The sequence below is a fragment of the Gilliamella sp. HK2 genome (genome assembly GCF_001690265.1).
In the GTDB taxonomy this organism is placed as follows: Bacteria; Pseudomonadota; Gammaproteobacteria; order Enterobacterales; family Orbaceae; genus Gilliamella; species Gilliamella apicola_C.
The window spans coordinates 1-57,671 of sequence record NZ_LZGV01000079.1 but is presented as its reverse complement, the minus strand read 5'-3'; the positions used below and the strand labels follow the sequence as shown (position 1 = coordinate 57,671).

Annotated in this window: 55 protein-coding genes and 2 pseudogenes (1 of these 57 running past the window's edge); 26 read left to right on the top strand and 31 right to left on the bottom strand. The window is 35.5% G+C overall.

The features are described 5' to 3' along the window. Window positions 1–850, top strand: the 3' portion of a protein-coding gene (locus tag A9G45_RS07400; RefSeq protein ID WP_065567684.1) for an MFS transporter. It extends 500 nt beyond the left edge of the window; only the last 850 of its 1,350 coding nucleotides appear in the window; its start codon lies beyond the left edge, outside the window; its stop codon occupies window positions 848–850. Window positions 851–929: 79 nt separating this feature from the next. Here A9G45_RS07400 and gorA read toward each other — a convergent pair whose 3' ends face one another. The 11 genes and pseudogenes from gorA to ribH all read right to left on the bottom strand — a co-directional run bounded on the left by gorA (window position 930) and on the right by ribH (window position 10,864). Beyond that, the gene (gene gorA, locus A9G45_RS07395) at window positions 930–2,282 is read right to left on the bottom strand and encodes a glutathione-disulfide reductase (protein ID WP_065567683.1); all 1,353 of its coding nucleotides are present in this window, start codon (window positions 2,280–2,282) and stop codon (window positions 930–932) included. A gap of 273 nt (window positions 2,283–2,555) precedes the next feature. Further along, window positions 2,556–3,980 (bottom strand): bifunctional D-glycero-beta-D-manno-heptose-7-phosphate kinase/D-glycero-beta-D-manno-heptose 1-phosphate adenylyltransferase HldE, encoded by a 1,425-nt coding sequence (gene hldE, locus A9G45_RS07390; RefSeq protein ID WP_065567682.1) that lies wholly within the window; start codon window positions 3,978–3,980, stop codon window positions 2,556–2,558. A 49-nt stretch (window positions 3,981–4,029) separates the two neighbouring features. Beyond that, complete coding sequence (tatC, locus tag A9G45_RS07385; protein WP_065567681.1) at window positions 4,030–4,797, bottom strand: twin-arginine translocase subunit TatC; 768 nt, start codon at window positions 4,795–4,797, stop codon at window positions 4,030–4,032. Between the two features lie 56 nt (window positions 4,798–4,853). Next, window positions 4,854–5,135, bottom strand: a pseudogene (gene tatB / locus A9G45_RS07380) (Sec-independent protein translocase protein TatB); the annotation flags it as partial. Between the two features lie 3 nt (window positions 5,136–5,138). Then, window positions 5,139–5,357 carry a twin-arginine translocase TatA/TatE family subunit gene (tatA, locus tag A9G45_RS07375; protein WP_065567679.1) on the bottom strand — a complete coding sequence of 73 codons (219 nt, stop codon included), beginning with the start codon at window positions 5,355–5,357 and terminating at the stop codon, window positions 5,139–5,141. A 70-nt stretch (window positions 5,358–5,427) separates the two neighbouring features. Continuing rightward, complete coding sequence (gene ubiB / locus A9G45_RS07370) at window positions 5,428–6,969, bottom strand: ubiquinone biosynthesis regulatory protein kinase UbiB (RefSeq protein WP_065567678.1); 1,542 nt, start codon at window positions 6,967–6,969, stop codon at window positions 5,428–5,430. A gap of 14 nt (window positions 6,970–6,983) precedes the next feature. After that, window positions 6,984–7,760, bottom strand: coding sequence for a bifunctional demethylmenaquinone methyltransferase/2-methoxy-6-polyprenyl-1,4-benzoquinol methylase UbiE (gene ubiE, locus A9G45_RS07365; RefSeq protein ID WP_065567677.1), 777 nt, complete (start codon window positions 7,758–7,760; stop codon window positions 6,984–6,986). A 61-nt stretch (window positions 7,761–7,821) separates the two neighbouring features. Further along, window positions 7,822–8,757 carry a multifunctional transcriptional regulator/nicotinamide-nucleotide adenylyltransferase/ribosylnicotinamide kinase NadR gene (nadR, locus tag A9G45_RS07360; RefSeq protein ID WP_065567676.1) on the bottom strand — a complete coding sequence of 312 codons (936 nt, stop codon included), beginning with the start codon at window positions 8,755–8,757 and terminating at the stop codon, window positions 7,822–7,824. A gap of 141 nt (window positions 8,758–8,898) precedes the next feature. After that, entirely contained in the window at window positions 8,899–9,948 is a 1,050-nt protein-coding gene (locus tag A9G45_RS07355; RefSeq protein ID WP_065567675.1) for a TrmH family RNA methyltransferase, read from the bottom strand. A gap of 21 nt (window positions 9,949–9,969) precedes the next feature. Beyond that, window positions 9,970–10,389 carry a transcription antitermination factor NusB gene (gene nusB / locus A9G45_RS07350; protein WP_065567674.1) on the bottom strand — a complete coding sequence of 140 codons (420 nt, stop codon included), beginning with the start codon at window positions 10,387–10,389 and terminating at the stop codon, window positions 9,970–9,972. Between the two features lie 4 nt (window positions 10,390–10,393). Beyond that, window positions 10,394–10,864, bottom strand: coding sequence for a 6,7-dimethyl-8-ribityllumazine synthase (gene ribH, locus A9G45_RS07345; protein ID WP_065567673.1), 471 nt, complete (start codon window positions 10,862–10,864; stop codon window positions 10,394–10,396). A gap of 410 nt (window positions 10,865–11,274) precedes the next feature. Here ribH and lpcA point away from each other — a divergent pair, with 410 nt between their 5' ends. Beyond that, on the top strand, window positions 11,275–11,853 hold the full coding sequence (gene lpcA / locus A9G45_RS07340; protein ID WP_065567672.1) for a D-sedoheptulose 7-phosphate isomerase: 579 nt from the start codon (window positions 11,275–11,277) through the stop codon (window positions 11,851–11,853). 1 nt (window position 11,854) lies between these two features. After that, the gene (locus A9G45_RS07335; RefSeq protein WP_065567671.1) at window positions 11,855–12,634 is read left to right on the top strand and encodes a class II glutamine amidotransferase; all 780 of its coding nucleotides are present in this window, start codon (window positions 11,855–11,857) and stop codon (window positions 12,632–12,634) included. 204 nt (window positions 12,635–12,838) lie between these two features. Here A9G45_RS07335 and A9G45_RS07330 read toward each other — a convergent pair whose 3' ends face one another. The 5 genes from A9G45_RS07330 to pncB form a co-directional block, all read right to left on the bottom strand. Then, a complete protein-coding gene (locus tag A9G45_RS07330) occupies window positions 12,839–13,297 on the bottom strand; it encodes a methylglyoxal synthase (protein WP_065567670.1) in 459 nt (152 codons plus the stop codon). Between the two features lie 133 nt (window positions 13,298–13,430). Then, window positions 13,431–14,576, bottom strand: a complete 1,146-nt coding sequence (locus tag A9G45_RS07325) for a porin (protein WP_065567669.1) — start codon at window positions 14,574–14,576, stop codon at window positions 13,431–13,433. 296 nt (window positions 14,577–14,872) lie between these two features. After that, window positions 14,873–16,024, bottom strand: a complete 1,152-nt coding sequence (locus tag A9G45_RS07320) for a porin (protein ID WP_065567668.1) — start codon at window positions 16,022–16,024, stop codon at window positions 14,873–14,875. A 284-nt stretch (window positions 16,025–16,308) separates the two neighbouring features. Continuing rightward, on the bottom strand, window positions 16,309–17,712 hold the full coding sequence (gene asnS, locus A9G45_RS07315) for an asparagine--tRNA ligase (protein ID WP_065567667.1): 1,404 nt from the start codon (window positions 17,710–17,712) through the stop codon (window positions 16,309–16,311). A gap of 167 nt (window positions 17,713–17,879) precedes the next feature. Beyond that, complete coding sequence (gene pncB / locus A9G45_RS07310) at window positions 17,880–19,073, bottom strand: nicotinate phosphoribosyltransferase (RefSeq protein WP_065567666.1); 1,194 nt, start codon at window positions 19,071–19,073, stop codon at window positions 17,880–17,882. A gap of 157 nt (window positions 19,074–19,230) precedes the next feature. Between pncB and pepN the strand changes: the two genes are divergently transcribed. From pepN to citG, 15 genes are all read left to right on the top strand, one after another. Further along, complete coding sequence (gene pepN, locus A9G45_RS07305) at window positions 19,231–21,864, top strand: aminopeptidase N (RefSeq protein WP_065567665.1); 2,634 nt, start codon at window positions 19,231–19,233, stop codon at window positions 21,862–21,864. 125 nt (window positions 21,865–21,989) lie between these two features. Next, window positions 21,990–22,319 carry a rhodanese-like domain-containing protein gene (locus A9G45_RS07300; RefSeq protein WP_065567664.1) on the top strand — a complete coding sequence of 110 codons (330 nt, stop codon included), beginning with the start codon at window positions 21,990–21,992 and terminating at the stop codon, window positions 22,317–22,319. 155 nt (window positions 22,320–22,474) lie between these two features. Then, window positions 22,475–23,290 (top strand): phospholipid ABC transporter ATP-binding protein MlaF, encoded by an 816-nt coding sequence (gene mlaF / locus A9G45_RS07295; RefSeq protein WP_218057063.1) that lies wholly within the window; start codon window positions 22,475–22,477, stop codon window positions 23,288–23,290. Then, entirely contained in the window at window positions 23,290–24,069 is a 780-nt protein-coding gene (gene mlaE, locus A9G45_RS07290) for a lipid asymmetry maintenance ABC transporter permease subunit MlaE (RefSeq protein WP_141673638.1), read from the top strand. The genes mlaF and mlaE overlap by 1 nt, the downstream gene beginning before the upstream one ends. 11 nt (window positions 24,070–24,080) lie before the next feature. Then, on the top strand, window positions 24,081–24,671 hold the full coding sequence (gene mlaD, locus A9G45_RS07285; RefSeq protein ID WP_065567662.1) for an outer membrane lipid asymmetry maintenance protein MlaD: 591 nt from the start codon (window positions 24,081–24,083) through the stop codon (window positions 24,669–24,671). A gap of 9 nt (window positions 24,672–24,680) precedes the next feature. Then, complete coding sequence (gene mlaC / locus A9G45_RS07280; protein ID WP_065567661.1) at window positions 24,681–25,322, top strand: phospholipid-binding protein MlaC; 642 nt, start codon at window positions 24,681–24,683, stop codon at window positions 25,320–25,322. Window positions 25,323–25,328: 6 nt separating this feature from the next. Then, window positions 25,329–25,601, top strand: a complete 273-nt coding sequence (locus A9G45_RS07275) for an STAS domain-containing protein (RefSeq protein ID WP_065567660.1) — start codon at window positions 25,329–25,331, stop codon at window positions 25,599–25,601. Window positions 25,602–25,692: 91 nt separating this feature from the next. Then, window positions 25,693–25,950, top strand: coding sequence for a BolA family protein (locus A9G45_RS07270; RefSeq protein WP_065567659.1), 258 nt, complete (start codon window positions 25,693–25,695; stop codon window positions 25,948–25,950). A gap of 96 nt (window positions 25,951–26,046) precedes the next feature. Then, complete coding sequence (gene prlC, locus A9G45_RS07265; protein ID WP_065567658.1) at window positions 26,047–28,074, top strand: oligopeptidase A; 2,028 nt, start codon at window positions 26,047–26,049, stop codon at window positions 28,072–28,074. After that, window positions 28,061–28,792, top strand: coding sequence for a class I SAM-dependent methyltransferase (locus tag A9G45_RS07260; protein WP_065567657.1), 732 nt, complete (start codon window positions 28,061–28,063; stop codon window positions 28,790–28,792). The genes prlC and A9G45_RS07260 overlap by 14 nt, the downstream gene beginning before the upstream one ends. 19 nt (window positions 28,793–28,811) lie before the next feature. Then, window positions 28,812–29,501: a 16S rRNA pseudouridine(516) synthase RsuA gene (gene rsuA / locus A9G45_RS07255; protein WP_065567656.1), complete on the top strand. Its 690-nt coding sequence runs from the start codon at window positions 28,812–28,814 to the stop codon at window positions 29,499–29,501. 138 nt (window positions 29,502–29,639) lie between these two features. Further along, window positions 29,640–30,905, top strand: coding sequence for a Bcr/CflA family multidrug efflux MFS transporter (locus tag A9G45_RS07250; protein ID WP_065567655.1), 1,266 nt, complete (start codon window positions 29,640–29,642; stop codon window positions 30,903–30,905). Beyond that, on the top strand, window positions 30,886–31,410 hold the full coding sequence (locus tag A9G45_RS07245; RefSeq protein WP_065567654.1) for a gamma carbonic anhydrase family protein: 525 nt from the start codon (window positions 30,886–30,888) through the stop codon (window positions 31,408–31,410). The genes A9G45_RS07250 and A9G45_RS07245 overlap by 20 nt, the downstream gene beginning before the upstream one ends. 104 nt (window positions 31,411–31,514) lie before the next feature. Next, on the top strand, window positions 31,515–34,490 hold the full coding sequence (locus A9G45_RS14990; RefSeq protein ID WP_065567653.1) for a DNA translocase FtsK 4TM domain-containing protein: 2,976 nt from the start codon (window positions 31,515–31,517) through the stop codon (window positions 34,488–34,490). 220 nt (window positions 34,491–34,710) lie between these two features. After that, on the top strand, window positions 34,711–35,604 hold the full coding sequence (gene citG / locus A9G45_RS07235) for a triphosphoribosyl-dephospho-CoA synthase CitG (RefSeq protein WP_065567652.1): 894 nt from the start codon (window positions 34,711–34,713) through the stop codon (window positions 35,602–35,604). 161 nt (window positions 35,605–35,765) lie between these two features. On the opposite strand, the gene A9G45_RS07230 is transcribed toward citG, so the two are convergent. The 9 genes from A9G45_RS07230 to A9G45_RS07190 all read right to left on the bottom strand — a co-directional run bounded on the left by A9G45_RS07230 (window position 35,766) and on the right by A9G45_RS07190 (window position 44,818). Further along, entirely contained in the window at window positions 35,766–36,908 is a 1,143-nt protein-coding gene (locus A9G45_RS07230) for an AAA family ATPase (RefSeq protein ID WP_065567651.1), read from the bottom strand. Beyond that, window positions 36,905–37,768 (bottom strand): RNA ligase family protein, encoded by an 864-nt coding sequence (locus A9G45_RS07225; protein WP_176700696.1) that lies wholly within the window; start codon window positions 37,766–37,768, stop codon window positions 36,905–36,907. The genes A9G45_RS07230 and A9G45_RS07225 overlap by 4 nt, the downstream gene beginning before the upstream one ends. Window positions 37,769–38,517: 749 nt before the next feature. Continuing rightward, a complete protein-coding gene (locus tag A9G45_RS07220; protein ID WP_065567650.1) occupies window positions 38,518–39,354 on the bottom strand; it encodes a transporter substrate-binding domain-containing protein in 837 nt (278 codons plus the stop codon). Window positions 39,355–39,420: 66 nt separating this feature from the next. Next, window positions 39,421–39,846 (bottom strand): GNAT family N-acetyltransferase, encoded by a 426-nt coding sequence (locus A9G45_RS07215; protein ID WP_065567649.1) that lies wholly within the window; start codon window positions 39,844–39,846, stop codon window positions 39,421–39,423. 14 nt (window positions 39,847–39,860) lie between these two features. Beyond that, window positions 39,861–40,619 carry an amino acid ABC transporter ATP-binding protein gene (locus tag A9G45_RS07210; RefSeq protein ID WP_065567648.1) on the bottom strand — a complete coding sequence of 253 codons (759 nt, stop codon included), beginning with the start codon at window positions 40,617–40,619 and terminating at the stop codon, window positions 39,861–39,863. Continuing rightward, window positions 40,616–41,356: an amino acid ABC transporter permease gene (locus tag A9G45_RS07205; protein ID WP_065567647.1), complete on the bottom strand. Its 741-nt coding sequence runs from the start codon at window positions 41,354–41,356 to the stop codon at window positions 40,616–40,618. Before A9G45_RS07205 ends, A9G45_RS07210 begins: the two co-directional genes overlap by 4 nt. A gap of 19 nt (window positions 41,357–41,375) precedes the next feature. Then, the gene (locus A9G45_RS07200; protein ID WP_065567646.1) at window positions 41,376–42,347 is read right to left on the bottom strand and encodes a glutathione S-transferase family protein; all 972 of its coding nucleotides are present in this window, start codon (window positions 42,345–42,347) and stop codon (window positions 41,376–41,378) included. Between the two features lie 165 nt (window positions 42,348–42,512). Next, a complete protein-coding gene (locus tag A9G45_RS07195) occupies window positions 42,513–43,214 on the bottom strand; it encodes a response regulator (RefSeq protein ID WP_065567645.1) in 702 nt (233 codons plus the stop codon). 14 nt (window positions 43,215–43,228) lie between these two features. After that, entirely contained in the window at window positions 43,229–44,818 is a 1,590-nt protein-coding gene (locus tag A9G45_RS07190) for an ATP-binding protein (RefSeq protein ID WP_065567644.1), read from the bottom strand. 275 nt (window positions 44,819–45,093) lie between these two features. On the opposite strand from A9G45_RS07190, the pseudogene A9G45_RS07185 reads away from it, so the two are divergent. The 7 genes and pseudogenes from A9G45_RS07185 to citX all read left to right on the top strand — a co-directional run. After that, a pseudogene (locus A9G45_RS07185) lies at window positions 45,094–46,386 on the top strand (2-hydroxycarboxylate transporter family protein); the annotation flags it as partial. A 95-nt stretch (window positions 46,387–46,481) separates the two neighbouring features. Continuing rightward, window positions 46,482–47,327, top strand: coding sequence for a fumarylacetoacetate hydrolase family protein (locus A9G45_RS07180; RefSeq protein ID WP_065567643.1), 846 nt, complete (start codon window positions 46,482–46,484; stop codon window positions 47,325–47,327). Between the two features lie 4 nt (window positions 47,328–47,331). Beyond that, a complete protein-coding gene (citC, locus tag A9G45_RS07175; RefSeq protein WP_065567642.1) occupies window positions 47,332–48,366 on the top strand; it encodes a [citrate (pro-3S)-lyase] ligase in 1,035 nt (344 codons plus the stop codon). Window positions 48,367–48,387: 21 nt separating this feature from the next. After that, on the top strand, window positions 48,388–48,678 hold the full coding sequence (citD, locus tag A9G45_RS07170; RefSeq protein ID WP_065567641.1) for a citrate lyase acyl carrier protein: 291 nt from the start codon (window positions 48,388–48,390) through the stop codon (window positions 48,676–48,678). Further along, window positions 48,675–49,562: a citrate (pro-3S)-lyase subunit beta gene (gene citE / locus A9G45_RS07165; RefSeq protein WP_065567640.1), complete on the top strand. Its 888-nt coding sequence runs from the start codon at window positions 48,675–48,677 to the stop codon at window positions 49,560–49,562. Before citD ends, citE begins: the two co-directional genes overlap by 4 nt. Before the next feature lie 12 nt (window positions 49,563–49,574). Beyond that, on the top strand, window positions 49,575–51,104 hold the full coding sequence (gene citF / locus A9G45_RS07160; protein ID WP_065572386.1) for a citrate lyase subunit alpha: 1,530 nt from the start codon (window positions 49,575–49,577) through the stop codon (window positions 51,102–51,104). A 96-nt stretch (window positions 51,105–51,200) separates the two neighbouring features. Beyond that, window positions 51,201–51,767 carry a citrate lyase holo-[acyl-carrier protein] synthase gene (gene citX, locus A9G45_RS07155; RefSeq protein WP_065567778.1) on the top strand — a complete coding sequence of 189 codons (567 nt, stop codon included), beginning with the start codon at window positions 51,201–51,203 and terminating at the stop codon, window positions 51,765–51,767. A gap of 61 nt (window positions 51,768–51,828) precedes the next feature. Here the strand turns inward: citX and metB are convergent, their stop codons facing one another. Further along, complete coding sequence (gene metB, locus A9G45_RS07150; protein WP_065567638.1) at window positions 51,829–52,995, bottom strand: cystathionine gamma-synthase; 1,167 nt, start codon at window positions 52,993–52,995, stop codon at window positions 51,829–51,831. A 177-nt stretch (window positions 52,996–53,172) separates the two neighbouring features. On the opposite strand from metB, the gene metJ reads away from it, so the two are divergent. Further along, a complete protein-coding gene (gene metJ / locus A9G45_RS07145) occupies window positions 53,173–53,490 on the top strand; it encodes a met regulon transcriptional regulator MetJ (protein WP_065567637.1) in 318 nt (105 codons plus the stop codon). A 94-nt stretch (window positions 53,491–53,584) separates the two neighbouring features. Here metJ and rpmE read toward each other — a convergent pair whose 3' ends face one another. From rpmE to A9G45_RS07120, 5 genes are all read right to left on the bottom strand, one after another. Next, on the bottom strand, window positions 53,585–53,800 hold the full coding sequence (rpmE, locus tag A9G45_RS07140) for a 50S ribosomal protein L31 (protein WP_065567636.1): 216 nt from the start codon (window positions 53,798–53,800) through the stop codon (window positions 53,585–53,587). A 140-nt stretch (window positions 53,801–53,940) separates the two neighbouring features. Further along, a complete protein-coding gene (gene degS / locus A9G45_RS07135; RefSeq protein WP_065567635.1) occupies window positions 53,941–54,993 on the bottom strand; it encodes an outer membrane-stress sensor serine endopeptidase DegS in 1,053 nt (350 codons plus the stop codon). A 110-nt stretch (window positions 54,994–55,103) separates the two neighbouring features. Further along, entirely contained in the window at window positions 55,104–56,477 is a 1,374-nt protein-coding gene (locus A9G45_RS07130) for a Do family serine endopeptidase (protein ID WP_065567634.1), read from the bottom strand. A gap of 80 nt (window positions 56,478–56,557) precedes the next feature. Then, entirely contained in the window at window positions 56,558–56,962 is a 405-nt protein-coding gene (locus A9G45_RS07125; protein WP_065567633.1) for a YhcB family protein, read from the bottom strand. A gap of 62 nt (window positions 56,963–57,024) precedes the next feature. Beyond that, the gene (locus tag A9G45_RS07120; RefSeq protein WP_065567632.1) at window positions 57,025–57,486 is read right to left on the bottom strand and encodes a DUF721 domain-containing protein; all 462 of its coding nucleotides are present in this window, start codon (window positions 57,484–57,486) and stop codon (window positions 57,025–57,027) included. Window positions 57,487–57,671: the final 185 nt, after the last annotated feature.

Genomic DNA, 57,671 nt, shown 5'->3' with positions numbered 1-57,671 from the left:
ATTAACTTCTGGCATCACTGGTGGTATTTTGCTTGGGTTTATTGTAACTATTATTATTGATCTTTGTTTTACTAAACAAAATATTTTAGATTATGCTTGGCGTATTCCATTTATTATTGGTGGTATTTTTGGCATTATTTCAGTTTATTTAAGACGTTTTCTCTCTGAAACACCTATTTTTAAAGAATTAGCCGTCCGTAAAGCTATCGAAAAAAATATTCCTGTAGTTACAGTGCTACAGAAACACAAAACAGCATGTGTGATTGTTGCATTACTAACTTGGTCGTTATCAACAGCAATTATGGTGGGGATTTTAATTACTCCCGGACGTATTGTCGGTGGAATGTATCATTTTACTAACCTTGATTGGCGTGTTGGCGGTTGTATTGCAGCATTAACATTAACCATCGGCTGTGTTATTTCCGGTTGGCTAGAAGACAAGTTAGGTACCACTAAAACCGTTGTCATTACTTGGGGTGGATTGGCTATTACAAGCATCTACTTTTATAGCTCCTTAAGCCCAGAAATATCGTTAACTCAACTTTATTGGACATGGGCTGCGTTTGGTCTTTTCATTGGGGCTATCGCCATGACACCAATTATTGGAACGAGAACTTTTCCTCCAGCTATTCGCTATTCTGGCTTATCGTTTTCTTACAATTTAGCTTATGCACTATTTAGTGCCTTTACACCGACTTTAACAATTTATCTATTAAGCCCTGAACATTTATTAGGTCAGTATAGTTATCTTGGTGCAGGCCTTTATATCTCTTTTGTGGCATTAATTGCGATTGCTGTCGGTTTCTACCCACTTGCAAAACAGGGATGGAATAGTAACTCGGGTCATTAATCAGTAGCTACAACCAATAAAAAGCAGGGCTTTTACCCTGCTTTTTATTTTAATGTGTACTACACAATAACTGATACTATTAACGCATTGTGACAAACTCTTCAGCTGCGGTTGGGTGAATTGCCACGGTATTATCAAAGTCTTTTTTAGTAGCGCCCATTTTTAATGCTACTGCAAAACCTTGTAGTATTTCGTCCATACCATAACCAATGCCATGAATACCGACGATTTTTTCATCTTTACCTACACAAACTAGCTTCATGCGACATGGTTGGCGATGTTGAGTAACTGCGGTATACATTGCTGTAAATGTTGATTGATAAACTTTTACATTTTCAGAACCATATTGTTTTATTGCGCCTGGTTCTGTTAAGCCTATGGTACCAATTGCCGGATGAGTAAATACTACGGTTGGAATATTACTGTAATCTAAATGTTCATCAGGTTTATTGTTAAATAGCCTTTCTGATAAACGACGTCCAGCAGCAACCGCAACAGGGGTTAATGCTGTTGCGCCTGTATCATCACCGACTGAATAAACTCCTGATATATTAGTATTTTGGTATTTATCAACGATCACAAAACCTTTACTATCAACAGCAATGCCTGCTGCTTGTAAATTCATACCATGGGTCGCAGGTTCACGACCAATGGCCCAAATTAAGCAATCGACGATATAGCTTTCGCCATTTTCAAGAGTTAATGTTAATGAGTTATCGCTATTTTTAGTGACTGATTTTGGAATGGCAAAAGTATGCAATTGTTGACCTTCTGTTGCGATCACTTCCATTAAGGTATCAATAATAAGTGGGTCAAACGATCGTAATGGCGTAGCGTTACGAATAAATTGGTGTGTTTGTGCACCCAGCGAATGTAATACGCTTGCAATTTCACAAGCAATATATCCTGCTCCAACAACGGCTACACGTTTGGGTAAGGTTTTTAGAGAAAAAAAGCCATCTGATGTAATACCATATTGAGCACCGGGAATATTCGGAATACTTGGTTTACCACCCACAGCAATCAAAATATGTTCAGCACTATAATGTTCACCATTGACTTCAACTGTATGAGCATCAACGAACTTAGCATAACCATGAATAACATCAACGTTATTGTTATTAAGGACACGATCATAAGATTGATGGATTCTATCAATATAAGCATTTCGACTTGCAATTAATTTGTCCCAGCTGAATTGATTAATGGTAGTATTAAAACCATAGTCAGGGCCATAATGGTTAATGGCTTCAGCAATTTGTGCACCATACCACATGACTTTTTTGGGTACACAACCAACATTAACACAGGTTCCACCCAATAATTTTGCTTCAATTAGTGCACACTTTTTTCCATAGGATGCCGCTCGGTTAACAGATGCAATCCCTCCACTACCACCACCGATAGCTATATAATCATAATGTTTGGTCATTAAATATCCTTAATACAATTTTCATTAGTTAGCTATTAGCTTTACATAAATCGCAAGATAAAAAAAGTATTCATTCTAAAATTTAATAATAGTTATTAACGATTGATCATACTAATAATTGTTAATATTTTATTAGTCAGTTACTAAAAATGGTGCTTAGCGTTAACACGATTTTCCAAGAAATGCGTAAAATAGAATAATAAGCAAGTGTATTAATATCGGATTATAAATCTTATCAGCGGCACACTGAAGCAACCGATAAGATTTGTTAATTTAGCGATTTTTTATTGCATTAATAATATTGGTGGTTGAACAGCCATCTTCAAAATTGAGGACTTTAACTGTGCCGCCTGCTTCAATGACCTCTTTACCGCCGGCAATATTTTCGGGTTTATAATCACCGCCTTTGACTAAGACATCAGGTAAGATACTTGCAATTAAACGTTGTGGTGTTTCTTCTTCAAACGGTACAACCCAGTCAACTGAATTAAGTGCACCAAGTACAATCATACGTTGCATTAGCGGATTAATGGGTCTGGATTCCCCTTTTAATTGTTTAACCGAAGCATCACTATTCACTGCTACAATTAAACGGTCACCTAGTTTACGCGCATTAGCAAGGTAAGAAACATGTCCTGCGTGTAAAATATCAAAACAACCATTGGTCATAACAATTTTTTCGCCACGCATACGCGCTTTTTTGATTTCTTCTTTAAGCTCTTCTTCTGTCATTACTCCAAAACCGTCATTGGCACGGGCTCGAATGGCATTACTCAATTCAACTTGTGAAACAGTTGAAGTACCTAGTTTACCAACAACCACACCCGCTGCGACATTTGCTAAGAAACAACTTTCTTCTAAAGATTGACCAGCAGCTAATGCTGCAGCTAATGTAGCGATTACTGTATCGCCAGCTCCTGTTACGTCAAAGACTTCTTTTGCTTGAGTTGGTAAGTGGTAAATTGGTTTATCTAACTGTAATAATGTCATGCCTTTTTCGCTACGTGTTACTAGTAAGGCTTTTAGATCATATTGTTTGATGAGTTGATAACCTTTTTCAACAATCTCTTCTTCAGTTTTACAATGTCCGACTACTGCTTCAAATTCTGACATGTTTGGGGTTAACAATGTCGCCCCGCGGTAACGCTCAAAATCGGTTCCTTTTGGATCGACTAAGATAGGCACATTGGCATGATTAGCAAGCTTAATCATTGATTGAACAGCAGATAACGCACCTTTGGCATAATCCGACAGTACCAAAACTTTATGGGTCGTTAATGCTGTTTGAATACGCTCTAGAAGAGGCGTTGCATCAATATTGTTAAATCCTTCTTCAAAATCAATACGAATCAATTGTTGATTACGTGATAGAACGCGTAACTTTGTTATGGTTGGATGTGTTGATACAGAAACAAAATCGCATTGAACTTTATGTCCACTTAATTGTTCATTAAGAATTTTTGCTGGTTCATCTATGCCTGTTAGGCCAATTAGGCGTACATTACCGCAAAGAGAAGTAATATTCATAGCCACATTGGCAGCACCACCAGGTCGTTCTTCTAACGAGTCAATTTTAACTACCGGTACTGGCGCTTCGGGCGATATACGATTCGTTCCCCCATACCAATAGCGATCCAACATAATATCGCCCACCACTAATACATTGGCGCAATTAAAATCAGGTAATGATACTTTCATTATGACTCGTTATCCTTAGTTATTTTCAGTTTACTCATTCTATATTTGTTTATGTCTCATCAAAATCATGGCTGTTGTCATCTTCCATTTCGTCATTTTTGCGCGGTTGATAAAAACGGGCAAAAAAAGTGCCAATTTCAAATAGTAAACAAATGGGTACAGCTAATAGTATTTGTGAAAATACGTCTGGAGGGGTAACAAACATAGCAACAGCAAATACCCCAACAATAATATATGGTCGCTTGTTTCGTAAACTTTTTGGTGTAGTTATTCCTGTCCAACAAAGCAAAATAATAGCAACTGGCACTTCGAAAGCAAATCCAAAGACAATAAAGAGTGTCATTACAAAATCAAGATACTTGGTAATATCAGTATTAATCGCCACATCGATCGGTGCGGTATGGATAAAGAAGTAAAACGCTAATGGAAACACAGCGAAGTAAGCAAATGCTATACCAAGATAAAAAAGAATCGTGCTTGATACAATTAACGGCATAACCAGACGTTTCTCATGTTGATATAACGCTGGGGCAATAAATCCCCAAATTTGATATAGCACATAAGGAATTGAAATAAAGATCGCCACTACAACTGTTAACTTAATTGGTGTAAAAAATGGTGCTGCAATATCCGTTGCTATCATATTACTGCCTTGTGGCAATTGACTCATAAGCGGATTTGCCACAATATGATAAATATCATTGGAAAAATAAAGCAAGCAAATTAATACCAGCAAAATACAGATAATACACCGTAAAAGCCGTGTTCTAAGTTCAACAAGATGTCCAATTAATGGTTGAGTAGCGTTGTCTGTCATGGTGTATTTTTATCTGTACGAGTTTCTGTATCAATTTTTGTGGCGGAATCGATTTCTTTTTGTAAGGATTCGGTTACACGTTTTAAATCATCAATAGATTCTTGAATTTCGGGTGTAAGTGTTTTTAAACCACTTTGTTCGGCCTTTTTTAAGCTGGCTTGCAACTCTTGCAGTTTGAGCTCTTTATTCAGCTCTAATTGTACCGTAGCAGACATTCGGCGTAGCACTTTTATCCACCCTGTAACTGTTTTTATCGCAATGGGTAGCCGTTCTGGCCCTAAAACCACCAGACCAATAATTAAAACTAATAATAATTGACCAAAACTAATATCAAACACGGTTTACTCTTTTTTGCTCTGATTATTAGCATCAGATGAATCGATATTTTCAGATTTTTTTGAATTATCAGCATCTTTTTTATCGTCATCATCATTCATTGCTTTCTTAAAACCTTTAATTGATTCGCCAAGATCGGAGCCCAATGAACGTAATTTTTTTGTTCCAAATAACAATACAACAACCGCAATTAATATTAAAAGTTGAGGTAAGCTTGGCATCATGATAATTATCTCCGATGAGGTAAATAACCAAATTATACACGCAAATTATAATATTCCCAAGACAATCAGCTTAATGTGAAACCAATATAATAATACATAATGCACACACTAACCCCATCATTTTATATAGATTCCGTTCACGCTTTTTACTAAGCTGTAATTCTTGAGTAATTTGTGTTAGTTGGGCACTCATTTGTTTACTGATTCGTTCATAGTTATTTAATTTTTCGGGTAACTTTGGCAACATAGTTTGCCACGCGGGTAATGATTGCCAAGTTTGTTGTAGTATTTTTTTTGCGCTATATTTATCTTGATACCATTTTTCTAAAAATGGTTTTGCTGTTTTCCATAAATCTAGTTCAGGATAAAGCTGGCGACCTAGCCCTTCAATATAAAATAACGTTTTTTCAAGCAGAGTTAATTGGGGTTGAATATCCATTTCAAATTGGCGAGCAACTTGAAATAATTGTAACAAAATTTGTGAAAATGAAATTTGGGCAAGAGGTTTTGCAAATGCAGGTTCACAGACGTTACGCATTGCCATTTCAAGTGCTACAACATCAGTTGTTTCTGGCACCCAGCCTGATGTGATATAGATTTGGGCTATTTTGCGATAATCTCGATTAAAAAAGGCTAAAAAGTTTTCAGCAAGATAACGTTGATCATCCTCAGTCAATATACCAATAATGGCACAATCAATGCCAATATAACGAGGGTTTTGTGGTTCGGTAATATCGACAAAAATATTACCGGGATGCATATCTGCATGGAAAAAGTTATCACGAAATAATTGGGTAAAAAATGCCTGAACACCTCGTTCTGCTAGTAATTTCATATTGACGTTATTTTGCTTAAGCTGCTCAATATTTGAGATAGGTATACCTTTAATTCGTTCTTCAACTAACACATTTTTTCGACAAAGGTCATGATATACATAAGGAATATATAAGATATCACTATTAATAAAATTATCGCGCAATCTAATCGTGTTGTAAGCTTCTTTTTGTAAATCTAACTCTTTTAATAGCGTGATTTCATAATCACGCACTATTTCAACAGCTCGCAATTTTTCGCCTGATTTTATGCGCTTGGTAAATTGTTTAGCTACCCAATACATTAAACGTATATCAGCTTCAATAATAGGTAAAATATTAGGGCGTAATACTTTAATAATAACTTCAGCTTGGCTACGCTTTAATATTGCTGTATGGACTTGGGCAATCGATGCTGATGCTAATGGTTTTTCATCAAAATGGGAAAAATAATAATCTATTGTTTGACCTAATGCCGATTCAATAAGCTGTTTAGCAATTTGTCCATCAAAAGGAGCAACGTGATCTTGCAATTTGGTCAGCGAATCTGCAATGTGTTTAGGTAAAATATCGCGTCGAGTTGAAACCATCTGCCCAAACTTTACCCATACGGGGCCGAGCTCCTGTAGCGCTTGACGTAATCGCTCACCAATTTCTTGATGTTTAGCTTTGGGTCTAATCCAAAATAAACACTTTAAAACCAACCGTGGCCACCTTACTAAATGGTGTTTTGGTAACAATTCATCTAATCGATAAGCACGAAATATCGCAAGTATTTTATAAAGTCGAAAAAAGGTCATTATTTTTTATCGCATCAAAATTTAAAGCCAATATGTAAAGCTACAATGCCACCTGTCATGTTGTGGTATTTCACATCAACAAATCCTGCATCTTCCATCATTCTTTTCAGTGTATTTTGATCAGGATGCATTCGAATTGATTCGGCTAAATAGCGATAACTTTCAGAATCATTTGCCACAATTTTGCCCATTAACGGTAACATAGTAAATGAATATAAGTCGTAAGCTTTATTTAGGATCTGATATTGCGGTTTAGAAAACTCAAGGATTAATAAGCGCCCACCGGGTTTTAATACTCGCCATATAGAGCGTAAAGCCTTTTCTTTATCAGTGACATTGCGCAAGCCAAATGAGATGGTTATACAATCAAAATAGTTATCCGCAAAGGGTAACTCCTCGGCATTAGCTTGTACATATTCGATATTTTTAAATAAGCCTTTGTCTCGTAGTTTATCTCGCCCAACTTTTAACATTGATTCGTTTATATCAGCTAAGACAACTAATCCGCTATCACCAACAAGTTGCGAGAATTTTGCCGTTAAATCACCTGTGCCACCTGCTAGATCTAAAACTTTTTGACCTTTACGCACACTGCTATACTCAATGGTGATTTTTTTCCAAATTCGGTGAATGCCAAATGACATAAGATCATTCATAACATCATATTTATCGGCAACAGAGTGAAATACTTCAGCAACACGTTTTACTTTTTCTTGTTTTGGAACTTGAGTGTAACCAAAATCAATTTTTTCTTGATTTGTATTGTCTTGTTTGTCAGAAGATTGAGACATAAAATTTACCTATCACAAATAATTGGCTTATTTTAGCATAAGCCATAATAAATGTGATGAACTAAATCAATAATGCTTCAATCTTCTTTGAAACAGTTTCAAAATATTCAAGTTGCGAGGATTGAGGATTTAAATCTTTTTCATGAATGACTAAATCAAAATGACAACTTTCTTTTAAGGCTCTTAAAACATCATTATTTTTTTTAAAAATTTGACTGTAATATTGTGCAAGTGTTTCAAAATCGATTGAAGTAAAAACAAGTTTATTTGATGTTTCAACGGCTTTTGCAATTCGTTCAACGTGTAACATTGCAATTTTCATATAATCGGATTCGCTCAAATAACGTTTATTATGTTGGATTGAAATTTCTCGTTCAATATAATTAATATAGCCATTGGGCACGTATTGAGTATTATAAATATTAGCAAATTGGAGTGGTAAGTCACAAAAACGACCTTGGCCAATAATAGCCACTTTTTTTACAAAAAAAGGTTTTGCTGCTTGTGCAATAAAATTCCAGTTTTTATATGGATTTTGGCGGATTTGTGTTGCACTAATGTTAATAAATTCTCGATTAGCATCAACAATAACGGCTGGGCAATCAAAATAGAACTTATGGTTATTAACATCTTGTGGCTCGCTAGTAAATACCACATTGGGCTTAATTTTATGCTCAGCAAGAATTTGTTTTACCCGATCGCTCCAATCTTGCCAACCATTTGGGTAAAACTCGATGCCAGCCTCATCAAGTACATGGATATGAATATTATGGCGATCTTTAAATGTTTCTTTTAACCATGAAAAGCGGTCACTTATTTGTGGTTGTTTTGGTAAACGGCTTTGATTAAATAGTTGCTTATCACGCGATGCTTCACATCCCAAAAAGATATGTAATACATCAACTTGGTTCATCGCTTTTTCAATTAGATAAATATGACCACAATGTAAAGGATAAAACTTCCCAAAAATTAAACCAACTTTATGCTTAAAAGTCATGACGCATACCAAAATATATAAAAACTAGTACAATTTACAGAAAAAAAAAGCAATTTCTAACCAAATGATGCTATTTGATATATTTTATCAATGAGTAAAATAGTTTTTTATCAATAACTCATTGATAGTAAAAATATTAATTTACTTATGTAAGTTCGATAATAAAACACCCGTTGCAACCGAAATATTTAATGCGGACATGTTATCATTGCCTTTTAGATGTACAACAATATTAGCGCTGTTAATTAGTTTCATATTAATTTGTTGAAATATGACTACCGCAACTTTTTTATTAAAATGGATTTGGTGCAATTCGCTGGATGTAATTGACTTTACTTGACAAGGTAATAGGGCAATAACTTGATAGCCATGTTGCTTAAGCATATCTATTGAGGCCACAAAATCATCACTTTTAATTGACTCAACAGCTTCAACGCCACCTTCAGCCACACGCATAGCAGCACCGCTATCAAGTAAATTTGTTTGGCGTAACATGACACCATTAACGCCATAAAAAGCGGCACTACGAATTAACCCACCAAGATTATGGGGATTATTGACATCATCAATCGCTAAAACACAATCATGATCTTTATCGCTATTGTTTTCTAGATAATCCAATAACGTAAGTGGTATACGTTTTTTAACAATTAAACATACGCCACCATGATGTTGCGTTTGGGTTATTTTACCAATCTGTTCGCTAGAGACTACATCATAACCTAAGCGTTGTTTAACGAGCCACTCAATTAACTCTTTAAATTGATAAGTCATCTCTTGAGTAATAAATAATTTAACAATTGCTGTGCGACGATGTTTGAATACTGCCTTACAACTATTTTCGCTATAAACTAACGTTTCTTCTTTACGTTGGCGATATCCATCATAACCAAAAGTTGGAGTTTGTTCATTTGTACGAAGCTTTTTTTGCCATGGTGATTCATTCTCAATAGGCAATTTAGATTGATTAAGATCAACAATAAAACTCTTTTTTGCAAATGCAGATTTATCATTTCTAGGTTTGAATGTTTCAATACGATCATGACGATCGCGTTTAGGTTTTACTTGAAATGAGTCATCTTTACTTTTCCAGCCAGTCGTTTTTTTAGTCGCTGAACGAAAAGGCTTTTTAGATTCGCTATTTTTGGCATAAAAAATAGTAGGTTTGCTTTTTTCGGTATTATTGTTCATATCAATCTCATAATTAATTGGTTATCGAGTACGAATGGTTGGGGCTATTTTATCTAATACACCATTAACAAATTTATGGCTATCTGCAGCACCAAATGTTTTAGTTAAATCGATAGCTTCATTAATCACAACTTTATAAGGTACATCTTGACGTTTTATTAATTCATACAGTGCGATTCTAAGTATGGCTAATTCTACTTGGCCTAACTCATTAATCGAACGTTCAGTGAGATAAGGCGTCATTTTGTCATCTAATTCGCTGGTATTTTTGGCTACACCATTTAATAGCTCACGAAAATACTTAGCATCAACGCCTTTCATATCTTGTTCCGCAATAAAACTTGTCTCAACATCAGCAAGATCGTTTCTAGAAACTTGCCAAGAGTAAATGGCTTGCACTGCGCATTCTCTTGCTCGACGACGAGGATTAACTAATGCCACTAAATTACTCCTTAATTGCTTTAATAATATTTAGCATTTCCAGTGCAGTTAATGCCGCTTCAGCACCTTTGTTGCCAGCTTTTGTGCCTGCACGTTCAATAGCTTGTTCTATACTTTCGGTAGTTAAAATACCGAATCCAACTGGAATAGTGTTATCTAAACTTGCACTTAATAATCCTGAACTTGATTCACCAGCAACAAAATCAAAATGTGCCGTACTGCCACGAATAACCGTACCTAGCGCTACAATTGCATCATATTTCTTTGACTGTGCAGCAACTTTAGTAGCCAGTGGAATTTCATAAGCACCTGGAACCCAAATAACAGTAATATTTTTATCATCAACTTGTCCAATGCGTGTTAACGCATCAATTGCACCATTGACAAGGCTATCATTAATAAAATGATTAAATCGTGCTACTACAATTGCAACCGTAGCTTTTGGTGCAGCAACTTTACCTTCAATTGTTTGCATATTCATTCCTTATTGATTCTATTTTAAATGCCTTTTCACTCTTTTCTTAAGCGAAAAAATAATTGTTAAATTGTATCACGAATTAAAGACTTATCCTATTGGCAAATAGCGTTACGACTGAGTTTTATCCAAGATATTATTTAAAATAAATGAAAAAATTTAGCTATTGTAAATGTATTATTTATTAATTTTAAAATTAATCTAAATTTTGTTGTTATTTCACTCTTTAACTGTTAGTCATTATTTTAACTTATTTGGGCTTTAACATTTATATTTAAACATATGTACTTAATGTATATATCTACCTGAAAGTTTTTGCCAAGAAAAGTAATTTTATTTTTATCGCTTGCAAGCTATTTTGAAAAAATTACAATAGTACAATAAATTTATTTAATGATGGGGAAGTATTAGTGTACATTGACAATATTCGTAATGAGTTAAACCAAGCCATTGAGGTCTTAACTAGTTTCGTTTCCGATGATAAAAATCTTGAGCAGATTCAAAAAGCGGCTATCTTAATTGCCGATTCCTTTAAACAAGGCGGTAAAGTTTTATCATGTGGTAATGGCGGTTCTCATTGTGATGCGATGCATTTTGCTGAAGAGTTAACAGGCCGCTTTCGCGATAATCGCCCTGCTTACCCTGCAATTGCTATATCTGATGTAAGTCACATTTCCTGTGTGGGTAATGATTTTGGGTTTGATTTTATTTTTTCGCGTTATATTGAAGGTGTAGGTCAAAAAGGTGATGTACTTTTAGGTATTTCAACCTCTGGGAACTCAACCAATGTGCTTAAAGCCATTGAGGCAGCAAAACAAAAAGGGATGAAAATCATTACATTAACCGGTAAAGATGGTGGGAAGATGAATGGGCTTGCCGATGTTGATATTCGTGTTCCGCATTTTGGCTATGCCGATCGTGTACAAGAAATCCACATTAAAGTAATTCATATTCTTATTCTTCTTATTGAAAAGGAAATGTCAAAATAATATGTGTGAATTATTGGGTATGAGCGCTAATGTGCCAACCGATATTTGTTTTAGTTTTAGTAGCCTAATTAAACGAGGTGGGGACACAGGTCCTCACAAAGATGGTTGGGGAATTACCTTTTATGAAGGAAAAGGTTGCCGAACATTTAAAGATCCTGAGCCTTGTAGCTATTCACCTATTGCTAAAATGGTAAAAGAATATCCCATTAAATCTAAAGCCGTGATTGCCCATATTCGACAAGCTAATCGCGGTGGTGTCGCACTGGAAAATACCCATCCGTTTACTCGTGAGCTTTGGGGTAAGAACTGGACTTTTGCCCATAATGGGCAATTAACTGATTACCAAAATTTAGATACAGGACTATTTCAACCTGTCGGCGAAACTGATAGTGAATATGCTTTTTGCTACTTAATAAATCAATTACACCAAAAATATTCGCAACAACCGACCGATGATCTTGAACTGTTTAAATATATTAAACAATGTGCCAATCAGTTAAGTCAACTTGGTATATTTAATATGTTGCTTTCTGATGGGCAATATGTATTTGCTTATTGTGCAACTAATTTACATTGGATAACCCGTAAAGCGCCATTTGGTAAAGCAAAATTAATTGATGAAGATGTTGAAATTGACTTTCAAAAACATACCACATCTAATGATGTAGTAACTATTATTTCAACAATGCCTTTAACTTCAAACGAAGTCTGGGCTAAATTAGATGTTAATGAAGCTATTTTATTTAGAAATGGAAAAATCAGCCAATCTTTCTTATCTTAATCACGGGGGGCATTTTTATAATTATCCTGACGTCAAAAAATCTACTAGCGTTAAGGCAATCCAAAGGGGGTTATGGTAAGTCGATTTGAAATAGCTATGCCATCAGATCGTAAAAGTATACTAGTTATTATTATTGTTTTTGCGTCAAAATATTTAGCAATTGCACCACAAGCTATGCTAAAACTTTACAGAAGAAATTAGCATCTACCTTACTCGTTCTTTCAAATAACTTTGGTAATCAGGAATTTCAATATCCACTTCTTGTGTAAATATTGGCGATTGTATTAATGCGTTAGCGGTAGCTTGATTTGTAGCAACCGGAATATTCCAAACTGTTGATAAACGTAAAAGCGCTTTAACATCGGGATCATGCGGTACAGCATTAAGTGGATCCCAAAAGAATACGAGAATATCGATTTTACCTTCTGCAATTAACGCCCCAATTTGCTGATCGCCCCCCATTGGTCCGCTAAGCATTGGCGTAATATTTAATCCTGTTTCTTTCTTGATTAATGTGCCTGTCGTACCTGTTCCACATAAATTATGATGAGAAAGCTCTTCACGATTTTTTTTACACCAAGCTAATAAAGACTCTTTCAAATGATCGTGGGCAACTAAAGCAATGTTTTTTTTAGTTAGTAATTTGCGCGTGGTATTTAGCATCATTAACATCCTAATTTATTATTATCTTTGTTTGTTTTTAACAGAGTCTTAATTAAAGTGCAACAGATATTTAATCGGTAAAAAATAATAAAAAAGGCACCAAAGTGCCTTTTTTATATTAAGAGACAATCAATTAGAATTGGTAAATTAAACCAAGAGCTACGGTGTCTTTTGTTGTGCCATTGATTTGCGATTTAGTAAATGCGCCATCTTCATATAAAGCACGACGTGCGCCAATATCATCTTTATCTAATAAATTGATCTTATAATCGATAATAGCTTGTAAGTTTTTGTTAAAATCATAAGTTAACCCAACATCAACATACTTCGCTAAATCATTACCTTTAAGTCCTGCATCACTTGAATAACTAGATGCACCTTTAACTTTATGTTGAATATATGCAACAGATGGTGTTAAACGACCCACTTCAAAGTCAATACCATATTGCGCAACAAATTCATAACCTTTGGTTTTTAAGTCATTCGCACTGTGTGTCGTTAATGCATTATCCCAACCATATTTTTGTTTACCTTGAATATATAATGCGGCTAAATAAAGGTTGTTATTATCATATTTAACACCTGTTGACCATGCTTTAGCATCCTTATGTCCACCAGTTTGAGCATAACCTGCGCCAACAGATAAACCTGTATCGAGCACATTCCAATCAACTACTGAACCCCAAGCTTCAGCGCTATCGCGTTTTTCACCATTACGATCATGTTTGGTGAAATGACGAGTAGAGCTATTATCACCATTATCCGCATATTGAACAGCAAAATTCAGACCGTTTACTAAGCCAAAAAAGTCTGAGTTACGATAAGTCGCAACAGCTTTGGTGCGCGCTGTTAATGCATAAAGATCATTATCCGAAGCATCACCACCAAATTCCGGTAAAACATCCGTATAAGACGTTAATGTTTTTAGCACACCATCATTACGACCGTAATCGAATGACCCAAAATCACCAAAGTTTAAACCAGCAAAAGCATAGCGAGTTTCGTTATCGGCATCTTCGCCAGTTTTAGCTTCATATTCCCAACGACCATACCCAGTTACACTGTCAGTCACTTGAGTTTGACCAGACATACCTAAACGAGCTGTGGTTTTGTCACCTTCGCCCGTTTGGTTATTACGATCAGTAATATAGTTTAAAGCATAAACTCGACCATAAAAGTCAACTTTATTACTGTCTTTATTCCACACTTCAATAGAAGCGTTAGCTGTGCCTGCAATTAAGAGCGCAGGAATAGCGATTGCCAATAGATTACGTTTCATTTTTACCCTCTTAGGTATTTTATATTATTAAAGATGCAAATTACTTTGCTTTGGTTTAACAAATAACTGCTAATAATTAGCAATTATATTATTATTGTGATATCGATTTTCTTGTGACAGAACAGATTTTATTACCTATTTAACACTGGAAGTTAGATTAATTCTGCGAATTTTCGAATATTTTAATGTTTGTTATTATTTTTTTTAAACATAAAATGTTTTTTTAACTAGAAAGGTATTTATAAGGCGAAAAAAAAGGCACAATAAGTGCCTTTTTATAAGATATCAAGAAGCAATTAGAATTGGTAAATTAAACCAACACCTAACACGTCTTTAGTACCTGGTTTGTTTGTGTGACGATCACGTTGGTGTTCTGTATTATGTCCTGCACCGATGTCTTTACGATCAAGAAGATTGAACTTATATTCAACAATCGCGCTAAAGTTTTTGTTTAAATCATAAGTTGCACCTAGAGATACATATTTAACTTCTGGTGAATTAAAGCCACGATACTTCCAAAGGTAACCATATTTAGGGAAATTGTCATAATCAGAAGATTTAATTTTGTGTTGAACATAAGCTAGAGAAGGAGTTAAACGACCAACCTCAAGATCAATGCCATATTGAGCAACTAATTCAAATCCTCTAACTTTTAGATCAGTATTTCTCAAGTAAAGATCTTGGTAATAAGTAGCAAGACTATTCTTCAGTTTACTTTGGAAATAGTTAGCGCCTAAATATAAATTATAGTTGTCATATTTAAGACCACCAGCCCAAGTGCTTTGACGATTATCACTATTTGAAGTTTGAGCATAACCCGCACCAGCAGTTAAACCTGAGTCAAAAATATTCCATTGAATATTTGCACCATAAGCTTCACGAGATTCTCCTCTGATTGCATCTTCTTTATAACCATTTGAGTTATCTCCGTTATCAGCATATTGTAATGCAAAGCTGATATCATCAGTTAAACCAAAGAAGTTATTGTTACGGTAAGTTGCAACAGCTTTAGTACGCGCTGAAAGTACATGCCAATCGTTGTTTGCTGCATCACCGCCAAATTGTGGTAATACGTCAGTGTAAGCTGTGATTGCTTTTAATACACCATCGTTACGACCGTAGTCAAATGAACCTGCATCACCAAAGTTTAAACCAGCGAATGCGTAACGTACTTCGTTATCAGAATTCTTACCAGCTTTAGCTTCATATTCCCAACGACCGTAGCCAGTTACGCTATCAGTGATTTGAGTTTGACCTGACATGCCTAAACGAGCTGAAGTATCATCACCTTCACCTTTTTGTCCACGATCAGTAATATTGTTAGCTGCTTTTACTCGACCATAAAAGTCAACTTTATTACCATCTTTGTTCCATACTTCAATAGATGCATTTGCGCTAGCTGCTACTAAAAGCGCAGGGATAGCGATTGCTAATAGATTACGTTTCATTTTTTACCCTCATGGTTATTTTCTTAAAAAGACACTGTCCATAAGTTTAGTGTCAATTTTGTACAAATAATTATTCATCCAAAAAATAATATTTTTATCTATTATTTTTATCTACTTTTTACAGTAGTGTAAATTATGTATAAATTTTTTTTAAAATCAAGCGAACTTTTCATAAAAGGTGATGTCTAAGCACAAAATTAAGCCTGTTTGTTTGTTTTTTGAGCGCATTAAAGCTAAAATTAGTTAATCTTTAGCTCTAATGAATTGGTTATAACTCAACTAGTTTAAAAATTTGCATTACGTGGTGTTCTTGGAAATGGGATCACATCACGCACATTTTGCACACCTGTTACATAAGCAATTAATCGTTCGAAACCAAGTCCAAAGCCAGAATGTGGTACGGTACCATAACGGCGCAAATCACGATACCACCAATAATCTTCTTTCTTAAGTCCCAATTCTTCCATACGTTTATCTAACATATCTAAACGCTCTTCACGCTGTGAACCTCCGATAATTTCACCAATACCAGGCGCTAATACATCCATGGCCGCAACGGTTTTACCATCATCGTTCATGCGCATATAGAATGCTTTAATATCTTTCGGATAGTTTTTTACAACTACTGGTGCTTTAAAATGTTGTTCGGCTAAATAACGCTCATGTTCTGAGGCTAAGTCGATTCCCCAACTGACTGGATTTTCAAACTTAGCATCGCAATTTTGCAAAATGGTTATAGCATCAGTATAGTCAACTTGGGCAAAATCAGTGTTAATAAAGTTTTCAAGGCGTGTTATTGCTTCTTTATCTACGTGCTGAGCGAAAAATTGCATGTCGTCAGCACGTTTTTCTAATACTGATTTAAACACATATTTCAGCATGTCTTCGGCAAGCTTAGCATTGTCATTTAGATCGGCGAATGCCACTTCGGGTTCCATCATCCAAAACTCAGCTAAATGACGAGTTGTGTTTGAGTTTTCAGCTCGAAATGTTGGGCCAAATGTGTAAACTTTAGAAAGCGCACAAGCATAAGTTTCAGCATTTAACTGTCCAGAAACAGTTAAAAAAGCTTCTTTGCCAAAAAAGTCTTTATCAAAATCAATGTTACCATTATCTGATTTAGGCAGATTTAACATATCGAGTGTTGAAACTCGGAACATTTCGCCAGCCCCTTCAGTATCCGACGCGGTAATAATTGGGGTTGATAACCAATAAAAGCCACGCTCATCAAAAAATTGATGAATTGCTTGTGCAAGTGTATGGCGTACACGTGTTATCGCACCAACAATATTCGTTCTTGCTCGTAAGTGTGCGACTTCACGAAGATACTCAATTGAATGACGTTTAGCTGCCATTGGGTAAGTTTCAGGATCATCAACAAAGCCGTAAACTTCAACTTGTATGGCTTGTAATTCATATTTTTGACCTTGGCCTGGTGATTCCACGACTTTACCCGTCACCTTAACTGAACATCCGGCAGTTAAGCGTAAGATATCTTGTTCATAATTAGGTAAATTATTTTCAATAACAGCTTGAATAGGATCAAAGCAAGAACCATCATAAACAGCTAAAAATGAAATACCGGCTTTAGAATCACGCCGAGTTCTTACCCAGCCTTGAACAGAAATAGTGCTACCAACAGCAATTCTGCCTTGTAACACATCAACAATAGGTGAAACTGAATTCATTTTAATTTTCCATCTCTACATTATTTAATGTTATATCTAAACTAATACTGGCATTTCCAGCCTTTTTAATGCCACTTACTACACACAAAATATCAAAAGTTTTGGTTAGGACGTGCTTTTATAAATTATTTCTAGTTGTTTATTTTTATGTTAAGTGAGATTATTGATTAATACTTAACACTGAACGTCCGTTTTAATTCATTAACGAAAGCTAAATCTTGAGAGATAGTCTTTCCAGGGCTATCGGATAATTTAGCGACTGACTGATTATTACATTCTGTCAATTTAATTACAATATTCAAAGCGTTAGTATTAAAATCTGGCGATGGAATATCGCAAGCTAAAAAACCACCTATACCAAAAGATAATTTTACACGATGATTAAAGTGTTGATAAATGCTAATCGCTTTATCAAAATTTAAGCTGTCTGAAAATACTAGCAATTTTGTTTTAGGATCAATGCCTAATTGTTGGTAATGCGCAATCGCTTTTTCACCCCATTTTATTGGATCACCTGAGTCATGCCGTAATCCTTGATAACAAGAGGCAAAATGGGAATCGAAGTCCTGTAAAAACGCATCCATAGTAATACAATCAGTTAAAGCAACACCTAAATCCTTGGTATACTCGTCTAGCCAAACTTGCAGTGCATTTTTTTGGCAATCTTCCAGATATGAGCTTAGGCGCTGATGAGCTTGAAACCACTCGTGTGCTTGCGTTCCAACAGGAGTAAGCCCTAAACGATAAGCAAGTAAATAATTGCTAGTACTATGAAAATTATTAAAATTATTTTTTAAATAACTAACAACCGCCTCTTGCACTGCAAACGAATAACGCCTACGTGTGCCAAAATCCATTAAGTTAAAGCCTGACATATCTATATTAGCTGTTTTTTTATCAAACAACGCCAATTTATCTTTTAGCCTTACTAAGGCTTCAGGAACACCAATATTGGGCGAACGATCTTTGTGAACTATTTCACTAATGATCGCAAGTAATGGCACTTCCCATAAAATAACATCTAACCATTTACCTTCGATTCGAATAACCAGCAACCCATTGTCATTTTTAATTGTTAGTAATTCACTGTTAAAACGCCAGTTTTTTAACCAATTTAAGTAGTCCGATTTAAAAAACGAAATGCGAGATAAATAATCAAACTCGTTATCATTTAGTGATAATGATTCCATCAATTTGACTTGATGCTTTATCTCATTAACATATTGTCCTAATAAATCATCGCTACGGCAGCGAAACTCGGCAACAACTGTTGCATTTGGGTAGTGATGAAAGACAGCTTGTTGCATATGCAACTTATAAGCATCAGTATCTAGTATTGATGTAATTATCGCTGGTAACATGTAAATTGACTGCTATTACTTTAAAGAAAATTCTTAAGATTATAGCAGAATAATAATGAAGATATAGATTAATTATGTAATAAGATTGTTTTTAATCCGCTATAATGCTAATTAGCACAGCATATAATTTGAGTACAAACCAAAAGGTCATCATAACATGAATACAAAAACACCTGAATTGCAACCTATTGCCAAAAATCGGCTTGATTATAAAGCGCCCGATTTTACCATTACCGATATTGATCTTGATTTTGATTTAGCACCAGAAATAACAACAGTAACCGCTCGTAGCCGTGTGCTTCAAAAAAATAATCAAGCGAATGATTTAATTTTAGACGGTGAAGATCTTAAGTTGATATCGGTGAATATTAATGAGCAACCATGGCATGATTATCAACTTACTAAAACAGGATTAGTTATTCAAAATGTTCCTACAGAATTTACTTTAACTATTGTTAATGAAATCAAACCAATTGATAATACGGCACTTGAAGGTTTATATGTATCAGGCGATGCGCTTTGTACCCAATGCGAAGCGGAAGGATTTCGCCATATTACCTATTATCTTGACCGGCCTGATGTGCTTGCACGTTTTTCAACGCGCATTACAGCGAATAAACAATGCTATCCTTTCCTACTTTCGAACGGTAACCGTATTGCACAAGGCGAACTTGCCGATGGGCGCCATTGGGTTCAATGGCAAGATCCTTTTCCTAAACCAGCCTATTTATTTGCGCTCGTTGCTGGTGATTTTGATATTTTAAAGGACCAATTTATCACACAATCAAAACGGAAAGTGGATTTAGAAATTTATGTTGATAAAGGTAACTTAGATCGTTCGCACTGGGCGATGACAAGCTTAAAAAACGCCATGCGTTGGGACGAAACGCGTTTTGGGCTTGAATATGATTTAGATATTTTTATGATTGTTGCTGTTGATTTTTTCAATATGGGAGCAATGGAAAACAAAGGTTTAAATATCTTTAACTCAAAATATGTACTTGCAAAACCTCAAACGGCAACAGATGATGACTATCTAGGCATTGAAGGTGTGATCGGTCATGAGTATTTTCACAATTGGACAGGCAATCGAGTTACTTGTCGTGATTGGTTCCAACTCAGCTTAAAAGAAGGATTAACCGTCTTTCGGGATCAGGAATTTAGCGCTGATATGGGATCACGTGCAATAAAACGTATTGAAGATGTCAAACTTTTACGTACCGTGCAATTTGCTGAAGATGCCAGCCCAATGTCTCATCCGATTCGCCCAGATCAAGTTATTGAAATGAATAACTTTTATACGGTAACTGTATATGAAAAAGGGGCTGAAGTTATCCGTATGATGCACACCTTACTAGGGGAGGACAAATTCCAAGCGGGAATGAAACTCTATTTTAAACGCCATGATGGTTGTGCTGCAACTTGTGATGATTTTGTGGCTGCCATGCAAGATGCCTCAGGTATTGATTTAACCCAGTTTAAATTATGGTACAGTCAATCTGGTACACCAGAGCTAACCGTCACCGATAATTATGATGAAACAAAACAACAATATTCCCTGACAGTAGAACAATGTACACCTGCAACTCAAGATCAGGCACAAAAACAAGCACTGCATATTCCACTTAATATCGAATTATATCGGCATAATGGTGATATAATTGCATTACAATACCAAGGCAAACCTATTCACCACATTTTAAATTTAACGCAGAGCAAACAACAATTTATTTTTGATAATGTGGCTGAAAAACCAATTATTTCATTATTACGTGATTTTTCTGCGCCTGTTAAGTTAGCTTATGATTATCAAGATAATGATCTTATATTCCTAATGCAACATGCGACTAATGCTTTTAGCCGTTATGATGCTGCTCAAATGCTATTAGCAAAATATGTTCGTTTAAATGTAAAAAATTATCAGGAAAATCAAAAGCTAACCCTACCTGATACTGTATTAGATGCCTTTAGATCTGTATTATTATCAGAAAATACCGATCCTTTCCTTATTGCCTTAATATTAACCTTACCATCTGAAAACGAGTTGGCTAATTTATTTACTGTGGTTGATCCTATTGCTATTTACCAAGTTCGCCACTTTTTATTAACACGTTTTGCTAATGAGCTTAACGATGAATTAGGTGCAATCTATAACAACAATAAAACCCCACAATATCAGATCGAACATAACGATATTGCCAAACGGTCACTTAAAAACTGTTGTTTAACTTTATTAGCCTATGCGGATGATAATTCGCGCGCTAATACACTAGTTAGACAGCAATATCATCAAGCAAATAATATGACTGATTGTTTAGCTGCCTTAAATGTGGCGGTAAAAGCGGAACTTAATTGTCGAATTGAATTATTAGCTGACTTTGATAACAAATGGCACCAAGATGGACTAGTTATGGATAAGTGGTTAGCGTTAAACGCAACAAGCCCAGACAAAAACGTCCTTGTTACAGTGAAAAAGTTGCTTACCCACCGCTCATTTTCACTGAGTAATCCAAACCGAATTCGTGCATTAATTGGTGCCTTTGTCAATAACAATCCTGTTGCATTTCATGCGCAAGATGGTAGTGGTTATCAATTTCTAGTTGAAATACTCACTGAATTAAATCAGAAAAATCCACAAGTATCGGCGCGATTAATCGATCCCCTTATTCGATTTAAACGTTATGACGAAAAACGCCAACTACAAATGCGAAAAGCGCTTGAAACATTGCTTAAAATTGAAAATTTATCTAAAGATCTATATGAAAAAATTAGCAAAGCTTTAGAGGAATAAGTTGCAAAATATCATCCTGTTACAGTGTTTCAGGATGATATAAAGCTAATGCTAAATCAAATTGTTATACTAAAATGCATAGTTTCCTGAAACTTTTTTACAACTATTTTAATGAGTTTTAAATAATGACTATACAAGAAATCACGCCAATTGAGCTTATAAACAAATTAAACCAGCAAGATAAACTATTTTTGCTTGATGTGCGTGAAGCCAATGAAGTGGCTATTTGCGGTATTCACAACGCAATTCATATCCCAATGAATACTATCCCATTATATCTAGATAAAATTCCAGATGAAATTGATATTGTAATTTATTGCCATCACGGCAGGCGTAGTTTAGCTGTTGCCCATTTTTTAGTAGAAAATGGCTTCGATCCTAACAGGCTATATAACCTTGCAGGTGGGATTGATGCTTGGGCTGTAATGATTGATAAACAAATGCCAAGATATTAAAGCCCCCGTTATCAAACGAGCTTGATTTAGTTATCGTTTATTATTGATGCATAATTCTAATAACTATTTGATTATGCGTTTAATAGATTTCTTTATTCACAAATATCAAGTAAAATAAGCGAAATTATACTAATTTAGTAGTCTAGGAAGTCACTGTGGCGAGCGAATTACCGAAAAATCTGGTCGAAATTCATGACATGTCTTTTTATCGTGGAACGCGACCTATTTATAAAAATATGAGTTTGAATGTCCCTAAAGGTAAAGTGACGGCAATCATGGGACCTTCAGGAATTGGTAAAACCACACTACTACGGCTTATTGGGGGGCAATTAAAACCTCAGTCAGGACAAATTTTATTTGATGGTGAAGACATCCCTTGCATGTCTCGATCTAGACTTTATGAAGTCCGCAAACGTATGAGTATGTTATTTCAATCAGGTGCATTATTTACTGATTTATCTGTATTTGATAATGTGGCTTATCCGTTACGTGAACACCTTAACTTACCTGAGCCTGTGTTGCATAATTTAGTTTTAATGAAGCTACAAGCTGTTGGATTGCGTGGTGCTGCGCATATGATGCCATCGGAATTATCTGGAGGAATGGCAAGGCGTGCGGCTTTGGCGCGTGCTATTGCACTTGATCCTGATTTAATTATGTTTGATGAACCTTTTGCTGGACAAGATCCTATATCAATGGGAGTTATAGTTAAACTTATCGCTGAAATTAACCAATCATTAGGATTAACCTGCATTGTTGTTAGCCACGATGTAAACGAAGTGCTCAGTATTGCTGATTACGCTTATATTGTTGCTGAACAACATATTATTGCCGGTGGCACATCACAACAATTACGTGATAATGACGATTTACGAGTTAAACAATTCCTTGATGGATTGGCAGATGGTCCTGTGCCTTTTCATTATCCTGCTGATGATTATAAATTAGACCTAAGCAGAGGTATAAAATAATGTTGAATTTATTAGCAAAATTAGGGCAATGTTTTATCAATATTATTTCGATGATTGGCCGTTCTGGCGTTATGCTTTTTGGTGCATTAATTGGTAAACCACAATTTAATAAACAATTTCCATTATTAGTCAAACAATTTTACTTTGTTGGCGTTCAATCACTAACGATTATTATGGTTTCTGGCCTTTTTATTGGCATGGTACTTGCCTTACAAGGCTACTTTATATTAACTACGTTTGGTGCCGAAGCAAGCCTTGGAATGATGGTCGCACTTGCCTTACTTCGTGAACTCGGCCCTGTTGTTGCAGGCTTGCTGTTTGCAGGCCGTGCGGGTTCAGCATTAACGGCTGAAATAGGTTTAATGAAAGCAACTGAACAGTTATCAAGCATGGAAATGATGGCGATTGATCCATTACGACGTATTATTGCTCCGCGTTTTTGGGCTGGTTTTTTTAGTATGCCGTTTTTAACAGCAATTTTTGTCACAGTCGGCATTTTAGGTGGTGCACTTGTTGGTGTTGATTGGAAAGGGATTGATTCAGGCTTTTTTTGGTCATCCATTCAAAGTAGTGTTAATTGGTGGCATGATTTGGGCAATTGTTTTGTAAAAAGCTTTGTATTTGCTATCGCTAGCACTTGGATTGCACTTTTTAATGGTTATGATTGTGTACCAACATCAGAAGGAATTAGCCGAGCAACAACGAACACCGTTGTTTATTCATCATTAGTTATTTTGGGGTTAGATTTTATTTTAACCGCATTAATGTTTAGTCATTGAGGTCATTAAACATGAGTCGTAAAATTGAAATTACAGTAGGGTTATTCATGGTGCTGGTCATTTGTTCAGTGCTGTTTTTATGCTTTAGAGTCGCTGATCCAACATCATTTGCTAGCCATAATTCCTTTCGGGTTTATGCTGTATTTGATAACATTGGTGGGTTAAAAGCTCGATCGCCTATCAAGATCGGTGGTGTAGTGATTGGGCGAGTTAGTGATATTTCGTTAAGTTCACCAAATAACGATGAGTACAAGCCGTATGTAGCTATGGATATAGATACTCAGTATAACAAAATTCCAAGTTCAAGTTCTCTTGCAATTAAGACATCTGGAATACTTGGCGAACAGTATATTGATATCAATATAGGTGTTGATAGAGAAACGGAATTAAGTATTGACTCACTAGATGTTGATCCAGATATTTTGGCTAAGGCAGAAAAAAATAAAACTCCACCGTACTTAGTTGAAGGTTTTGTTGTGCACAACACAACGCCTGCAATTGTTTTAGAAGATCTTATTGGTAAATTTCTTTACAGCATAGGTGGTTCATCAGATAAAGACAAAGATGATAAAGATAAAAAACAAGATATAAATGAAAACTAAGGAGTTAACATGTTAAATAAATTTAAAACAACCCTTTTTTTAGCATTAGCTTTATTGTTTAGTGCTAATACATTCGCGGAAAATGATCCCTATAAAGAGATGCAAGTAGCCGCCGATAAAATTTTTACCACAATGAAGTCGCAATCATCGGTGATTAAATCAAATCCAAACAGACTTAAAGACATTGTTAGACAAGATTTATTACCTTATGTACAAGTAAAATACGCTGGTGCGTTAATTTTAGGGAACTACTACAAAAGTGCAAGCGAAGCGCAGCGAACAGCCTATTTTGATGCTTTTGAAAACTATTTAGTACAAACTTTTGCACAAGCGCTTTCAATGTATAATGGTCAACAATATCAAGTTGAGGCAGCAAAAGATTTAACGGGGAAAAATCTTATTTCTATTCGTGTACTCTTAATCCAACCAAACCAAGGTCAACCTTTACGCATTGATTTTCAATGGCGTAAAAACACTGTAACTGGCGAATGGAAAGCCTATGATTTAGTTGCCGAAGGTGTAAGCATGATCAGCACTAAACAAAATGAATGGTCATCAATTTTACGTCAAGGTGGTATTGATGCATTGACGAAACAATTAACCGAGCTTTCAAATCGCAAGATTGATCCAAATACGAAACCAAAAGGCTAGTTTAAAATGTCGCGAATCACAACAGAAAAACAACAAGATGTATTGTGTTTATTTGGTGAGCTAGATGTTCACTCATTAAACGATCTGTGGCCTACACAAAATACCATATTAAATGGTGTAAAACACATTGATGTAGGGCAACTTACTCGTGTTGATTCTTCAGGACTCGCGACTTTAGTTTATTTTTGCAATAAATATAACGTAGAGCTTAAAGGCATTAACCCTCAGTTACAAACATTATTGACGCTGTATGATCTACAACAGGTAATTAACAGCTAACACATTAGCTTTTATACAGAACGCCTAATCACCTGAAAGTTTTTTGACAAAAAATAATCCCCATAATTTATATTAGTGATGAGAATGAAGAATGGATAAACAAGAAATTATAGATAAATTAAAAAGTTCACTTGAGCTTGATGATGTACATGTGCTGACCGATGATGGTAGTCATTTTCAAGTTATTGCAGTAGGTGAATTATTTGCTGATTTAAATCGAGTAAAAAAACAACAAGCTATTTATGCCCCTTTGGCAGAATTTATTAATGATAACCGCATTCATGCACTTTCTATAAAAACCTATACTCCCACTGAGTGGCAACGTGAACGTAAGCTTATGGGATTATAAGTATTCCCTTGCATGAAATTCTCTTGAATTATTCACCTTTGCCATCATATTATGTTCTATTAATAGACAACACCATTTGTATAAAGGTATCTCAACATGACTAATCCATTACTAACAGATGTACCATTACCGCTTTTTTCTCAAATTAAACCTGAACATGTCTTACCTGCCATACAAGAGGCTCTAAAAAATTGTCGAAATACTATTGAAACCGTACTTAAACAAAATAGTAAATATACTTGGGATAATTTGATCCAGCCCATTGATGAAGTAGACGAAAAATTTAGTCGAGCTTGGTCTCCTGTTAGCCATCTTAATTCAGTTAAAAATAGCTCAGAATTACGTGAAGCCTATGAAGCTTGTCTACCCTTACTTTCTGAGTACGGTACATGGGTTGGGCAACATAAGCCTTTATATCAGGCCTATAAACAACTCAAAGAAAGCGAACAATACGCAACGTTAAGCAAAGCACAGAAAAAAGTTATTGATAATGCATTACGTGATTTTGAATTATCCGGAATTGGTTTACCTGATGATAAACAAAAACGCTACGGTGAAATTGTCGCAAAATTATCAGAATTATCATCAAAATATAGTAATAATGTACTAGATGCGACTATGGGTTGGTCAAAACTAATTACTGATATCAAAGAGCTGTCTGGTATGCCTGAAAGTGCGCTTGCAGCAGCACAAGAACAAGCTAAAATTAAAGGCAAAGAGGGTTGGTTGCTGACATTGGATATACCAAGTTATCTTCCTGTGATGACTTATTGTGATAATCGTGATTTACGGTTTGAGCTTTACCAAGCTTATAATACGCGTGCATCCGACCAAGGACCAAATGCGGGTAAATGGGATAATACAGAGATCATTAAGCAAATTCTGGACCTACGTTACGAGCTAGCACAATTATTAGGTTTCAAGACTTATGCAGACAAATCACTGGCAACAAAAATGGCTAAATCCACAACGCAAGTCATCGAGTTTTTAAGCGATTTAGCAACTAAGGCCAAGCCACAAGGTGAAAAAGAGCTAGCTGAACTAAAACGCTATGCGTATGAATTTTTTGGTGCCAGTGATATAAAACCATGGGATATTGCTTATTATAGTGAAAAGCAAAAACAGTATTTATATACTATTAATGATGAAGAGTTACGGCCTTATTTTCCGCAGCAACGAGTAATTAATGGTTTATTTGAAGTAGTACATCGTATTTTCGGTATTACAGCCAAAGAGCGAAAAGGCATTGAAGTTTGGGATCCAGAAGTCAAATTTTATGATCTTTATGCTGCTAATGGCGAATTAAAAGGTAGCTTCTATCTTGATTTATATGCACGTGAACACAAGCGAGGTGGTGCTTGGATGGATGATTGTATTGGTCGCATGCGTTTTGCTGATGGTCATATACAAAAACCTGTTGCTTATTTAACTTGTAACTTCAATCGCCCAATTGGAGATAAACCAGCACTGTTTACTCATGACGAAGTCACCACATTATTCCATGAATTCGGTCACGGATTACACCATATGTTAACCGAAATTGATGTTTCATCAGTCGCTGGTATTAATGGCGTGCCGTGGGATGCTGTTGAGTTGCCAAGCCAATTTTTAGAAAACTGGTGCTGGCAACCTGAAGCGCTCGCATTTATATCCGGTCATTATCAAACAGGTGAACCATTACCCGCAGAAATGCTAGAAAAGATGCTAGAAGCTAAAAATTATCAAGCTGCGTTATTTATTTTACGGCAATTGGAATTCGGCCTTTTTGATTTTAAATTACATACGCAAAAAGATCTCGATATTTTAAACACATTAGCTGAAGTCAGAAAACAAGTTGCTGTTGTTCCTACTGTTGAATGGGGACGCTTTCCTCATGCTTTTAGCCATATTTTTGCTGGGGGGTATGCGGCAGGTTATTATAGTTACTTATGGGCAGAAGTTTTATCTGCTGATGCATTTTCACGTTTTGAAGAAGAAGGTATCTTCAATGCGAAAACAGGTAATGCATTTCTTGACAATATATTGTCACAAGGCGGTAGCGATGAACCAATGATGCTATTTAAAAACTTCCGAGGTCGCGAACCTCAACTTGATGCGCTACTTCGTCACTATGGTATCAAGTAGTTCTAACTTAGCTCAGTTAACACAATTAGCTGAGCAATGGTTATTAGCCCATGCCGATCTTCCGTTTACGCTAGTTACCCAAAATAATCGACTTGAGTTACAAAAAACAGACGAACCAAAATTAGGCTCTATCTGTGTTAATTTTGTTTCTGGCGCGATGGCTCATCGTCGCCAATTTGGCGGTGGTCGTGGCGAGGCAATCGCTAAAGCAGTAGGTGTAAAAGGTGAGTATTTACCCTCAGTTATTGATGCAACTGCGGGACTTGGTCGTGATGCCTTTGTTTTAGCATCTATTGGTTGTCATGTCACTATGTTTGAGCGGCATCCTGTCGTTGCCGCATTATTAAGCGATGGTTTACAACGTGCCTACCAAGATCTCGATATAGGTCACTGGATTGAGCAACATTTACACTTAATTTATGATTCAAGCATTGAGGGATTGAGGGCTTACCCTGAAAAACCAGATGTTGTTTATCTTGATCCGATGTTTCCACATCGGCAAAAAAGTGCGCTTGTCAAAAAAGAGATGCGCATTTTTCAACAGCTAGTTGGTAGTGATAGTGATGCTGATAGTTTATTAGCACCAGCAAGGCAATTAGCCCGGAAACGAGTTGTGGTAAAACGACCTGATTATGCGCCATTTTTAGCTAACCAAAAGCCAACAGCTGAAATTAAAACTAAAAATCACCGTTTTGATATCTATACACCTTTAAAGTAATAGGGAATATTTTTAAATTATGCGATTAGATAAATTTCTTGCTCATCATTTAGGCGCCAGTCGTACTATTGTAAACAAAGAACTCAAAGCTAAAAAAGTGACTGTCGATGGTGAGATTATCAAATCAGGTGCGTATCAATTATCGCCAGATCAATTAGTTGAATATGATGGTTATCAAATTGAACAAGTGACCAACCAACGCTATTTTATGCTCAATAAACCGCAAGGCTATGTTTGTTCGACCAATGATCCCGATCATCCAACAATTCTTTATTTTATTGATGAGCCGATGCCTGAAAAATTACATGCAGCAGGAAGGCTTGATCTTGATACTACTGGGCTTGTTTTGCTTACAGATGATGGTAAGTGGTCACACCGAATTACATCCCCTAAACATCATTGTGAAAAAATTTATGTAGTCACCGTTGAACAACCATTAAAAGTTGAGCTCATTGATATATTTAAAAAAGGCATTCAATTGAAAAGTGAAAAGTCACTCACTAAACCTGCAAAACTAACCATTATTGATGATTTTCATGCTGAATTAATCATTAGCGAAGGTCGCTATCATCAAGTAAAACGGATGTTTGCAGCGGTTAATAATCACGTAATTGCGTTGCATCGAAAACAAATCGGTAACGTGATCCTTGATATACCGGAGGGAGAATATCGACCATTGACTCAAGATGAAATTCATTCTTTTAGCTAATATCAATTGTCGCAATGATAAGTCGTTAAGATGAGGCATTCTATTTATATTTATAGATACTTTAAAGCTAGCCACACCGCAAAAATTAAGCTTGTCCTTAATTAAATTTTATATAAAAGCCGTAAAAAGGAACGATTTGTGCAAAACCAAAACACACAGGTAGAAATAAAAATATCTAAAAAAGCGCTGATTTTTATCCTTGGTTTACTCTCTATGCTTATGCCATTATCTATAGATATGTATTTACCAAGTATGCCAACTATTGCGCACAACTTTAATGTAGCCGATACAGCTGTACAACTCACTATTAGCTGCTATTTACTAGGCTTCTCCGTTGGGCAACTTTTATTTGGGCCGCTTACTGATAGTTATGGGCGACGCAACGTTTTAATTTTTGGCCTAATTATGTTTATAGGCGCGGCATTAAGCTGTGCAATTGCTACCAATATTAATCAATTAATTACCGCTCGCTTTTTTCATGGTATTGCGGCTGCGGCAACCACAATAGTCATTAATGCGTTAATGAAAGATATTTATCGTGATCGTGATGAATTTTCTAAAATGATGTCCTTTGTCATGCTGATATCCAATGTTGCTCCATTACTGGCGCCGATTATCGGTGGATTTATTTTATATTGGTTTAATTGGCGAGCCAATTTTTACACTATCTGCTTAATTGCTCTCGCTTGCTTTGGTTTAGTTGTCACCAATATCCCTGAAACACTCGCAAAAGCCAAACGAGATCGGTTTAGCTTAGTTCGTATTTTAAGCAATTTTATTATGCTGTTTCGACACCGCCAAGCACTCACTTATATGATGATAGGCGCATTTTCAGGGGCGGGGTTATTCTGTTTTTTAAGCTTAGGTCCCTTTGTTTATATGAATTTACATGGCGTTGCATCCACTAATTTTGGTTATTACTTTGCACTCAATATTATTGTTATGATATTGATGAATACCGTAAATAGCCGTTTTGTTAAACGTGTTGGTTCGATTAAAATGATGCAGTTAGGGCTTTTTATCCAATTTACTATGGCAACAAGCCTTCTTGTTGTCAGTCTATTTAATCTAGGGTTTACCTGCCTAGTTATTTGTATTGCTGGTTATATTGGTTGTATGTCAACCATTGGAGGCAATAGCATGGCGATTATTTTAGATCTTCATCAGCATATTGCCGGTACAGCTTCTTCTTTAGCAGGTACAATTCGCTTTGCAGTGGCTGGCGCAATGGGTTTATCATTATCAATGTTAGCATCAACGCATTCGACTGTAAGAGAAACGGTAAATAACTCGACCGAATGGTTAATGGTTGGCTCTATGGTGTTATGTAATTTTCTTGCTGTTAGCTTATTTTTGTGTGCCAAAAACCAAAAAAGGAAAAATCATGATTTACCAATTAGGTGATTTACATCCGCAAATTCATCAACATTGTTTTATTGCAAAATCAGCTGAAATAATTGGTAATGTAACTTTAGAGCAAGGTGTTTCGATCTGGTTTAATACTGTTTTACGTGGCGATATCGCGCCTATTCATATTGGTCAAAATAGTAATGTGCAAGATAATTGCACTGTACATGTTGAAACAGGTACCCCTTGTATTGTTGGTGAAAATGTAACAATTGGTCACAATGTTATTCTTCATAGCTGTATTATTGAAGATAATGTATTAATTGGTATGGGAAGTACTATTTTAAATGATGCGAAAATAGCTAAAAATTGCATAGTGGGCGCTAACTCATTAGTCACACGCACGCTTCCTTATAGTGAAGGTTGTTTAATTATCGGTTCGCCAGCAAAAATTATTCGTAAACTGACTGAAAACGAAATTGAAGGCAATATAAACAATGCAAAAAGTTACGTGAAAAATAGCAAACGATTTAGTGAAAATCTATTTCCTATAAATCGATAGTAACTACAATAAATGATGTTTTATATTTCATTCGCTCTGTGACATAGCGCAATTTATGGTAAAATGCCAGCAATTTTAATAGCGATAGTTTTTTAGGTACTTGTTTGAAAAAGCCCAAAATGACAAGAAAGCAGATTATTACTCAATTCATTTTGCTTGCAATACTAGGTTTATCTGTTTGTTTATTTTTATCTCTGTTTACTTACGATCCCGCTGACCCTGGCTGGTCTCGTACTGCTTGGCACTATCCTATTAGCAATTTTGGCGGTTATCTTGGCGCATATGCCAGCGACATTTTTTTCCAATTTTTAGGGTTTATCGCTTATAGCATCCCTTTTATTACTATTTTTATTTGTTTACAACTCATAGTTCATTTTTATAAACATGCCAATGATCCCATTAATTATTTTAGCCTTTCATTTAGAATTATTGGTGTTTTGGCATTTATCTTCAGTTCGACGGGTTTTTTTGCTTTAAATATTCGTGATGCAGAACAATTTGAAGCAGGTGGTTATCTTGGGGCAATAGTCATTGAAAGCCTTCTACCCATTATAAATAACTTAACTTTATCATTAACTCTTCTTGGAACTTGCTTAGCCTGTATAACATTATTAACTGGATTTTCGTGGTTGAATCTAATGGAAAAATTAGGTGCTTTTGTCATGATTTTACTGTTACCTATTAGATGGTTAATCAAGGCTTGTACAACAAATAACATTGAACAGACTGCGTTAAAACAAGAAAAAAATATTATACGATCTGATGATGTAACAAAAGAACCTCAATTTACAATACCTTGTGATAACAAAGGTGATAACACCGAAATTATTTCACCAAGTTATTCTGTTAATAATGAAATACCTCAAGAGCAGGCATCAAATACTCTTATTTCAGCTGATGAAAATGAAAAGATTTTAATCAAAACGACCGAAGAATTAATTAAAACCAAAGATTCTTTGCAATTATCACAGGTAACAACACCCCAAGCCGTTGATAATCCACCTAGGAAAGAACTCGACCCAGAGGAAATTTTGTCTCGTCTTGAATCAATTATTCAAAACATAAATGGAGATAAAGCAACTCCAGATCAAGAACAGGCTTTATCTTCTTCAATGGCGCAAATAAAGCAGGTGATCCAAACGCAAAAATCTGAAGAAAAACTATCATTTGAACAATCAGATAAGTACACAATATCAGATGCACCAAGTAAACCTTTATTTACTTCGGTAGACAATAAACATGAAATTAAATTCAATAATGAAAAGGGTTCATTTGAACCCGCTCTAGATATTTCAATAATGAAAACCATTGAAACTGAGCAGCCATTGATGCAAGAGCCTGAGGCTATTATAAACACAGCTACCATACAAGAGATAGCAGATGAAAAAACTGAAACGCAAACAGGCGTAAAATTAGAAGTAGAACAACTTGAATATGTTGATACTGAAGCATTAAAAAAAGCGAATCCAATCATTGATGATATTTATCCTGAAGAGATAGCTCAAGATGATCAAGATTATCATTCCTCAGAAAATGATGAGGCTAGTTTAATTCATCCATTATTGAGACGTAATGATAAACCATTGCCAAAACCAACTACGCCACTACCTTCGCTAAACTTATTAACAGCGCCTCCAACGGCAAGAATTGAGGTGGATCATGTGGCCTTAAACGCTATGTCAGAATTGATTGAAAAAAGTTTGTCTGATTACCGAGTAAAAGCCAAAGTTGTTGATTATATGCCTGGGCCTGTGATTACTCGTTTCGAAATTGAGCTTGCACCAGGCATTAAAGCTGCTAGGATTTCAACACTAGATCGTGACTTAGCACGATCATTATCCATGCCATCGGTTCGTGTAGTTGAAGTTATTCCAGGCAAACCGTATGTTGGCATTGAATTACCCAATAAGAATCGTCAAACAGTTTATTTTAGGGAAGTATTAGACAGTCCTCAATTCAAAGATGCTCAATCACCATTAACAATCGTATTAGGTAAAGATATCTCTGGGCAATCAGTGGTTGCTGATTTAGCTAAGATGCCGCACTTATTAGTTGCCGGTACTACTGGTTCGGGTAAATCAGTTGGTGTTAATGCAATGATTTTAAGTATTTTATATAAATCGCAACCTGAAGATGTGCGGTTTATTATGATCGATCCCAAAATGCTTGAGCTCTCTATTTATGAAGGAATACCACACTTATTAACTCAAGTCGTTACTGACATGAAAGACGCTACCAATGCACTTAATTGGTGTGTAAACGAAATGGAACGTCGTTATCGTCTAATGTCAGCGTTAGGAGTGCGAAATATTGCTGGTTACAATGAAAAAATTAAACAAGCTGATGAAATGGGTAGACCAATTCCTGATCCTCTTTGGAAGCCAACCGATAGTATGGATCTTAATATGCCAACACTCGATAAATTACCCTATATTGTCGTGATGGTTGATGAGTTTGCCGACCTTATCATGGCAGTGGGTAAAAAGGTAGAAGAGTTAATCGCAAGGCTTGCACAAAAAGCCAGAGCGGCGGGTATCCATCTTGTCTTAGCGACACAACGCCCGTCGGTTGATGTGATTACTGGTTTAATTAAAGCTAATATCCCTACACGTATTGCATTTACGGTATCAAGCAAGATCGACTCTCGAACGATCTTAGATCAAATGGGTGCGGAATCGCTGCTTGGTATGGGAGATATGCTTTATTTAGCCCCTAATAGCTCAATTCCAATACGAGTACATGGAGCCTTCGTCCGTGATGAAGAAGTTCATGCTGTAGTTCAAGACTGGAAGGCACGAGGTGCACCAAAATATATTGAAAATGTAACCGTTTCAAGTAGTGATAACGATGGCAATAATTCAGAGAGTATCGATGAAGAACTCGACCCTATTTTTGACCAAGTGGTCGAATTTGTTATCGAAACTCGCCGAGCCTCTATATCTAGCGTGCAACGAAAATTCAGAATTGGTTATAATCGAGCAGCAAGAATTGTTGAGCAAATGGAGATTGAAGGCATTATTAGTGCTCCAGCGCATAACGGTAATCGAGAAGTATTAGCAGTTAAAACCAGTGAATATTGATCTTTATTTAAGATGCTAATTTATTTTTATCAATGAATTAGCGCTTTCACAAAACATCAATATAACGTTATTGCTATATTGTAGCTAAATAAATTGAGGATAATAACTATCGTGTGAATAAATAGTAAAAAATACTCAACTATCATATTGATAATATTAATTATTATTATCAAAAACTCGTATCATACTTCAAAAACACTTTAATAGGTACCGATCAATAATGAGTGATTATTCACAGCAAATCGCATTATTAGAATTAAAACTTAATAATGATCCTAATCGATGTTTACCTGCACAATTAGCAACCAAAGCATTAATAAAAGAAATTTGCTTATCGCCTAAACCTGGATTGGTTGATATGAATAATAGCGGTGCACATCGTGATATGGATTTTCAAACCTTTGTCCAAAGTATTAAAGCTATTTGTATTTGGTTTGAGCGTTTTTATAAGTACGGTAAAAATTCCGCCAACTATGATAATCAACATTTTTTAGCAGGCATTAGACCAATTGGCATTGAGTGTGAACAAGCCATGTTTCGAGCAACTAATCAAGTCAATACACATAAGGGCGGTATATTTGCCTTTGGGCTATTAATGGGGGCTATTGGCAAATTAGAACAACTAGGATTACCAGTCAACACGCAAAGTATTTGCGATGAGGTCTCAGCAATTTGCCAAGGTATTGTTCAAAGCGAGCTAAAGCAAAATATACAAGCAAATTCTGTAGGCGAGAGGTTATTTAAACGCCACAATCTGACTGGTGCAAGAGGGGAAGCTGAATCAGGCTACGCAATAGTTAGAAATATCTCTCTTCCGATTTTTCAAAAAATGCAAAACAGTGGCTATGATGAAGAAACTTGCTTGCTACAAGCCATGTTGTACTTGCTTGCTTTTAATCAAGATACTAATGTCGTTTCAAGAGGAGGATTAGACGGATTGTATTTTGTCCAGCAAGAGGCGAAAAATCTTATTGATCAAGGTGGTATTATTCATTCTGACGGTCGAAAAAAATTATATCAACTTGATACCGAATTCATTAAACGTAATTTAAGTCCTGGCGGTTCGGCGGATTTAATTGCTATTACTTGGTTTTTGTCTGAGTATAACAAATAAGATAAACCAATAAGAAATAACCTTTATTTATGGGTATTAAAATAAAGGTATTTAATATTGTACACAACTATTGAAGCTAACAACTATTTAAGTAAACAGCTATTTAAGCAATTTTGGGGCTTTGATATCAGCCCCAATTTACCTTATAAGATATTATGCAATTATTGGTTAATTACATAGCTTACCTTATGTGCTTCGGTTGGTAGCGGAACCTCCCATTTATTTAATAACCGCTGAATGGTTTTATTGGGCAAAGTCGTATCACGCGCAGCATTTCGGCGATATAACTCTTTTTCTGGTTGTTCAATATATACAATTTTCACGTTGGCATGATAAGCGTAGAGTAAATCGAGCGCTTTTTGTCGCATTTCTTGCGATAAATGGGTCGCATTCCAAATAAAAGGTTGTTTTACTCTTAACCACTGTTTTACCTTGGCTAAGACAAACTGTATAACCTGCCCTTCATTTTCGCCATGCTTCAGTTTTAGTTCAGATCTGGCATCATCATAAGACGCAACAGGCCATGTTGGATAATGTTTGCTTACCCAACTATTTTTACCTGAAGCAGGTAAACCTGCTAGCATAATTACTTCCGATCCTTTTTGGGGATATAACGCATAATCAGGTAAGACATTACTTCCCCGAAAATATTGAACCCGAGTATAATCATCCACAAATTGGCGAGGGTGATATAAACACCCTTCTTCAAGTGCCAACTGTTTAAATAGCTCAACTTCATCAAGTGCTCTTTTTTTATCGGCACAAATGCGACCTTGCATATCCGCTTTAGCTTGTAGACATAACATCCAAATAGGTAGCTGCCACGATAAATGATGAATTAAATATTCAGGTGTTCTATTTTTTCGCTCTTCATTTAAAGCAAAAAAAGGGACTTGATGTACGCTAATGATTCGGCAAATTTGCTCTCTTAAATCAAACGGTACGCCCATTCGCCATAATAATATGCGACTATAAATCTCACCTTTTTTTGAGTGCCGAGGTTGGGTAATTTTACCTGTGATTTTATCAATTATAGTCGTTTCAGGCTTAGCTATATCATGCAATAAGGCTGTCATAAACAACACAAATTGTTCATCTTCTGTTGCATTAGCAAATTCACTCTGCCCCAATAATGCTCGGATAACCATTTGAGTGTGAATCCATACATTCCCTTCACCATGGTACATAGCATCTTGAGGTGTAGTTAACAAACGGTTTAATTCAGGAATACAGCTTAACCATGGGCTAAAATCATCCATTGCTATGGTGTGTGTTATTTGCTGTTTTAATGCTGGATAATTCATACCTTTCCTCCATTTATCAATCTGCTGTTCCAATTCACGGTTAATTGTGGTGTATAAAGTTCAACACCGTTGGCTAGTTGATTAGGAATAAACGGTTGTTCAGAATGGTGTTGCCCTGCATCTAAAATCGCTTGCACAAAATCGTGTCTAACCCATTTAAGACGATCAACTGTTTGTTCTTCCGATTCGATTTTTAGATATAATCCTTCCATAAAATCAGAATTATCACATTGCTGCCATGCTTTGGTTAAATCAAGTTTTTCGCGAGTTATAATTTTTTCAAAACAAGTTCGCCAATTAGCTGTTTTAGCCAAAGATTCCTTAACCAAATTCAATAATTCACTTAATTTAGCTGGTGCCGATCCTGCAAATAAAACTGGCACCGATAAAACAGGACCATCTGCTAGTAATTGATGCCGTTTTATCGTAGATAAAAAACAGTTTTGTTGCCTATCCCAAATATCAAACTCGCAAAAATAATGAGGCAGTGCGTCATAAAAAATTGCATGTTTTTTATGTAGCCATTCACCATAAAGAATATAGCGATCTTCTAATCGTTCTAATAGCCAATATTCATGCACGCAAGCCCAGCGCCTTAATAGATTAAACTGGCGTTCTCGTGACCCCCCCATTAAATAATGCCCTCTAGATTGCAGCAATAGTTCTCCGCTGGCTGAAAAGCTAATAGCACAATTAGCGCCATCTAACTTTTCTTCAACAACGATATGTTGACCAACTAATTGATTATAAGGGCGTTGTCCATGTTCACTATCACCAAATTGTAAGCGAGAGCCTTCTAGGTGTGGTGTTCGTGGGTATTTAATTAATTCTAAATTTTGAATATAAGATTCCATTGTCATCACGTTTTCTCCAAAAAATAAGGGAAAACCGACAAGGCAAAAAATCTATAGATTGAATTGCAATAAAAGCGCTTAGGTAATACCTAGCAAAAGACAATATAATAGAGAATACCGTGTCGGCATTAAGATAAAGTGTTAACTACAGGCATTTTGCCACCTCACTAAAATTAAAATATAAGGTTAAAAAACGGCGCAATTATCAGCGGTTACAGACTAATTGTCAAGCGTCATTATAATAAATCGTTATGTACGCTAATAATAAACTAGAAAATTATTGTTAATAAACAAACTGTTTGTTACGATTTTTCACTTAAAATAGATATAAAGTAAATTTTAGTGAAATGAAAAATTCAATAAAATCAATGACTTTTCTGAATGATTTTTGTTGTTAGCATTGTGCTATTGAAAAGCGCTTAGCTCGCTAGCTTTGCTGGTTCGAAACTAAGTTTTACGCTGTATTAGCTCTTCTTTGATTGTTTATTCTTAATCAATATTATTACAGAAATCCTCCCAATTTTATCAGAGATAGTTTGATCTACCGTAATTGAGCAGTTTCGGTTGTATAATACCTTATGCCTATTTTATCTCTCGGCAAAATTTGAGCGGATAACCAAAGGTTTTCCCAATAACACATTGGGTAAAAAAACTTGAAAGCTTTTGCAAAAAATACTTATCAAAAACTTTCAGGTAGTTTTGTATTTCGCATAGCGGTTACCATAAAAAATCAATTAAAAAGAATAGAAAATTGCTTATTTAGGTGAATAATCAGCGCCAAAATAGTGAACACTTATTTTCGTTAATTCACCATTACTGATAATCTTTTTTATGCCATCATTAATATCTTTAGTTAACTGTTCGCCTTTATTCCCTTTGCTGATTAATAAATAGCTGTATGGTAAGGCAATTCGATCGGCATCATCGTTACTTAATTCTATTGTTTTCAAGTTAAGATTATGTTCATTAATTAATTGTGATAGCATCACTTTATCGATTAATTGAAAATCATATTGCCCTGTTTCAACATGCTGTAGCACAGGCAATAAATCCGCTTCACTATAGGTAATTTTGACGGGGTTATTAGGGTACTGTTGATTATATAACTCTAATGCGGTTGCATAGTTAAGGCCTGGATAAACTTCTGTCGATTTTCCATTAAGATCACTAAATTGTTTTATATCATTATTGTTTTTTGCCACCGCAATGGCGTATTGGTTTTGAAAAATAGGGGCAGAATAAAAATACTTTTCTTTCCGTTTTTCATTCATGGCGAAATTATTAGCGCCCACGTGATAACGTTGTGAGTCAAGCCCAGCTAAAATTGATGGAAATTCAGTAATTTCAAAACGAACCTCATATTGCGGTAACTGTGCAAATATTGCTTTTGCAACATCAATGTCATATCCCATTAACTCGCCTTGTCCATCTACTGTAGAAAAAGGACTAGGTGACCCAGACGTTGCAATAACAATTTTTTCTTTCCCTGTAGTTTTAGAGCCTATAGTTTTAGTGCCTTTATTTTGATTGTCGCAACTCGTTAAAAACAAAGCACCTAATATTAGAAAAAAATACCATTTTTTGCCGTTCATAATGCAATACCTCTCTTTGGTTTGGATCAATGTTTCGCTTATTTTGAGTGGTTTTTTAACTATATTTTAAATAAACCCCATATTCTTCATTTCAGTTAGGTGCTCGGGTTGATAACGAGCCATGCCCGTTTTCATTAAATCAAAACCTAAATTTTTATAAAACTCGACAGTTTGTGGGTGAGTATAAAGGATGATATTACAGTGTTGTACTCGCTCAACGAGTTTATCAACAATCAGCCTTCCATATTGTTGCCCATGGAGGCGTTTTACCAATGCAATGTTATATATTGCAGCTTGGCAAATACCATCAGATAATGCACGCCCTACGCCAACAACTCGATCTTTTTCCAGTAAAAATACCACAGCATAACTATTTCGAAACACCTGTTCTTGTGTCTTTGCGTCAAATGAGCTTAATCCATAAAAAGTCAGCAAATCAGCAACATCTTGCCAATTAATATCTTCACAATGTTGTTGAATAACAATTTTCATTCATGCTCCATTTATTAAATTTCGTAATCAATTTGCCCTGTTGAATAATATCTCGCTAAAAAATCTTTTGTTCTTTGTTGCGTCGGATTTGCAAATATCTGCTGTGGTGAACCATCTTCAATGATTTTGCCTTTATCTAAAAATAGCACTCTAGTTGCAATATCATGCACAAAACTCATTTCATGAGAAACTAAAATCATAGTAACGCCTGATTTAGCAGCTATTTTTATTGTTGCTAATACTTCACCCACTAACTCGGGATCAAGCGCTGAGGTTGGCTCATCAAGTAATAAGACTTTTGGCTCCATAGCTAATGCTCGAGCAATGGCAACTCGTTGCTGTTGCCCACCAGATAATTGTTTGGGATAGTGATAGATTCGTTCGCCGAGTCCTACTTGCACTAGTTTTTCGTGTGCTATCTGTTGTGCTTTATCCTTTGAGTATTTTTTGACAACAATTAGCCCTTCCATCACATTTTCTAAGGCATTTTTTTGTTGAAATAGATTGAATTGTTGAAATACCATTGCCGATTGTTGGCGAAATGTAACAATTTCATGTCTTTTTATACAACTCACATCAAGTTGAAAATTATCAATGCGAATCTTACCTTGCTTTGGCTTTTCTAATAAATTTAAACATCTCAAAAGCGTTGACTTACCCGCACCAGAAGCCCCAATAATCGCCACAATTTCAGCAGGGTGAATGTGAAAATTAAGGTGATTTAATATAAGATTATGATGAAAAGACAAGGTTAAATTTTGCACACTAATCATAATAATTTTCCTCGGCGATAACTTGGGGTGTTCGCACAATCAGAAATGGTTAAGCGCTTTTCCAAATATTTGACAATTAGTTCAATGATGATGGTTAAGACCCAATAAATTAATGCCAATGAAATATAAACTTCAAAATAACGGTAACTATGCCCTGCTAAGGTTTTGCCTCTGCCAGTCATTTCTGTGACTGAGCAGACAAACGCTAACGATGTACCTTTTAACAAACCAATCATTGCGTTACCTAAATTGGGCAATGCCACAATAAAAGCTTCAGGAATGACAATTCGACGTAACAACTGACTATAGGTCATGCCTAATGATTGGGCTGCTTCAATCTGTCCTTTATTAACAGACTGCAATGCCGCACGTATTGTTTCTGAATTATAAGCCGCCTCGTTGAAAGAAAATGCAATTAATACAAAAAGCATTGGGGGTATGCCATTGATATTATAATCAGTGCCATAAAAATAATTGATATAACGTAATAGAATGGGGATGCCATAAAAACTTAAATAGAGTTGCACCAATAATGGCGTGCCTCTGATAAAAGAGACAAAAACCGTCGCTATCGGTGATAATATTGGTATTTTATTCATTTTGACGATAGCAATCATTAACCCTAGAATGATGCCAAGTAGCATCGAGAAAAAGGTAATAAAAAGTGTTACAGGCAAGTAAGCAAGTAACGTTGGAATTTGGGTAAAAATCAATCCGACATCCAATATATTTGGCATTATAATTATCCCATTAAAATTATTGACTTGAACTAATCTGTTTGTCCCTGTTGTGTGGTGTATGCCAATTATTGACATCAGGCCCCAAAGGCAAAATGTCATAGGGATTATGCGCGCTATCTCCTAAAAAGTAGCCTTTTTTGATTGCCTGAAAATCCGTTGTTTCGCCAAAAGCAGGTATTTGATAAAGATCTCGAGCATAGGCCCATAAGTTAGGATAGTCGATAATCCGATTACGATTGGTTTTAAAAGCGCAATAGTAGGCAACATCAAATCGAGCCAAAGTAACATAAAGGCGAATATCAGAATCCGTAATTTGATCACCAAATAGGTAACGTGATTGGCTCAAACGCTGTTCCAATTTATCTAATTGATTAAAGACAAGATGATATGCATCTTCATAGGCTTTTTGCGTGCGTGCAAAACCCGCTTTATACACACCATTATTCACTTCATGAAATATTACATCATTTAGTGCGTCAATATCAGCACGTAATTTTTCAGGATAAAGGTCTGGAGCGCCAGTTTTATGAAAAGATTTAAATGCTGTTTCCCAATAATAAGTAAGCTTAAAATAATCATTATTGACAACTTTGCCTGTCTTAATATCAACCACCGTTGGCACTGTTGCTCTTTCTTCATATAGTGGATCGGTTGAAGCATAGATTTCAGGTAAATAGCGGATACCAAGCACAGGATCAACACCGCCAGCATCCAGTGAAAATTCCCAGCCCTTATTCGTTCTAATTGGGTTTACTTTACCTACACTGATGACATTGTCTAATCCCAATAATTTGATAGCAATCATTGAGCGATGTGCCCAAGGGCATATCGCGGCCCAAATTAAACGGTAACGACCAGCTTCAACAGGTAACTGTCCGGGTTTATCGCCAAATGGTGTGTCAAAGCGGTTTGCTTGGCGAACAAATGCCCCATTTTTGTCAATCTCATTATTTTCATTAGTAGCAATTTTTTCTATAGCTAAAGACATATGCTTACCTCTTATTATTTGGTACTGCAAAATGCAACTATCTGACAACTTAGTTCAATCTAACATCAAATATTTCGCAGATAAAATAACAAATAAGCATATTTATATAATTATCAATTATATAGAAGATAAGTTACGGTATAAAAATTGCCTTAATTAGGTTAACTATTTTCCTAAACGTTTATATAGCCTTTCAGGGCGGCCAATTTTGCCGTGATTAAGCTCGACCGTTAATAATTTTATTTGAACACAATACTCTAAGTATCGTCTGGCTGTTGTTTTACTAATATTGGCTTTTTCAACTATTTCATCAACGGTTAGTACGCTATCGGTCTGCATAAAAATGTCTTTCACTTTCTGTAAAGTGATTTCTTCAATACCTTTTGAGTGTCGATTCATGTTCACAAAGTCTTTTGTTTGTAAATTGAAAAGCTCATCAATTTTTCGTTGGTTGACATGTTTTTGTAGGCTTTGTCGATACAAAAAGAGTTCAAAACGTTCAAGTGAATGTTTTAAACGTTGGTAAGAAACTGGTTTAATCAAATAATCAAAAGCACCGTAACGAATGGCTTTACTACACGTTTCCATATCACTTGCTGCTGTAATAAAAATTACATAACAATCTAAATGATTATTAATAATATATTCAAATAATTCAATTCCTTTTCCATCAGGCAAATAATTATCCAGTAAAATCAATGTTGGTTTGAGTCTTTCAACCATGATTTTAGCTTCTTCTAGATTGGAAGCGATACCTATGACTTTAACTCTTGTATCTTTTTGAATAAATTCTGCATTTAACTCAGCTAGTATTGGCTCATCTTCGATAATAAGCACTTTAATGATATCTTCTTGAAACTCGTTCATATAATTACCTTTTATTATTTAGGGATAAATACAGAAAAAATGGTTCCATAGGGGATATTATCTTCAAATGTAATATAACCATTGGCCTTTTTTATGTAAGTTGAAACAAGGTGTAAACCAATACCATGTTCTTTACCCTCTTGTGATGTGACACCGGGTTCAAAAATTGAATTACGAATACTTTTATCAACACCACAACCTTGATCAGTCACTTCTAATACAATTTCGTCTGTTGCATCACTAAGATATAAATAAATTGTTTTATCTCCAAGATCATTTTTCAAACTCGCATTAAAAGCATTATCAAGCAAGTTACCTAAAATTGACATAAATTCTGTTTCAGCCATAAGTAAGGGCAATTCACTTAATTGGCAGGCAGGATCAAATATTAAATTTAAGCCTAGCTCATGCGCTTTTGAATATTTACCGATTAATAAACCACATACAGCTGGAACCTTAAAATGTTCCGTAATAAAATCTAGATTACTTTGATTATCTGCAGAGTGTAATGCAATAAAAGATTGAGCTTCTTCATACCGTTTCATATAAATTAAACCTGATAACGTTGCCAACCAATTAAGATGCTCATGCCTTAATGCACGTAAATTATCAACATACTGCTTCACTTGTGTTAATTGCATACTTAATGTATTAATATCGTCAAAGTTACGGAAAGTAATAACCCAACCTTGAATTTTATTATCGATCACCACGCGAACTTTGTTTGCAATCACGATAATATTATTGAAGTAACAAATATGATCGTGTATGTCTTCTGTTTGACTTTCATTTCTAAAAATAAAATCGGTTGATTGAATAAACTCGCTTAAATTATGTTTATGTAGCTCATCATCACTTATTTTAATATTCAACATAGTGCGAGCTGATTGATTAATATTGATAATGTTATAACTCAGATCGATTGCAATAACACCTTCAAAAATAGATTCCATAATCGATTTTTGGCTTTTTACCAGTAATGCAATTGCTTTAGGCTCTAAATTAAACATCTGTTGTTTTATTGCTTTTGAAAAAAAATAAGAAAAAATAAATAACGCTAAAAACAATAATGAACAACAAATAATAAATGGTATAACTTGTTGTATATGCAGTGCATTAATATCATCAATCATATAACCGACTGAAACAATACCTATAATTTTACCGTTATCAACGATCGGCGCTTTACCTCTTAATGCTAAACCAAGAGAACCCTCACTAATTGTGATGCTACTATTACCATTAAGAACCTCTTTGTTATCGCCACCAATCATAGGCGAGTGTAAAGGGCTATTAGCCGTATGGAATAGACGATTAGCTTTTGCATCACCAATAACAATATAGCTAGCATCACTTTGTTCAAATATATCTACGATGAGGTCGGCTATTTTTGATGTATCTTTATCTTTGACATATTGGATTAAACTTGGTAAAACAGATAGCTCTTTTGCTTGGATTTGAGCTTTTTCGCCTAGGCTACGATATAAATTAGTTTCTATCGTATTCCAAATATAGCTCTGTAATAACGCAAGCACAATCAACGAAAAAAACAGCAGCGATAAAAAAAGCTTTGTTGTAAACGATAACTGAATTTTTTTTCGCATTTTACATTTACTTCTCAAATTAAATTAAAATAATTCTAACATAGCATTAAAAAACATATAGCCGTTAAAACCATAAAAACCACAGTTAATTTATGATTTACATCACAAAAATTTTATTAATTTTTTGTAAAGATATGCTTATTGAATTTGAATAAGTAAAATCATTTTGGAGAAAAAAATAAATGGCGGATTTCAAGTCACTTGAAAATAAACGTAATCAAAAAGAATCAACGAGTAAGCCCTTTGAAGAAAGGCTAACCGGTTGGCCATATAATTGGTGGCGCCTAATGGACAATTATAAAATTGGTGTCATTCCATTACCATTATTTATTATTGCAGGCATCCTTATCTTTAGTGAAGTATTAGTAACGGGTAAACTGCCTAGTGAAATTGTTGTCATGGTAGTGACTTGTGCTTTTTTTGGTTTTTTATGTGGTGAAATCGGTAAACGTTTACCTATCATTGGGAAAATGGGTGCTGCAGCAATTTGTGCAACCTTTATTCCATCAGCATTAGTTTATTATGGTATTCTTCCTAAACCAGTTGTTGAAGCTACAACAAAATTCTATAAAGATACGCATATTCTGTATTTATATATTTGTTGTATCATTGTGGGCAGCATTATGAATATGGATAAGAAAACCCTTATTCAAGGCTTCTTAAAAATCTTCGGTCCAATGGTTTGTGGTGAAATTGTTGGTATGATTGTTGGTGTTGGTGTTGGTTATTTACTTGGTTTAACGCCATTTGAAACATTCTTCTTCTTAGTATTACCTATTATGGCTGGTGGTGTTGGTGAGGGGGCGATCCCACTTTCAATTGGATATGCATCAATTTTAGGTATGGAGCAAGGTGAAGCACTTGGGCGCGTATTACCAATTGTTATGTTAGGTGGTTTAACGGGTATTATCTGTGGTGGCATTTTAAATCGCATCGGTAAAGTTTATCCACACTTAACAGGTAACGGTCGATTATTGCCTGCATCTGCAGATGATGAAGTTATGGATAAAAAAGCTGCTAAAACTGAATCTATTATTGATGTAACAACCTTTGCTTCAGGTGTATTGTTAGCCGCTATTCTTTATATGGTTGGTATGATTGGGCATAAAGTAACGGGTATTCCAGCACCAGTAGGAATGTTATTTGCTGCAGTTTTTGTTAAACTAATTTCTGGTGTTTCGCCTAAAGTATTAAGTGGTTCACAAGTTGTTTACAAATTTTTCCAAACCTCAGTTACCTATCCAATTTTATTTGCGGTAGGTGTGGCAATTACACCATGGGATAAAATTGTTGCAGCTTTCACTATTACAAACTTAATTGTTATTGTTTGTACTGTAGTTAGCCTAGTTACCACTGGTTTCTTTGTTGCTAAAAAACTTGGTATGTACCCAGTTGATGCAGCAGTTATCTCATGTTGCCAAAGTGGTCAAGGTGGAACAGGTGATGTGGCAATCTTAACAGCTGCAGAACGTATGGAACTTATGCCATTTGCACAAATTGCAACTCGTATTGGTGGTGCAATCAATGTATCTGTATCATTACTCATTCTCGGCAATTTCTTAGTATAGAATTTACATATTAACGAACAGCCTTGGTTTATACTAAGGTTGTTTATTTTTATTTCATATTTACTATCAACACCAACAGCTTTTAAGGAGTTTTCATGAAGCTTGTCAGTTATCTTGTCTCTGGTAGAGCAAGTTTTGGTCTTCTCACTCAAAATGGCATTATTGATTTAAAAGAAAAATTGGGCGATAAATACGTTGACTTAAAATCGCTACTTGCTGATGAGGAAGGGCTATCTATTGCCAAAACCTACCTAGATGCCCCAAGTGACATTGAAGAGCAAGACATTACTTATTTACCTGTTATTCCAAACCCAAACAAAATTTTATGTGTTGGTATGAATTATGCTGAAAAACGTGCAGAATTTAATGAAACCAGCTCTGCTCCTACGCTTTTTGTTCGTTTTCCAGATTCACAAACCGGTCATAAAACCAACATTATTAAACCAGCCATTACTAATGAATTGGATTATGAAGGCGAATTAGCTATTATTATTGGTAAAACTGGTTTTCGCATTAAACAAGAAGATGCGTTATCTTATGTAGCTGGTTATAGTTGTTATATGGATGGTTCTATTCGTGATTGGCAATATACCTGGTTTACCGCAGGTAAGAACTGGCCAAATACTGGTGCATTTGGCCCATGCATTACAACGCGCGATGAGATTCCAGATCCAAAAGCGCTTTCTTTAACCACCTATTTAAATGGGAAAGAAATGCAACATGATTCAATTAAGAATCTTGTGCATACTGTACCTGAATTAATTTCTTATATTAGTACTTTTACCCATTTATCTCCGGGAGATGTGATTCTTACTGGCTCACCAGGTGGTGTTGGTAAAAAACGCAATCCACCTGTATTTATGCAAGATGGTGATAAAATAGAAGTTGAAATCACGGGTATTGGTCGTTTAACCAATTATGTAGTAGCTGAAAAAAGGTAAACTCATGTACGATTTGGTTGATTACACGGTTATTGATATTTCTAAGTCAGAGCAAGATTATCAAGAAATTGAGCAGTTATTACTGCGATCTGATCTCAAGCTAGATCCACAAGTTACTCTTTTTGTTGTAGCGAAAATTAGCGCTAAAATTATAGCTTGTGCTGGTATTGATCGTGATATTATAAAATGTGTTGCTATTGATCCAGATTACCGTGGCAATCAACTAAATCTAACTTTAATGGATTACACAATAAAATATGCCAATGAAAATGGCTATTTTCACCTTTTTTTATATACCAAGCCTGAAAATATAGATTTTTTTAAAGGATGTGGTTTTTACCCTATTGTTGAAATTACAGGGCTAGTTGTTCTAATGGAAAACAATCCTGTTGGAATTAAGCAGTATTGTAAAAAGCTAAATGCACAACAAAAAGCAGGGAAAAAAATTGGTAGTATTGTAATGAATGCCAACCCTTTTACTAAAGGGCATCAATATCTTATCCAATATGCAGCAAGCCAATGTGATTGGTTGCATGTTTTTGTCGTCAATGAAAATGCTTCATTATTTTCATTTGATACACGCTTAAAGTTAGTTAAAGATGGCACTCAACAAATAAAAAATGTTACTGTGCATGCAAGCTCACCTTATATTATATCAAGAGCAACATTCCCAACTTACTTTCTAAAAGATAAGGCAAAAATTGATCGAGCTTATATGGGCATCGATTTACTTATATTCCGAAATTATATTGCTCCAACGCTTAATATTAACTATCGATTTGTTGGAACTGAACCCTATGATGAAGTCACCAAAGCTTATAATGAAGCGATGTGTTATTGGTTAGAAGATAAAACGATTAGTAATTGCCCTGCTATTACTGTTGTTGAAGTTCAGCGAATAACTGAAGGCGATACTATCATATCTGCCTCAGTCGTGAGAGAATTATTGGCATCTGAGCAATATGAACAGGTAAAAAAGTTAGTTCCATCGACAACATGGGATTACCTTTCAGCTAATTTGGATAAATTTAAAATTTAATACATTTTAAAAGGTAGCAAAATGAAAATACAAAAAGAAGCCATGGCAGGGACTCTTGAATCTAGCGATTTGTTAGTCAAAGTCATGCCAAACACGGGGATCGAAATTGTCATTAATAGTGATGTTAATAAACAATTTGGCGATCAAATCCGCGCGGTTGTTGAACAAACTTTAAATGAGCTTAATGTCACTGATGGTTTAATCATTATCGATGATAAAGGTGCACTGGATTGTGCTATTAAAGCAAGAATTCAATGTGCGGTATTACGTGGCGCAGAAGAAGAAAACTTAGATTGGAGTAAATTACTATGAAAAAATTACGTCGAAGTATGCTATTTCTTCCAGGTGCAAACGCTGCCATGTTGTCGACTTCGTTTGTTTATAAACCTGATTCAATTATGTTTGATCTTGAAGACGCCGTTTCAATTAAAGAAAAAGATTCAGCTCGTTTATTAGTTGCCCAAACATTACTGCTTCCTGTGTATAAAGAACACGGAATTGAAACAGTAGTTCGAATCAATGCACTTGATACTCCATTTGGCTTAAAAGACCTTGAGGCAGTAGTAAGAGCTGGCGTTGACGTTGTGCGCTTACCAATGACTAACTGTGCCGAAGATATCCATGAGTTAGAAGCGCACGTTGAAAGAATCGAAAAAGAGTGTGGACGTGAAGTTGGTAGCACCAAATTAATGGCTGCAATTGAATCGGCACAAGGTGTAGTTAATGCTGTTTCTATTGCTAAAGCTTCTCCACGTTTAATTGGTATTGCGTTAGCAGCATTTGATTATCTTGTTGATATGCAAACTGAGCGAGGTGATGGCACAGAGTTATTCTATGCTCGTTGTGCAGTACTACATGCAGCGCGTGTAGCCAAAATTGATGCTTTTGATGTGGTTTATTCTAATGTTAATGATGATGAAGGTTTCTTAAAAGAAGTCAGCTTAATTAAAAAATTAGGTTATAACGGTAAATCACTGATTAATCCAAGACAAATTGAGTTACTACATAACGCATATGCACCAACAGCGGCTGAAGTTGAACACGCCCAAAAAGTGGTTGAAGCAGCAGAAGAAGGTGAAAGAAAAGGTCTTGGCGTTATCTCTCTAAACGGCAAAATGATTGATGCACCGATTATTGCTCGTGCTAGAAAAGTTATTGAGCTAGCCAAGTATTCTGGTGTACGTAAAGAAATTTGATAGGATTGAAAAATGACTACTTCCATAAATAAAAAAATTGATGATTTGCTTAAACAGCATCCTGATCTCAAGAATATCACGCCATTTATTGACGCTAATGCCACGACTCCATATTTAAAAGATGAGTCTAAATATACGCGTAAATTGTGCGACTCTATTGAACAAGCAATCAAAAAATGTGAATTACGTGATGGTATGACTATTTCTTTCCATCATGCATTTCGTGAAGGCGATAAAGTTATCAACAAAGTAGTTGAAACTATTAGCAAATTAGGGATTAAAAATTTAACATTAGCATCAAGCTCACTATTAAGCTGTAATGCTGCACTGATTCCTCATATAGAATCAGGTGTGGTTACTAAAATTTATACCTCTGGTTTACGCGGTAAATTAGCCGATGCGATTTCTCATGGTTTAATGGAAAATCCTGTCCATATCCATTCTCATGGCGGGCGGGTAAAACTTATCCCAAACGGTGAAATTAAAATTGTTCTCGCCTTTTTAGCTGTATCGACAGCGGATGAGCAAGGTAATGCTAATGGTGTATCAGGCAAATCACAATGTGGTGCTCTTGGTTATGCGATGGTTGATGCACAATTTGCTAAAAAAGTGGTTTTATTGACTGAAGATATTGTTGGGTATCCTAATCATCCAGCAAGCATTCGTCAGGATCAAGTCGACTATATCGTTAAAGTGGATGAAGTCGGTGATCCAACAAAAATTAGCGTAGGTGCCGCACGAATTACAAGTAACCCTCGAGAGTTAATGATTGCTCGTTATGCCGCAGATGTTATTGAACATTCTGGGTATTTCAAAGATGGCTTTTCAATTCAAACAGGTTCAGGTGCCTCTTCAACTGCTGCCACTCGTTTCCTTGAGAACCGTATGCGCGCACAAAACATTACTGCATCGTTTGCATTAGGTGGTATTACAGCAAGCATTGTTGATTTGCATGAAAAAGGATTGGTTAAACGTTTATTAGATACGCAGAGCTTTGATGGCGCTGCTGGGCAATCTTTAGGGCGTAATAAAGATCATATTGAAGTATCAACTAATGTTTATGCAAACCCGGCATCTAAAGGGGCTAGCGTCGACGAGTTAGATATTGTGATTCTAAGTGCGCTAGAAATTGACCTCGATTTTAATGTTAATGTTTTAACTGGTTCTGATGGTGTTATGCGTGGTGCGTCAGGTGGTCACTGTGACACAGCTGCTGGTGCAAACTTAACAATTATTGTTGCACCATTAATTCGTAGTCGTATCCCTACTGTGATTAAAAAAGTAACAACAGTTGTAACGCCAGGGGAGAGTGTCGATGTTCTTGTTACTGACCATGGTATAGCTGTTAATCCTGCTCGTCCTGAAATTGCAGAGCGTTTAAAAGCAGCAAATTTACCAGTCATGAGTATTGAAGAGCTCTATCAACGCGCTGTTTCTTTAACTGGAGAACCAAAACCAATTGAATTCAAAGATAAAATCGTTGGTATTGTCCATTTCCGCGATGGCTCTGTTATTGATGTCGTTCGTGAAGTTAAAGATTAATTTTCGCTAACCTGCCAATATGACCATAGCCTGATATGTAAAAGTATCAGGCTATACTAATTTCTATTCTATATTACTTTTTATTCAATGAAAAAAATGTTGATTAAATTTTCTGATGGTACACCAATTAGCCTTGAACAAATGTTATTAGCCAAGGAACAGCGTGTAAAAAATCAAAAACAGGCGATAACATGTTATGAACAACCCATCATATCGTTAAGCTTAGTCATTCCTGGTACTATAAAAAACAGTAGTGGCGCACGTTATCTTTTTGATGAAGCAATTAAGGCTCTCCATCGCTGCTTTTTACAAAATGGTATCCTGATAATAAATGAACAGCATTATCATCATAAAACTGGTTCAGAGGCTATTATGGCTATAAAGTGTTCAGCTAATATGCTCAAACAATATTGTATGGATATTGAAGATAATCACCCATTAGGGCGTTTGTGGGATATTGATGTTATTGACCCTATTACAAAAAAAAGTCTTTCACGTTCGCAATTTGAAGATCAACCAAGGCAATGTTTAGTTTGTCATGAAGTAGCAAAAGTATGTGCTCGAGCTAAACGGCATTCTGCTAGCGAAATTTTTAAGGTAATTGAAGAAAAGATTGAAAATTTCAGAAAAAATATAGAGTACGCAAAAACAAGTCATAAATAAAGGGTTGATGAAATCATATAACAACGATAGCCATCAACCTTATTCATATTTTAGACTTAAATTAAATGTTCTCAAGCGCTTGCTGTAAATCTTTCAGTAAGTCAGCAATATCTTCCAAACCAACGGAAATTCGCAATAATTGATCTGATATACCTGCTGTTTTTCGTGCTTCAGCACTAATCCCTGAATGTGTCATAGTTGCAGGATGGCATACAAGGCTTTCAACACCGCCGAGCGATTGAGCTAAGGTAAAAATATTAAGTGCCTTTAAAAATTTCGGCATTACATCATCATCGCCAGCTAATTCAAAACTTAGCAAAGAACCAAAACCTTTTTGTTGCTTTTTAGCTATATCATGCCCAAGGTTTGAAGATAACGATGGATGGTAAACTTTTGCTATTTTAGGGTGATTAACTAAAAAATCTACAACTTTTTGGGCGTTATCCTGCTGTACTGCTACTCTAGCAGCAAGGGTCCGTAATCCACGCAATAATAGATAACTATCAAATGATGAAGTAAGTGTACCAATATTGTTTGCCCACCATAATACTTCTGTAGCGAGTTGTTGATCTTTAAAAACTAAAATGCCAGCAAGTAAATCCGAATGCCCGTTTAAAAATTTGGTACAAGAATGGGTAACAATATCAGCACCAAGTTCTAATGGTTTTTGCAAAATAGGCGTCATAAAGGTATTATCGACTAAAACCAAAGCGCCAACGTTATGTGCTTGCTGCGCAATTTCTTTAATATCTACAACTCGGAGCAAGGGGTTGCTTGGTGTTTCAATTAATACTAATTTAGGATGTAAACTCAATGTTTCTTGCAATGCGGCAGGATCAGATTGATCAACGAATTTTACTTTAAAGTAGCCTTTTTGGCTTAAACTATTAAAAAGCCGATAGCTGCCACCATAACAATCATGAGGAGCAACAACTACATCGTTTGGTGCTAACAAGGCAACACTAATAAGGTGGATGGCAGACATACCGCAGTTAGTTAAAATAGCATCTACACCACCTTCTAATTTTGCAACTGTTTGCTCGACTAAGCGGCGGCTTGGATTTGCTTTTCTTGCATAGTCAAACTCTCTTGGCTTAGCAAATTCTTCATAACGATAACAAGTAGATGGAGTGATAACTGGTACAACACTGCCATATTGCTCATCAGTATTGAGTCCACCACGAACAGCAATGGTTCCTTGGCTTAATTTGTTAAATTGATTAGCCATAATAACCTTCCTCTAAATAGTACTTTGTTTAGCTCAAGAATAGATTGTATAAGAATAACACATTACAAAAAGACGTCAACATGTCTAGACGTCTAACTATCTTGGTGTGTAGATTGCAGCAAAATCAAAAAAACGTTAAAATTACCCACATTATTTATGATGTAATTTGGTGAAAATATTATGGAATGGAATGGCGAGTATATCAGCCCCTATGCAGAGCATGGCAAAAAAAGCGAGCAAGTAAAAAAAATCACAGTGTCGATTCCGTTAAAAGTATTAAAAATATTGACTGATGAGCGCACTCGCCGACAAGTTAATAATTTACGTCATGCAACAAATAGCGAATTATTATGTGAAGCTTTTCTTCATGCTTATACTGGTCAACCATTACCTTGCGATAATGATTTACAAAAAGATCGTGAAGACGGTATTCCTGAACAAGCTCAGAAAATGATGCGAGATTTAGGTATTGATCCTAACTTACTTGATGAGTAAGTGCTGACTAAATAATCAACAATACTTAAAATAATCAATATTCAAAAACAACAAAAGGCGCATTATGCGCCTTTTATTTACTAAGCGTTAAAAATTATTTTTTACCGCCAACCATAGCAAAACGTTGCTTGAATTTATCTACACGACCGCCAGTTGCAACATCACGTTGTTTACCAGTATAGAATGGGTGGCACTCACCACATACGTCAAGATGAATATCATGACCAATAGTCGAATGAGTTTTAATAACATTACCACAAGAGCAAGTTGCGCTAATTGCAGTATATTCTGGATGGATACCTTCTTTCATAATAAACCTCTGTAGTCTGTTTGTGTCGCTATATAAATGGCTATAAAGCAAAATTTATACACCACACAAGTGTTAAAAAACATGATAAGGTTGCGAATTATACGACCAATGGCTGTTATAATCAAGCCATAAAAAAACAATCAGACTGATAGCTGGCCAATTGTGACTTGCAGTTCAATTTTTTCACCATTTCGCAAAACTATAATGGGGACAATCGTTCCTGGTTTCAACTCAGCGATTTGATCCATTGTTTCCACAATAGATTTAACTGGCTTATTATTTACCATAATTAAGATATCATTAGCCAGAACACCTGCTTGTAACGAAGGACCTTCTGTATTGGTAACTAAAATACCTAATACTATTGGTATCTCACTTGGGTTTTGCGTTGGAGCAAATTCTAATCCATCAATACCTATATAACCTCGAATAATTTTGCCATCCTGAATCAATTTATTCATGATCTTTACAGCTAAAGAAGCTGGAATTGCAAATCCAATACCCTCAGGAATATCATTACCTAGGTTTTTTGCAAAGGTGAGGGTATTAATTCCCATTAATTCACCTTTGGTATTAACTAGCGCTCCTCCAGAATTACCATGATTAATTGATGCGTCAGTTTGTATAAAATTCTGTCTTCTATACGGACTTAACCCATCACGACCTGTAGCACTAATAATACCTTGTGTTATTGTTTGCCCTATATTGTAAGGATTGCCTATAGCTAACACAACATCTCCAATTTTGGGCTCACGCTGGGGATTAATGAGTATAGTTGGAATATTAGAGGCATCTATTTTTAATACAGCAATATCAACAAGCTTATCAGAGCCTACTGATAAAGCCTCGAAAATTCGTCCATCTTGTAGTGCAACAATAATTTGTTCTGCATCCTCAACAACGTGATAATTAGTAATAATATATCCCTGTTTACTCATAATTACCCCAGAGCCAAGCGGAGTAATTGGGCTATCTTGAGACGTTTGGGAAACAGAATTAATCGAACGACTGTAAATGTTAACGACTGCTGGAGCAGCAACGTTGACAGCTCTAGAATAGCTTAGTGGACCATCGCTAAAAATTGATCCTGAAAAATTTACTTGATTTCCATTTCGTAACGTAGGAAAAACAATTAATAAGATAATAGCGAAAATAGTTCCAATTAATATTGACCATAGAATTTTCTTGAGCATTGGAATCAGAATGATAGAGGGAACAATGGTTAGAATTTTAACACATCTATATAAGGGTTAAAATGATGTTTTCATCGATGTCTAAACATCGATGAAATAAAGCAAAATAATTACCGTAAAATCAAATATAAGCGGCTATTGCCACGAATAATATTCAATGCAATTACAGATGGGCTACTATCAATAATTTTGCGAAGATCTGCAATATTAGTTACTCTTTCTTTATTAACCCCAGTAATAAGATCACCTTCTTGCAAGCTAAGTCGAGATGCTGGCGAGTTCTTAATGAGTTTTTCTATTAAAACGCCTTTTTGCCCTTTAATTTCCCCATTACTAAGTGTTGCACCATCAAGAGCTGTATGAAGTGATTTTGCTTCGGTTACTGCCTCATCACTGTTTTTGAGTTTTACCTCAACAGACATTTTTTTACCATCTCGAATTAAGCCTAATGTTACAGTTCGCCCTGCGCCTGTTGTTGCAATCTTTGCACGTAATTGAGCAAAACTATCAATAGGTTTACTGTCCATCGAAATAATGATATCGCCAGATTTAATTCCTGCAGCCTGCGCAGCTGAGTTTTCTATCACCTCACTAACAAAAGCGCCCTTTTGAACATCAACATCAAATGCTTTTGCTATATCTGATGTTAGCTCATTCCCTTTGATTCCTAACACGCCACGTTTAACTTCACCAAACTCAATAAGTTGCGAAGTTAAGCTTTTCACCATATTACTAGGAATAGCAAACCCGATACCTATATTCCCACCGTTTGGTGCAATAATCGCTGTATTAATACCAACAAGCTCACCATTTAAATTGATAAGTGCGCCTCCAGAGTTCCCTTGGTTAATTGAAGCATCTGTTTGGATAAAATTTTCGAAACCATTCATATTAAGCCCACTACGAGCCAAAGCAGAAATGATCCCCGAAGTAACCGTTTGACCAATGCCAAATGGATTACCAATCGCAACAGCATAATCGCCAACACGCAAATTATCCGAATCCGCCAATTTAATTGCCGTTAATTTTTTTGCATCGTCGATTTTAAGTAATGCAATATCACTTTGTGGATCTTTGCCGATTAATTTCGCTTTAAATTCATGCCCATCATTTAGAGCAACCGTAATTTTATCGGCACCATCAATAACATGATTATTGGTAACAACATAACCTTTTTCAGCATCAATAATCACACCTGATCCTAACCCTGTAAAAGATCTTGATTGACTATCAGGATAACCAAAAAATCGTCTAAATTCCTCAGGCATATTATTTTGCATTTGAGTAGTGCCTTCAACTTTAATACTAACAACGGAAGGCAATACCGTTTCTAGCATAGGTGCTAAACTGGGAAGCTGAGCACTGTTCTCAGTTGTCATAGAAGGAAAAGAAGCATAAGCATTCGGAAGCGTAGATAAACTTAGTCCTAAACTTAAAGCTAAAATACTTAGCAATTTTTTTCGATCTTTTAATGAATTAATCATCTTATAACTCTCGCTTTTACAAAAATTAATCTCTATAAAAATGCTTTGCCATTGGTTAACGGCGTATTAAACTATAATTGTTAAGATTTATTTTCATCTGTTTTAAATAAACCAGAAGAATTATCCGAATAGTCTCTAGGTTGCTTATCAAGCGTAATTTCTTTTGTTTCATCGGGATTAGAGCTAGAATCAAAATCCAAAGATGCAACGTTATCACTATCAATAAATTGACCAGAGCTTTCAGCCATATGTTGATAAAGACGGCGAAAATCTTTAGCCATATTATCCAATATTTCTGCACTATGAGAAAAATGTTTAGCAATCATTTGTTTTTGTGCTATTAATTCATCTTTTGTTTGATCTAACTCTTGTTTTACTTTGGCATATTTACGAGCTTTAGGGCTAATGACGCTTATAAAAATAAAACCAATAATAAAGCCGATTACTAATCCAATTATAAGATAAGTCAGCATATCTCTATCCATAATTCACTCCCTGTATTTTTAATATATATAATTTTATAAAATTGAAAATCAATTGCCAGCACTTATTTTGCATGGTTGGCAAGTTTTATCAATTGTTTTTTTAGCTTTTCTGGGGCATTTTCAGCTAATGCATATAAAAGCTTTGCACTTGCGGGCGTTATTACACTCGAAGCGAAAGACGATTTAGATTTCTGAAAATTACACTCCGCCAATTTTACAGAAATATTCGGATTAATCTGATATTGGATAGAAGATAAAGAAGGTAAGATACTTGTTCGTATGCTCGATATTAAATTACTTTGTTCATACTTCAATCTCGTCAACCAACCAGCTGAACTTACTTCTAAAATCAACACTCCATTCCGATAATTAGCAACTTTGCATTGTTGATTCAATGGTGATGGCAATAAATCGTTGATAGCCTTATCCAAAGTTCTTAATGCATTAGTTCTATCTTGAATCTTAGACAAACAAGAGGTTTTTGTCAAAATTGACGTTAATCTTTCTGGTTGGTTAAAACGCATATCTTGGCATCCTCTCTTTTCTCAATCAATAAAAATAAATTTCTTCTAAAAACCAAAAAAAGAATTAGCCTAATAATTTACCTTATTTATAATCAAAAGTCTTATTGAAAATAATTTATTTACAGTTTCTGCATAACTTTACGAAAAAGAAAACAATAATTAGTAATTATAAATAATAGATAAAA

What these genes read in the sequence shown, in the direction of transcription:
- gorA (WP_065567683.1), bottom strand. Translation starts at nt 2,282, where the DNA reads ATGACCAAACATTATGATTATATAGCTATCGGTGGTGGTAGTGGAGGG.
- hldE (WP_065567682.1), bottom strand. Translation starts at nt 3,980, where the DNA reads ATGAAAGTATCATTACCTGATTTTAATTGCGCCAATGTATTAGTGGTG.
- tatC (WP_065567681.1), bottom strand. Translation starts at nt 4,797, where the DNA reads ATGACAGACAACGCTACTCAACCATTAATTGGACATCTTGTTGAACTT.
- tatA (WP_065567679.1), bottom strand. Translation starts at nt 5,357, where the DNA reads ATGATGCCAAGCTTACCTCAACTTTTAATATTAATTGCGGTTGTTGTA.
- ubiB (WP_065567678.1), bottom strand. Translation starts at nt 6,969, where the DNA reads ATGACCTTTTTTCGACTTTATAAAATACTTGCGATATTTCGTGCTTAT.
- ubiE (WP_065567677.1), bottom strand. Translation starts at nt 7,760, where the DNA reads ATGTCTCAATCTTCTGACAAACAAGACAATACAAATCAAGAAAAAATT.
- nadR (WP_065567676.1), bottom strand. Translation starts at nt 8,757, where the DNA reads ATGACTTTTAAGCATAAAGTTGGTTTAATTTTTGGGAAGTTTTATCCT.
- A9G45_RS07355 (WP_065567675.1), bottom strand. Translation starts at nt 9,948, where the DNA reads ATGAACAATAATACCGAAAAAAGCAAACCTACTATTTTTTATGCCAAA.
- ribH (WP_065567673.1), bottom strand. Translation starts at nt 10,864, where the DNA reads ATGCAAACAATTGAAGGTAAAGTTGCTGCACCAAAAGCTACGGTTGCA.
- A9G45_RS07335 (WP_065567671.1), top strand. Translation starts at nt 11,855, where the DNA reads ATGTGTGAATTATTGGGTATGAGCGCTAATGTGCCAACCGATATTTGT.
- A9G45_RS07330 (WP_065567670.1), bottom strand. Translation starts at nt 13,297, where the DNA reads ATGCTAAATACCACGCGCAAATTACTAACTAAAAAAAACATTGCTTTA.
- A9G45_RS07325 (WP_065567669.1), bottom strand. Translation starts at nt 14,576, where the DNA reads ATGAAACGTAATCTATTGGCAATCGCTATTCCTGCGCTCTTAATTGCA.
- A9G45_RS07320 (WP_065567668.1), bottom strand. Translation starts at nt 16,024, where the DNA reads ATGAAACGTAATCTATTAGCAATCGCTATCCCTGCGCTTTTAGTAGCA.
- asnS (WP_065567667.1), bottom strand. Translation starts at nt 17,712, where the DNA reads ATGAATTCAGTTTCACCTATTGTTGATGTGTTACAAGGCAGAATTGCT.
- pncB (WP_065567666.1), bottom strand. Translation starts at nt 19,073, where the DNA reads ATGTTACCAGCGATAATTACATCAATACTAGATACTGATGCTTATAAG.
- pepN (WP_065567665.1), top strand. Translation starts at nt 19,231, where the DNA reads ATGAATACAAAAACACCTGAATTGCAACCTATTGCCAAAAATCGGCTT.
- A9G45_RS07300 (WP_065567664.1), top strand. Translation starts at nt 21,990, where the DNA reads ATGACTATACAAGAAATCACGCCAATTGAGCTTATAAACAAATTAAAC.
- mlaE (WP_141673638.1), top strand. Translation starts at nt 23,290, where the DNA reads ATGTTGAATTTATTAGCAAAATTAGGGCAATGTTTTATCAATATTATT.
- mlaD (WP_065567662.1), top strand. Translation starts at nt 24,081, where the DNA reads ATGAGTCGTAAAATTGAAATTACAGTAGGGTTATTCATGGTGCTGGTC.
- mlaC (WP_065567661.1), top strand. Translation starts at nt 24,681, where the DNA reads ATGTTAAATAAATTTAAAACAACCCTTTTTTTAGCATTAGCTTTATTG.
- A9G45_RS07275 (WP_065567660.1), top strand. Translation starts at nt 25,329, where the DNA reads ATGTCGCGAATCACAACAGAAAAACAACAAGATGTATTGTGTTTATTT.
- A9G45_RS07270 (WP_065567659.1), top strand. Translation starts at nt 25,693, where the DNA reads ATGGATAAACAAGAAATTATAGATAAATTAAAAAGTTCACTTGAGCTT.
- prlC (WP_065567658.1), top strand. Translation starts at nt 26,047, where the DNA reads ATGACTAATCCATTACTAACAGATGTACCATTACCGCTTTTTTCTCAA.
- A9G45_RS07260 (WP_065567657.1), top strand. Translation starts at nt 28,061, where the DNA reads ATGGTATCAAGTAGTTCTAACTTAGCTCAGTTAACACAATTAGCTGAG.
- rsuA (WP_065567656.1), top strand. Translation starts at nt 28,812, where the DNA reads ATGCGATTAGATAAATTTCTTGCTCATCATTTAGGCGCCAGTCGTACT.
- A9G45_RS07245 (WP_065567654.1), top strand. Translation starts at nt 30,886, where the DNA reads ATGATTTACCAATTAGGTGATTTACATCCGCAAATTCATCAACATTGT.
- citG (WP_065567652.1), top strand. Translation starts at nt 34,711, where the DNA reads ATGAGTGATTATTCACAGCAAATCGCATTATTAGAATTAAAACTTAAT.
- A9G45_RS07230 (WP_065567651.1), bottom strand. Translation starts at nt 36,908, where the DNA reads ATGAATTATCCAGCATTAAAACAGCAAATAACACACACCATAGCAATG.
- A9G45_RS07225 (WP_176700696.1), bottom strand. Translation starts at nt 37,768, where the DNA reads ATGACAATGGAATCTTATATTCAAAATTTAGAATTAATTAAATACCCA.
- A9G45_RS07220 (WP_065567650.1), bottom strand. Translation starts at nt 39,354, where the DNA reads ATGAACGGCAAAAAATGGTATTTTTTTCTAATATTAGGTGCTTTGTTT.
- A9G45_RS07215 (WP_065567649.1), bottom strand. Translation starts at nt 39,846, where the DNA reads ATGAAAATTGTTATTCAACAACATTGTGAAGATATTAATTGGCAAGAT.
- A9G45_RS07210 (WP_065567648.1), bottom strand. Translation starts at nt 40,619, where the DNA reads ATGATTAGTGTGCAAAATTTAACCTTGTCTTTTCATCATAATCTTATA.
- A9G45_RS07205 (WP_065567647.1), bottom strand. Translation starts at nt 41,356, where the DNA reads ATGCCAAATATATTGGATGTCGGATTGATTTTTACCCAAATTCCAACG.
- A9G45_RS07200 (WP_065567646.1), bottom strand. Translation starts at nt 42,347, where the DNA reads ATGTCTTTAGCTATAGAAAAAATTGCTACTAATGAAAATAATGAGATT.
- A9G45_RS07195 (WP_065567645.1), bottom strand. Translation starts at nt 43,214, where the DNA reads ATGAACGAGTTTCAAGAAGATATCATTAAAGTGCTTATTATCGAAGAT.
- A9G45_RS07190 (WP_065567644.1), bottom strand. Translation starts at nt 44,818, where the DNA reads ATGCGAAAAAAAATTCAGTTATCGTTTACAACAAAGCTTTTTTTATCG.
- A9G45_RS07180 (WP_065567643.1), top strand. Translation starts at nt 46,482, where the DNA reads ATGAAGCTTGTCAGTTATCTTGTCTCTGGTAGAGCAAGTTTTGGTCTT.
- citC (WP_065567642.1), top strand. Translation starts at nt 47,332, where the DNA reads ATGTACGATTTGGTTGATTACACGGTTATTGATATTTCTAAGTCAGAG.
- citD (WP_065567641.1), top strand. Translation starts at nt 48,388, where the DNA reads ATGAAAATACAAAAAGAAGCCATGGCAGGGACTCTTGAATCTAGCGAT.
- citE (WP_065567640.1), top strand. Translation starts at nt 48,675, where the DNA reads ATGAAAAAATTACGTCGAAGTATGCTATTTCTTCCAGGTGCAAACGCT.
- citF (WP_065572386.1), top strand. Translation starts at nt 49,575, where the DNA reads ATGACTACTTCCATAAATAAAAAAATTGATGATTTGCTTAAACAGCAT.
- citX (WP_065567778.1), top strand. Translation starts at nt 51,201, where the DNA reads ATGTTGATTAAATTTTCTGATGGTACACCAATTAGCCTTGAACAAATG.
- metB (WP_065567638.1), bottom strand. Translation starts at nt 52,995, where the DNA reads ATGGCTAATCAATTTAACAAATTAAGCCAAGGAACCATTGCTGTTCGT.
- rpmE (WP_065567636.1), bottom strand. Translation starts at nt 53,800, where the DNA reads ATGAAAGAAGGTATCCATCCAGAATATACTGCAATTAGCGCAACTTGC.
- degS (WP_065567635.1), bottom strand. Translation starts at nt 54,993, where the DNA reads ATGCTCAAGAAAATTCTATGGTCAATATTAATTGGAACTATTTTCGCT.
- A9G45_RS07130 (WP_065567634.1), bottom strand. Translation starts at nt 56,477, where the DNA reads ATGATTAATTCATTAAAAGATCGAAAAAAATTGCTAAGTATTTTAGCT.
- A9G45_RS07125 (WP_065567633.1), bottom strand. Translation starts at nt 56,962, where the DNA reads ATGGATAGAGATATGCTGACTTATCTTATAATTGGATTAGTAATCGGC.
- A9G45_RS07120 (WP_065567632.1), bottom strand. Translation starts at nt 57,486, where the DNA reads ATGCGTTTTAACCAACCAGAAAGATTAACGTCAATTTTGACAAAAACC.